Here is a 55466-nt window from a genome sequence, read left to right on the forward strand (position 1 = left end):
CTTCCTGGGCCAGTGGGGGCTGCGCGGCGCCCGGGGAGGCAAGGGCCCGTCGTACGAGGAGCTGGTGGAGACCGAGGGCCGGCCGCGGCTGCGCTACTGGCTGGACCGGCTCATCGCCGACCAGGTCCTCGAGGCGGCCGTGGTGTACGGCTACTTCCCGGCCTACTCCGAGGGCAACGACCTGGTGGTGCTGGACGAGAACGGGCACTCCGAGCGGGCCCGGTTCTCGTTCCCGCGGCAGCGGCAGGAGCGCCGGCTCTGCCTGGCCGATTTCTTCCGGCCCAGGGGCGAGCAGCTGGACGTGGTGGCGTTGCAGCTGGTCACCGTCGGGCAGCCGATCAGCGAGTACACGGCGAAGATGTTCGCCGGCAACGAGTACCGCGACTACCTGGAGGTGCACGGCCTGTCGGTGCAGCTCACCGAGGCGCTGGCCGAGTACTGGCACCGGCGGATCCGCGCCGAGCTGGTCCTGCCGGGTGGACGTACGGTCGCCGACGAGGACCCGGCCGACCTGGCCGGCCTGCTGCGCACCGACTACCGGGGCTGCCGGTACGCGTTCGGCTACCCGGCCTGCCCGGACCTGGAGGACCGGGCGAAGATCGTGGAGCTGCTCGGCGCCGAGCGCATCAACGTCCAGCTCTCCGAGGAGTTCCAGCTCGTCCCCGAGCAGGCCACCGACGCGATCGTCGTCCACCACCCCGAGGCCAACTACTTCAACGCCAAGTGACGCCGTCACGCTGCCTGAGCTGCGCAAACACGTTCCAGGAAACTACCTGGGCCGTCGCCAGGTCGTCAGAGGCGTCCAAGCTGTAGCCGAAGGCCGCGTCGATCGCCCGGCGGGTGCGGTCCTCGCTGTTCGGCAGCAGGTGCGTGTGGACCCGCAAGGTGAATCCGGGTTCGGCGTGGCCGAGGTACAGGGACAAGGGCTTGATGCTCTCGCCTGCGTCGAGCAGCACCGAGGCGTATGTGTGGCGCAGGACGTGCATTCCGTTCTGCCGCCTGTCTTCGATGCCGGCCGTCCGGATGGCCGGCTTCCAGACGTTGGCGTTGAACGACGGCCGGCTGATCGGGTCGCCCTGGGCGTTGGTGAGGAAGACGGGCACCGTCCGGGGCTGGCCGTTCACACCGCGTTGCTACCTGGCCGGATGTCGCGGCGGACTCGACAGTCCGTCAGCATGCGTGGCGCCAAGCACGGCTAGAGCCGGTTGACGGCGAGACGCACCCCGAGCCCGACGAACACGACGCCGGTCGCCCGCTCGAACCACAGCTTGACGCGCGGCCGCATCAACACCGTCCGCATCCGGTCCACGAGCAGGACCAGCACCCCACACCACAGGACGCCTTCGACCAGGTGGACGCCTACCAGGGCGACCGAGGCTGGCAGCGGCGCATAGCCGGGCGGGATGAACTGCGGCAGTAGCGACAGGTACACGATGCCGACCTTTGGGTTGAGCAGGTTCGTCAGGACGCCCTGGCGGAACGCTCCCCCGACGGTGACCCGCAGCTGCTCGGCCGGATCGAGCGTGGCAATGGCTGCGCGGCTGCGCAGCGCCTGGATACCAAGCCATAGCAGGTAAGCGGCACCGGCGTAGCGCACCGCATCGTACGCGAGTTGGGAGGCGGCGAGCAGGGCGGTGAGCCCGACCGCGCTCGCGATGCCCCAGACGAGGCAGCCGAACGAGATGCCGGCGTTGGCGGCGAACGCTACCCGCCGGCCAGAGACGGCCGCAGTACGAACCATGAGGAGCGTGTCGACGCCCGGAGTGACGGTGAGGACGGCCGCGACGGCGGCGAACGCGAGTAGGGAGGCAAGCACGGAACCCCATCCAACCATGCCCCTGTTACGCCTCGGGTCACGCCCTCGGAGCCACGCAACCCCGTCCGCCCCGCGTTCACACCGAGTAGTCAACAAGCCAGGGCATCGCGTCACGCATCATGTGAAGCCAACCTGTCCCGGATCAAAAGGAGTACGACAAGCGGCTGCCGGCGATGTCCGGTCTCGGGACCTGCGTGACACTCCGCCCCAGTCTTGAACGCAGGGGGGAACTCCGGGATGCAGCGGGCGCGTTTGCCGGCAGCATCAGGTCAATCGGACGCAGCGCTCGGGGAAGCCTGCCGCTGCACGAAGAGGTCCGCCTCCAGCAGCCGGCCCGAGAGCGTGCCCGCCTCGTAGATTTCATCGGCAGTCATTCGTGGCACGATCGCGTGCGCTTCGTGGATGCCGTCGCCGCTGCCGACATTCAGCATGGCCAGGTACCACCGAAGTGCCTGCACAAGGTCGACCGGACCGCCGAATCCGTCGCGGTACCAGCAGGCCGCTGCGAACATGCTGCCCTTGTCACCGGCCTCAGCGCCGTGCACGTACCACCGCAGCGCCTCCTCGTCGACGTCACGTTCGCTGAGCCGGTCACCCAGCCGTGGGTACGCCTCAGTGACTCCGGCCTCAGCCGCCTGGCGCAGCCAGTGCACCGCCTCGTCAGACCCACCAGCCAGCACACCGAGGTTGAACGCGGCAAGCGCGTCCCCTGCCTCGGCGGCGGCCCGGTAGAGAGCGGTCGCCCGAAGGTCGTCCTTTGTCGTGCCGATCCCATGCTGGACCAGGTAACCGAGCGTGCGCTGGGCGATCGGGTCCCCGTCGTCCGCCGAGACGGCCAGCAGCTTCACACCTCCGGCCGGATCTCCAAGATGGAAGGCGCGGATCACGCCGAGCATCGTGCGCGCCCGACGGTCCACCGAGGCCGGCATGCGGAGCTTCGGCGCGAGCAGAATCAGTTCCCGCTTCGCCATCTCGATGCCCGCCTTGGCAGCCTCCAGGTACCAGGACGCGGCCTCCGGCAGGTGTACGCGAAGAGGGTGCCCAGATCGTGCAGCGCCTGCGCCTCCCCGGCCGCGGCAGCCATTCTCCAGTGCCGCTCCGCCTCGTTCTGATCAACCGGCACACCCTGACCGGTGCCGTACATCAGACCGACCATCCGGCGACCGGGCACGCTGCCCAGCTCGGCCGAACGCTGATACCACCGCAACGCCGCCGCCTGGTCCTGCACGACACCCCGGCCGGTGGCGTACAGGACCCCGAGGTTGTGAGCCGCCTCGGCATTGCCCAACTCAGCCGCACGCTCGTACAACCCGCGGGCCCTCACCGGATCTGCCGGCTCGCCGTGACCGCTGCTGGCCAGCTGGCCCAGCAGCAGCAGCGCCCGGTCATCCGGCCCGGCCAGCTCCAACTGCTCACGGGCCTCCTCGAAGGCCTGGCGCTGCGCAGCGAGCACCCCACGGTCGTACGCCTGCAGTGTCACGCGGAGCAGTGTAGAGAGGCCGCCGACCAGCCATCGACGCAGTGCTTGTGTCCATCTCCAGCCGGACGTGTCACCCACGTCCCGAGACTGATCTGTCACGCGGGTCCTGAGACCCGGCAACCGGCTGCCGGCGTGTCGAGTCCCACCTGATGCTTGACGAATCCGTCCCAGGTGTTGCTTGACGGTTGGTCTAGAGATAAGTGCGGAGATCGTATCGCCGTCCTGGTTACGGGGTCCTGGCGTGGTGGTGAACCGGCCCTCGGTGTGGCCTGACCGATGATTCTTGCGCGCCGTGCTGGTCTGTACGCCGAGTACCAACTCACGGGAGGCTGACACCATGCGAAAACTGACCTTCGGCATGAACCTGAGCCTGGACGGCTACATCGCCGCGCCCGGCGGCGACCTCGGCTGGGGTGTGCCGAGCGACGAGCTGTTCCAGTGGTGGTCCGACCGGGTGGGGGCGACAGGCACGGCGCTGTACGGGCGCAAACTGTGGGAGACGATGAGCTCCCACTGGCCGACCGCCGACCAGCAGCCGGGTGCCACACCGGCGGAGATCGAGTTCGCCCGCCGCTGGCGGGACATGCCGAAGGTGGTGTTCTCCTCGACGACCAGCACGGTCGACTGGAACACCCGCCTGGTCACCGGCGACGCGGTCACCGAGATCACCCGGCTCAAGGCCGAGGACGGCGGCCCCATGGATATCGGCGGCGCCACACTCGCCGCAGTGGCCATGCGGGACGGGCTGATCGACGAGTACGCGATCGTCACCCATCCGGTCCTGGTGGGTGGCGGCACGCCGTTCTTTGCGGCCCTGGACAACTGGGTGAACCTGACCCTGGTGGAGACCCGGACGTTCCCTCACGGCGTGGTCCTGACCAGGTACGAGACCAGGCGCTGAGTACCCCAGCCTCGGATCGGCCCGGGCTTCGGGCCGCCCAAGGATCTCGTGGCGCTGTGTTTCGAGGCGATCGTGATACCCGTCCCGGATCACAGACCGTGTATGGCGCAGGACACGCCTTGCCGTGCGCTGACAGATCGAGTGTCGGGCTTCAGTTGATGCGTTACGGATCGATGTCACATGATCCGTAACATTGCCGGCCAGACGATCTTGAGGGAGAGCGTGGGACTTGGCCACATGAGCAAAAGCGGACGGATACGCTAATACCGACCCAAGATCGGCAGGAGCGGGCGGGCCGGTGACGACGAGTGGCACAAGCGGGCTGCTTCGCAAGCTCGAGAACGTCGCGCGAGCGTCGTTGCTGGAGCTGTTCTTCGATGTCGTGTTCGTCTTCGCGCTCCGTGCGCTCGCCCAGCAGCTGCTCGACAACCTGACCTGGTCCGGCGCGTTCCAGACCCTGGTGCTGCTGCTGGCCCTCGGAGAGGTGTGGTCCCTCACCGCGCGGGTGACCGGAGAGTTGAACCCGCGGCGGCCGCCGGTCCAAGTGCTGGTCCTCGCGACCATGGTGGGTGCCCTGGTGCTCTCCGCGGCGGTCCCCGAAGCGTTCGGCAAGACCGGCCTGATCTTCGCGGTCACCTACCTTGTCATCCAGGTCGGCCGCAGTCTGTTCCTCGTGGTCCTGTTGCGGGGCTATGAGCTGCAACATGTTGCGGGACGGGGTGCGATCTGGCACGCCGCCACCGGGGTGCTCTGGCTGGCCGGGGCGTTCGCCTCGGGCACGGTCCGTACGGCGTGGTGGACCCTCGCGGTTGCCCTCAGCTACGGCGCACGATGGCTCAACTTCCGCCTGCCAGGAATCAGGCGCCTGGCCGGTGCGCAGCTGCCGCCCGGCAGCGAGTACCTGGCCGACCGCAACCGGGCACTGTTCATCATCGCCCTCGGCGAAGTCGTCCTGGCCATCGGATCGACCCTCACCAGTCGCGGCTTTGCCACCGACCAGACCGTGGCGTTCATAGTGACATTCGGCATCACGGCGTTGATCTGGCGGATCTACCTTTTCCGCGCCGGAGAAGACACCGGGCCGGCCATCCAGGCCTCCGCCAACCCCGACCGGCTCAGCACCCTGGTGTCCTACACCCACCTGGTCATGATCGCCGGCCTCGTCGTCACCTCGGTCAGCGCCCAACTGGTCATCGACGACCCGGCAGGTCATGCACGCGCGACCGTGACCGCCACCATCGTCGGCGGTACCGGGCTGTTCCTCGCCGGTCGGACCCTCCTGCGGTACCTGGTTTACAGCCGCCTCTACGAAAGCTTCTTCATCGGGCTGGTCGTGCTCGCCTGCCTCGTGCCGCCGATGCTGCTCCTGCCACCGCTCGTCAACGCTCTCGCTGTCGGCATAGTCCTCACCGGCATCGTCGTCGCCGACAACATTCGGGTACGACGGCACCCCTCACCGATATCCCCACCAGGTCCCCACCGCCCCAGCGACACGTGACAGGACCCGCCAGCGCCACTCGTTCCGTCAACGTCACGGTGGGCGGGAGTGTCGCGCATCATGTGGAACCAATCTGTAACTCATCAAGCGGAGTACGACACGCTGACAGATCGAGGGCTGTGAGAACTTTCTGTACGAAATCAAGGCGGCCGCTTCGCAGGCCGCTCGCGCCGCCGAACCTGGGCCGGGCCGATGGCCCGCCGCCGCGCCTCTGGCCTTCGGCCGCCGGCGCGCCGGTGATAGCCCGCCGGCGCCGCGACATACGAAGAAGCCCCGGGCCGCCACGATAACGGTTCCGGGGCTTCGGTTCGGTTGACACACGGGCAGTGCCTCCGGCGGGGCGCTCGGGCGCTCTGGGATGGCTCGGAGGCATACCGAGAGCGTGATCACCGGAAATAGGAACGAGCGCTACGCCGTATCCGATGGCTCGTCCCGCACGAACGCATACGGTAGCCATTCGCGTGCCTGCTGCCGGAAGATAACGAAACGCTGGTGTTGGCTGAGCCGAGCGTGGAGCGCGGTCGGCTCAACACCTGCTTCGAGCAGCAGCAGGGTCGTTAGGATCCATCGGAGCGAATTCAGCAACGCCGTTTCTTCCCGCCATCGATCTTCCCAATCCGTGTTCCGGTACGACGGGAGTTGATGGGCCACCCCGTCTCGAGCCTGTCGTATCCGCTCCTTCCAGTCTGCTTGCTCCCAGTCGTTCAGGCCTGGCATCGCTGCGCCAGCCAGTTCTAGGAGCGCGCCGAGCCGCTCGGTGTACGACACGTCTCGGATGTGCGTCAGATGGCTACTCACGCGACGCCTCAGCTCGTCATTGCTGCCAGCCGCGCTGGCCGCAGCCTCGCGTACGGCTCTCGCTTCGGCCTTCGTAAACGCCGCCGTCTTCTCTGCCTTGTCGAGGCGGCGGTGTAGACCTTCGGCCGCAGAGGCAAGTTCGAATAGCTCGCTCTCTAGCACGTGCTGTTCCGCGCCGACTACACCCGCAACGATGGCGGGTATCGGTCGAAGGTCGTCGTAGCGGTTGGTCCATGTGGCCAGGGCCTTCAAGCCCATGTGTTGCCGGGTCAACAGAATACGGCTTGGTACTTGGACTTGACCCGCGGCAGCGGAGTCGATTCGCGGATCGATGACCGTCAGCCAGCTTTGGGATACTGAGTCGAGGACTCTGAGCTGAGTGGGCCGGCAGTCAGCTTGGATGGCTAGCGTGAGTAGTTCTTTGATGGCGGCGACCGCCCACCAGACATCACGTAGCACGACATTCGGCAAGCCAACTAGGCGCAACTCTGCGATGTGCTGAAGGCTGCCACCTCGAAGGCCGAGCCGCGGCCTGCCCACCTCCGCCACGAGTTCAAGCCAGCAACCCAGCGCGGGCAGCTCGACCCGTAGTGGTTCTGAGCGTTCCCAGACGATCTCTTTCCTGTCCTCAGTGTCGGTGGCGCTAAGGCCTGGCAACTCTGCCCAGTCGTCGAGGTAACGAAGGCGGAAGCGAGCGGAGGAAAATCGGGTGTCGGCGGAGGTGTGGCCTCCAATCAGGCAGTACCCACCGGTCAAGCGTTGCCCCTCGAACGTGTAGCCGACGGTGTAGCAGTCCAGTAGGGAGACGGCCTGGGACAGCCCTCGTGCTTCTCCATGAATGGTCAGTGCCTCGTGATCCGGCCCAACAGGGCGGGGGATCCAGGCATTGGGTTGTGTAGTGTCGTGCTGCCACATTGGCAGGACCGCCTCGGTCAAGGCCAAGGTGGGCGCCGGCCCTGAAAGACTCAACCGACCCAACACCCGGTTGTCTGGCTGGGATGGCAGCCAGAAGGTGCCGTCAAACTCCATCGGCTAACTCCGTCGATTCGCGAGCGTCCCGGACTACCCGTCGTACTTCCCCTTGGGCGGCATGGTCGACCAGCTCGGCGACCTGCGTGTCCGGGCGTAGGCCGAGGCCGTGGAAGCGCGCAGGGCGTGGCCACTTTGGCAACGCCCTGCGTCAGCGGATGCATGGGGGGAGGCTACAGGCCTCCGAGTTATGACCCGATGAGGCCGGCGAGGAAAATCAGGAACAGGATCCGGCCGAAGGGCTGACTCCTGATGAAGCGTGAGCCGCAAGATCATGCCGTCCACAGGCCGTCTGAGGCGAACCAACGCCGACCAACGATGACGATCGACAGCAGAGCCGGGTGCAGGTCAGGGGACGCTGGGTCCGGTTGAAGGGGATACGTCTACGCCCTTCCACATTGCAACGCCAAGTGATCGCCGCAGGAGGGCGTCACGATCGGGGTGGCGGTCGGCGGGGGCCGCGATAGGGCAGGGTGGCGCTGTAGACCATGTTGGTGGTGGTGCTGCCGAACGCGGCGAGGTCGTTGACGACCTGTTCGAGGTGCGCCATCGACGTCGCGGCCACCTTCAGCACGTAACAGTCGTCTCCTGTGGTGCGCAGGCACTCCAGGATCTCCGACCGTCGCTCCAGCAGCTTGTGCAGCGGCTCGTGCCGGCTGCCCGGATACTTCAGCCGGACCACCGCGAGCACGGCGAAGCCCGCCTTGGGCAGGTCGACCTCGGCGCGGTAGCCGGTGATCACGCCGGTCGCCTCCAGCCGTCTCACCCGTTCGGTGGTGGCCGACGCGCTCAGCTTGACCCGGCGGCTGAGCTCGGTGATGGGCATGCGGCCGTCGCCCTGCAGCTCGGTCAGGATGGACCAGTCGACAGCATCAAGATCCTCGGCCATCCGGCCAATCTACCGGCGGATTCATGGCGGAGACCAGCAAAGGCCGGGAACATGATGTTCACAGCCCGGACCCGCCGTGACTAGCGTAGGAGCCGTGCAAATTGGCGTGAACGTACCGAACTTCGGCCCGGGCACCGACCCCGATGTGCTGCGACAGTGGGCGCAGACGGTCGAGGGCCTCGGCTTCGACCTGCTGATGGTCTCCGATCACATCGCGGTGACGCCGGACGTGGCCGAGCAGTATCCGGCGCCGTTCTACGAGCCGTTCACCACGCTGTCCTGGCTGGCCGGGGTGACCAGCCGGGTCCGGCTGGGCACCACGGTGCTCATCGTCCCGTACCGGCACCCGCTGCTCACCGCCCGGATGGCGGCGAACCTCAACCGGCTCAGCGGCGGCCGGCTCGTCCTCGGTGTCGGCGTCGGCTGGGCCCGGCAGGAGTTCGAGGCGCTCGGCGTGCCGTTCCGGCGGCGCGGCGCGCTGACCGACGAGTACCTGCACGCCATGCGCGACGCCTGGCGGAACACCGACGACTACGACACGGCGGCGATCCCGGTGTGGGTCGGCGGCAACAGCGACGCCGGCATCCGTCGCGCGGTGCTGCTCGGTGACGCCTGGCACCCGCTGCGGGTCACGCCCGGATGGCTGGCGGACGCGGCCGGGCGGCTGAAGGCCACCGCCGATGAGCTGGGCCGTCCGGTGCCCGCGTTGATGCCGCGTATCGCGCTCCGGGAGACCCGGGAGGCGGTCACCGGCCCGGACCGGCTCGCCGGTGTCGGCACCATCGACCAGATCATCGCCGACATCGACCAGTTCCGTCTGCTCGGCGCGCAGACGGTGGTGCTGGACCCGTTCAACGGCGACCTGACCGAGATCCGTCAGCCCGAACGCGCCTGGCGGACCCTTGCGGCCGTGGCCGCGTACCACAGATCCCAGGAGGACCGATGACCCCCGACGACGAGACGTTTCTCCGCCGTGCCGTGGAACTCGCCAGCAGGGCCGGGGCGTCCGGTGAACGGCCGTTCGGCTCGTTGCTGGTCGCGGCGGACGGCACCGTCCTGATCGAGGACCACAACACCGTGGTTTCGGACTCGGACATCACCGCCCACCCGGAACTGAAGCTGGCCCGCTGGGCCGCTCGGGAGCTCGCCCCCGACATGGCGGCGGCCACCACGATGTTCACCAGTTGCCAGCCCTGCCCGATGTGCGCGACCGCGATCGCCCGCTCCGGCCTCGGCCGGGTGGTGTACGCCCTGTCCGCGGAACAGTTCGAGGAGGTCAAGCCGGCCACCCCGCCGCTGCCTCCGGTGCGCTACGAGGGGCCGGCGCTGTTCGACGAGGCGCGCCGGCCCATCGACGACTATTACTAGACGTCTCGCCGCCACCGTGGAGAGTTGCCCCGCACGTCAACTCTCCACGGACCACAGGCGTCAGTAGGCGTAGGTGACGGAGATGGTGGCGGCGGGGCAGTTGTTGGCCCAGCTGGTCAGGGCGCTCTTCTCCGCGCTGTCCACGGTGAGCCGCCACCGGACCTTCACGGCGACCCACTCGCCGATGTAGCGGCACCGGGCGGAGGCGTACGACGGCATCCAGGTGGCCGGGTCCTGGTCGCCCTTGGCCTGGTTGACGTTGTCGGTGACGGCAGCCAGCGCGCGGGAGTCGCCCAGGTCGTTGGCGTACGCCTGGCGGCGGCTGGTGGTCCAGCTGCGGGCGCCGGAGTCCCAGGCCTCGGCGAGCGGGACCATGTGGTCGATGTCGAGGTCGCCGGTGAGCGTCCAGTAGGCGTTGTCGTAGTAGGAGTACCAGCGGCCGCCGGAGAGGGTGCAGGTGCCACTGATCGTGGGCTTGGTGGTGGCCTCGGCGTAGAGGACCTCGTTGCGGGTGTTGCAGCCGTCGCCGTCGGCGTCGATCCAGTGTGGGAAGAGGTCGCGGCTGTAGCCGGTGCGGACCTCGGTGGCCACGGGGAGGCCGGCGACGGCGGTGGTCAGGGAGGCCGAGTAGCCGGCGGCCCAGGCGGGCTGGGTGAGGCCGAGGGTGGCGGCCAGGATCGCGGCGAGGCTGATGGCCGTGGCGCGCAGCGTGCGGGTCATGGGACTCCATCCGGATGGGATTGGCAAGTGCTGGCACCCATATAGACAGAGATGGAAGTAGCGGTCTAGATCAAGTTTTGTGAACAGTGGATGACCACGAACGGGACGGACGCCGCGACGGGTGCGGAACCGGGCGGAGACGGCGGCGGCTCAGGTGTGTGCCGGCGGGGCGGGGGTAGACGCCGGGGGCAGCGGCGCGGCGAGACGGGAGGTCCCAGTGCAGTCGTACCCCGCGGTCGAGGACCACGGCCTGATCGGCGACCTCCAGACGGCGGCGCTGATCACCAAGGACGGCACGCTGGACTGGTTCTGCGCACCCCGGTTCGATTCGCCGAGCATCTTCGGTGGGCTGCTCGACCGGCGCCGCGGTGGCCACTTCCAGCTCTCACCGGACGGTGTCGACTACACCAGCAAGCAGCTCTACCTGCCGGGGACCCCGATCCTCATCACCCGCTTCCTGAGCGCAGACGGGGTGGGCGAGCTGGTGGACTTCATGCCGGTCGCGGGCGACCGGGTCACCGACCACCACCGCCTGGTCCGGATGGTGCGGATGGTCCGCGGCAGCATGCGGTTCCGGTTGGAGTGCCGCCCGCGGTTCAACTACGGGCGGGACCGGCACGAGCTGGAGGTGCACCCGTCCGGCACGGTCTTCCGCAGTGGCGGGCTCTCCCTCACCGTGAGTCCCATCCGGTACGACGAACGCCTCTCCGACGAGCACGAGCGCGAGCGTACCGAGGAGGGTCTCCACCTGGTCGCCACCCTGCACGAGGGCGAGGCCGGCGGCGTGGTCCTGGAGACGGGTGCCCCGGGACCACCGCGTTCCTACCCGCCCGAGGAGGCGCGCGAGTTGCTCGAACAGACGCGCGACTTCTGGCGGGGCTGGATCGGCCGGTCCTGCTACAAGGGGCGGTGGCGGGAGATGGTCGAGCGGTCGGCCATGACGCTCAAACTCATGACGTACGCGCCGACCGGCGCCCTGATCGCCGCCCCCACCGCCGGGCTGCCCGAACAGGTGGGCGGCGAACGCAACTGGGACTACCGCTACACCTGGATCCGGGACGCGTCCTTCTCGGTGCACGCCCTGCTCAGCCTGGGCTTCACCGACGAGGCATGGCAGTACCAGCACTGGGTCGACGACCGGATCCGGGACGCCGAGGCCGGGGGACTGCCGTTGCAGATCATGTACCGCGTCGACGGCTCGCCGGACCTGACCGAGGAGGTGCTCGACCACTTCGAGGGCTACCGCGGGTCCACGCCGGTCCGGATCGGCAACGGCGCGGCGAACCAGCTGCAACTCGACATCTACGGCGAGATGCTCAACTCCCTGCACCTGGCCAACGAGCACGGCCTGAAGGGCTCGCACGAGGGCTGGCGGGGCCTCGTCCGGATGATGGACTGGCTCTGCGCGCACTGGGACCAGCCCGAGGACGGGATCTGGGAGACGCGGGCCGGTCGGTACGACTTCACCTACGGGCGACTGATGTCGTGGGTGGCCCTGGACCGGGCCGTCCGGCTGGCCCACTGGCACGGGCGCCCCGCCGACGTCCTGCGGTGGACCGAGACGCGGAACCGGATCTACGAGCAGATCATGGCGCGCGGCTACCACTCCGGACGGCGGGCCTTCGTCCAGCACTACGCCACGGACGTGCTCGACGCGTCCCTGCTCGCCATGCCCTCACTCGGCCTCGTGGCGCCCACCGATCCGATGTGGCAGTCGACGCTGCGGGCCATCGACGGCGAGCTGGTCTCCGACAGCCTCGTCTACCGCTACGACCCCGCGGCCACGTCGGACGGCCTCGCCGGCAGGGAGAGCACCTTCACCATGTGCACCTTCTGGTACGTCGAGGCGCTGGCAGCATCGGGACGGCTCGACGACGCACAGCTGACCTTCGAGAAGATGCTCACCTACAGCAGTCAGCTGGGCCTCTACTCGGAGGAGATCACCCCGACCGGGGAGCAGGCCGGCAATTTCCCGCAGGCGTTCAGCCACCTCTCCCTGATCAGCACCGCGGCGAACCTGGACCGGCTCCTCGACGCCCGCGGCTGACCGCCGGGCGGGAGAAACCCGCTGTGCCGCCCGGTCCGGCCCGCTACGGTGACCGGGGTACGGGTTACCGGCCCGGCCCGGGCGGGTAAACGCCCCCGACCAGCAGCGCGGGCCCCGGCCCGCCGTCCACGGCGGCGCCGCCCGGGAGATGCGGCTGTGACGTCCAAGGACGAGCATGGGGGTACGACGAGAGGGGCGGAGATGACCGACGACATCGCTTCGAAGGTTCCGCCGGACCCGGCCCCCGTGCTGAGCGCGCCGGCCGGTCCACCGCCTGTCGGGCCGCCGAGCAGCTTGGACCTGTGGGCCCGGGCGCAGACGCTGCACCGCTGCTTCGGCGACGACGACGGCGAACCGCACATCATGCGCGGCCTGGACTGAGGCCGCTCCACATGGCAGGCGCCCCGCGAGGGCGCCCGAACACGCGTGCGCTCAACCTGCGGTGGGCGGGCCCAGCCGGGCGGCCCGGCCGTGCAGGTAACGCTGCTGGGTGAGGTTCATCGACCGGTGGGCCGCCGCCAGGTACGCCTCGCGCGCCGCGTCCGGCTCCCCGGCCAGCTCCAGCAGGTGCGCCCGGGCCGCGTACCGGCGGTGGTCCTCGGCGACCCGGCGGTCGGCCGCCAGCGCGTCGAGCAGCGCCAGGCCGGCTCGCGGCCCGCGCGCCATGGCCACCGCCACGGCGTGGTTGAGCCGGACCACCGGGTTGTCGTGCAGGGCCAGCAGCATCTCGTAGAGGGCGATGATCTGCGGCCAGTCCGTCGACGCGACGCCGGGCGCCTCGTCGTGCAGCGCCGCGATCGCCGCCTGGAGCTGGTACGGCCCGACCGCGCCGCGGGGCAGCGCCGCGCCGACCAGCGTCGTGCCCTCGGCGATCTGGTCGGCCCGCCAGCGCCGCCGGTCCTGCTCAGCCATCGGCACCAGCGTCCCGTCCGGACCGGTCCGCGCCGGGGTGCGCGCGTCGGTGAGCAGCATCAGCGCCAGCAGCCCGATCACCTCCGCGTCGTCGGTGAGCCGGTGCAGCAACCGGGCCAGCCGGATCGCCTCGGCGCACAGGTCGGGCCGGTGCAGCCGCTCCCCGGCGGTGCTCGCGTACCCCTCGTTGAAAATCAGGTAGAGCACGTGCAGCACGGCGTCGAGCCGGGCGGCCCGCTCCGGGCCGGCCGGCGGGGCGAACGGCAGGCCGCTGTCCCGGATGCGCTGCTTGGCCCGGGTGATCCGCCGGGTCATGGTGGCCTCCGGCACCAGGAACGCCCGGGCCACCTCGGCGGTGCTCAACCCGCCGACCGCCCGCAGCGTCAGCGCGATCTGCCCGGCCGGCGGCAGCGACGGGTGGCAGCAGAGGAACAGCAGGACGAGGCTGTCGTCGGCGTCGTCGGGCACGCTGTCCGCGGGAGGCGCCAACCACCGGTCCGCCGGCGTCTCCCGGGCCACCCCGCCCTCCCGGCGACGGCGGGCCTGCTCGGCACGGAGCAGGTCGGTCAGCCGGCGGGACGCCACGGTTATCAGCCACGCCCTCGGATCGTCCGGGAGCCCATCGTCGGGCCAGCGGGTGGCGGCGGCGAGCAGCGCCTCCTGGGTGGCGTCCTCGGCGGTGTCGAAGTGCCCGTACCGGCGGACGAGCGCGCCGAGGACCTGCGGCGCCAGGGCGCGCAGCAGGTCCTCGACGCGCTCGGCGGGCACCGGGTCAGCCCTGGAGTTCCTCGACGCCGTCCACGATCGGCCGCAGGTCGACGTACTCGCCCTCGGCGTCCGGGTTGACGAACCGGGCGGCGATCTCGGTCGCGCGGTCGAAGCTGGCGCACTCGACCAGCGTGTAGCCGGCCAGCACCTCCTGCGTCTCGGCGTACGGGCCGTCGGTGACCACGGGCGCGCCGCCGCGCAGCCGGACCCGGCGGGCGTGCACCGGCGCGGACAGCCCCTGCGCGTCGACGAGCTCCCCGGTCTCGGCCAGGTCCTTGTGGATCGCCTCCATGTGGGCGTGCATGGCGGCGAGCTGCTCCGGGCTCATCGGCGGCTGGTCGCCGGGCCGCCCGGCCATCGCGTCGTAGTCCCGCTGGCTGCCGTAGAGCATGATCAGGTACTTCACGGTCTCTCCTCTCGGCCGGCGCCCCGCGGCGCCGCTCACCCGGGACGTCGGAGCCGAGGAGCCGCCCCGGACACAGCCTAGGAGCGGATCAGCGGATCCGGGCGGAGGCGAGCAGCGCCGCGGTGGGCAGCGCCAGGCTCCCGTCGGCGTCCCGGTAGGGGGCGGCGAGCCGGTCGTACTCCCGGCGGATGCGCTCGCGCCCGGCCACCGGCTGCCGTTCCAGCATCAGGCCGATGGCGCTGATGCCGGCCGCCGGGCCGGCCCACCAGTCCTCCGGATCGGTGCGGTGCGCCCAGGTCAGGGTCACGCACCGGACGTCGGCCAGCCCGGCGGTGGCCAGCAGCCCGGCGAGGCCCGCCTCGGTGCGCGGGAAGTCCCGCTCGGGCGCGAGCCGGGGCAGGTCGGGCGGTGCCGCCACGCCGGCGGCGGCGACGGCCTCAGCCCAGAGCCGTTCCAGGGGCGGATGCGGGGACGGCCATACGGTCACCGCGATCCGGCCGCCGGGGCGGACCACCCGGCGCAGCTCGGCCAGGCCGGCGGCCGGGTCGCCGACGTGGTTGAGCACGAAGTTCGCCACCGCCGCATCGAAGTCGCCGGGCGGAAACGGCAGGCGCGGCAGCACCGCCGGGTGGACCTCCGCGCCGGGCGCGGCCCGCCGGGCGGCGTCGAGCATGCTCGGCTCGGCGTCGACCGCCACCACCTCGGCGCCGCGGGCCAGGGCCGCCGCCGCGACGGTGCCGGGCCCGGTGCCCACGTCGATCACCCGCCGTCCGGCCCGCACCGCCGCCGCGTCCAGCAGCGCCTCCGCCGGGTACGCGCAGAGCCGGCCGAAGCTGCGCGCGTACGCCTCGGCCCGGCCCGCCCACCGGCACCGTTCATGCGCGTCGAAGTCCGTGTCGATCACCGCCGCAGCGTAGCCGCGACCCGGGGGTGCGCGAGGGTCCTACGGTCATGGCCATGACGACGGTGCTGGTGACACTGGCGGTGGTGGCCGTGGTGGTGGCCGCGGTGGTGGGCTACGTCTCCTGGCGGGACCGGCGGCGGCGTGCCACCGAGGAGGATTCGGCCGCGGTCCGGGCGGCCCGGGAGGAGCAGCACCGGCGGGCGGCCGAGCGGGCGCACGCGCAGCACGACGGCTGGAACAACGGCGGGCACGGCTTCACCGGGTGAAGGCCGTCCGGCGCGGTCAGCGCACCCCGGCCCCGCCGGCGGCCAGCGCGTTGCGCCAGGACCGGGTGTTGAAGGCCGCGGCGCCGTTGAAGAGCTGGTCGAGGAAGCCCGGCCCGTCGCCGGTCGGCGGTGTCCGGTGGGCGCAGAAGTCGACGAACCCGTGCTTCTGCTCCGGGCTGGGGTCCGGCGAGACGGCGGCATCCCGCCCCACCAGCGCGTACCGCCGCCCGCCGACGGTCAGCAGCAGCGTGCCGAGGCGGGTCAACCGGCCGGCGACCTCACCGGCCGGGACGGCGAACACCTCCGCGCCGGACCGGTCGCAGGCCCGCAGCCACCCCTGGTCGAGGGTCATGAGCACCGGCACGCAGCGACTTCCGTTTTAGATGCTCCGTCGCCAGTAGACGATGCTGGCGTGGGCCACGTGGTGAGTCACGCGGGGCACTGTACCCAGGGCCCGCCAGGGTTGGCCGGCGGCGGCTACCCTGCCGGCGTGAACCGCAGACCGCTGCTCGTGACCGTCGTCGCCGTGGTCGGCGTCGCCCTGCTCGCCGCCTGCGGCGGGGTGTTCTGGCTGGTGCGGGCCGACGAAGGGCAGGAGCGGGACTGCGCGGGGCGGGTCGCCGCCGAGGAGGCGAAGATCCGCACCGACCGGAGCTGGACCGCGCAGGACGTGCCGGGCATCGGGGAGTACGCCGAGATCCACTGGCAGGTCGACTTCCCGAGCTTCGCCTGCTCCCGCGCGCCGGGGCCGACCGACAGCACGTACCAGGGGATCGTGCGGCTGGCCCCGGCCGACGCCCGCGCCCTGACCGTCGGCTACCCGTGGGCGCCGGTCGCCGGCGGGGCCGTGGAGGTCTGGCCGGGCCTGAGCGCGTACGTGCCGCCGGAGGTGCGCTGGCGACGCAGCCCGGCGTACGACGCGGGTGCCCGGGCCACCGTCCAGTTCGACCCCGACCGGGCGCTGCTGCTGTTCACCGCCGCCGACTGATGAACGAAGGCCCGCGCGGGCCCGTGCTCCCCGGTGGGCATCAACGGCGCGCGGTCGGGGTACTTGCGCTGACACTGCGACTCAGCCGGGAGGCAACGGTGGGGGAGAAGGCGGGACGTCGGCGACCGGGACCACTGGCCGGGCTGCTGGTGGCCGTGGTGGTGGCGGCCGGCTGCATGGGCGGCGGGCTGGACCAGGGCGAGCCTGAGCAGCCCGGCCCGCGGCAGAGCGGCCAGCCGGCGTCACCGGGAGCGGACTCGACCCGCGCGGACGGCACCACCAGCGTGGCCGAGTTCAAGCAGGACTTCTCCGACGCCGTGGGCATCGCCGAGCGCTACTGGACGGAGCGGTTCCGGGACTCCGGCAAGCAGTTCCAGCCGATCCGGCGGGTGGTGCCGTACACCAGGTCCGGCGAGGTCTCCTGCGGCGGCGAGGGGCTGCCCCGCAACAACGCGGTCTACTGTTCGGCGGGCGACTTCATCGCCTACGACGTGAACTGGTCGGTGGGGGCGTTCCGGCAGGTCGGCGACGCCTTCCTGTTCTACCTGCTCGGCCACGAGTATGCCCACGGCGTCCAGGTCCGCCTCGGCATCCGCTACAACTTCACCATCCAGCAGGAGTTGCAGGCGGACTGCATGGCCGGGGCGTACATCGGCGACAACGTGCGCTCGGGGACGCTGACCCTGGCCGAGGGCGATCTGGACGAGTTCCGGGAAGGGCTGCTGGCGGTCGGCGACGACCCGGACCAGCCCTGGTTCGCCGAGGGCTCGCACGGCACCGCCGAGCAGCGCACCGACTCGTTCTTCCGCGGCTACGAGAACTCCCTGGACGCCTGCGGCCTCGGCTGATGCCGCAGGTCACCCTTACCGGGGACGGTGGCCGCCCGGCGCGGTCCGGCTGAGAGGATCGGCGGGTACCCGCACCCGAGGAGGCCCCCGCTGAGCAGCAGACACCCCGCCGCCGTGCTCTTCGACATGGACGGCACCCTGGTCGACAGCGAGAAGCTCTGGGACGTCGCGTTGCAGGAACTCGCGGCGGTCTACGGCGGCACCCTCTCCGAGGACGCCCGCAGGGCGATCATCGGCACCAGCATGGCCGTCTCGATGCGGATCGTGCACGACGACCTGGGCCAGCCGGAGCGGGACCCGCAGGCCAGCGCCGACTGGATCAACGCCCGGATCCTGGAGCTGTTTCGCGACGGGCTGCGCTGGCGGCCCGGGGCGCTGGCCCTGCTGCGCGCGGTCCGCGCCGCCGGCATCCCCACCGCCCTGGTCACCTCCAGCACCCGGCCGCTGGTCGAGGTCGCCCTCGACACCCTGAGCCGGGACAGCTTCGACGCGGTGGTCTGCGGCGACGAGGTGGACGCGGCCAAGCCGCACCCGGAGCCGTACCTGACCGCGGCGCGGCTGCTCGGCGTGCCGATCGAGCGGTGCGTGGCGATCGAGGACTCGCCGACCGGGGTGGCCAGCGCCCTCGCGGCCGGGGCCGCCGTGCTGGCCGTCCCGGCCGAGGTGCCGCTGCCGCCGACGGACGGCGTACACCAGCTGGAGAGCCTGACCGCGGCGGACCTGGAACTGCTCGCGGCCCTGCTCGGCGAACGCCCCGCCTGACGCCGGTCAGCGGGCCTCGCCGAACACCGCCACGGCGATCTGGTAGCTGTCGAAGGCGCGCGCGGCGCCGGCGTAGGCGGCCAGGTGGATGAACAGCTCGACGATCTCCTCGCGGCTCACCCCGGAGTGCAGCGCGATCCGCAGCTGTCCGCGCAGCGGCTCGTGGGTGCCCAGCGTCGCGGCGATCGCCACCGACACCAGGCAGCGGGAGCGCAGGTCCAGGCCCTCGCGGGGCCACGCGTCACCGAAGGTGTGCAGGGTGGCCAGGCGCCGGAAGTCCGCGCCGACGGCGGGCTCGCCGGGACCGAGCGGCAGGGTGAGCGGCTGACCGAGCAGCCGCTCGGCGTTCTCCAGCGCCCGCGCGTAGGCGTCCTCCGGCACCACCCTCACCCCCGTGGTCCGAGCCTGCCAGAGAGCGGGGAGGATCGGCGGCGAAAGCGGCCCCTGCCACCTTCCGGTGGCAGGGGCCGTCGTGCGTGCCGGGGTCAGTCGTGGGCGATGGCGCCCAGCACGTTGATCCGCGCCGCGCGGATGGCGGGCAGCACCGCGGCCACCACGCCGATGATCGCGGCCAGGACCAGGAACGTCACCATCTGGCTCCAGGGCAGGACCAGGTCGGTGATGCCCTCGTCCTTGAGAGCCCGGACCACGGCCGCGCCGAGGCCGGTGCCGACCACGACGCCGAGCAGCGCGCCGAAGATCGAGATCACCACCGCCTCCACGGTGATCATCCGCATGGTCTGCGCCCGGCGCAGGCCGATGGCCCGCAGCAGGCCCAGCTCCCGGGTGCGTTCCAGCACCGACAGGGCCAGGGTGTTGATGATGCCCAGGACCGCGATCACGATGGCCAGCGCCAGCAGGATCTGGATCATCCGCAGCGGGGTGTCCAGCTGGCTGGTCTGCTGCTTGATGAACGCCGCCCGGTCCGCCACCGACACCTCGGGGCTGTCCGCGAGCAGCCGCTCGACCTGCGGCTGCACCGAGGCGACCGAGGTGCCCGGCGCGAGCTGCACGAAGCCCTGGATGGGCTGCGGGATGGCGAAGTCGGTGGCCGCCTGCGGCGGCAGCACCACCGGGTTGGTCAGCTGCGAGCTCTCGTAGATGCCGCTGACCGTGTAGGTGCGGGCCTCACCCCGGGACAGCTGCACGGTCACCGTCGAGCCGACCGACAGGTTGCGGGACTTCGCGGTGTCCGAGCTGAGCAGCATCTGGTCCGGGTTGAGCCGGCTGATGTCACCGGCGTTCGCCTTCGCCCCGAAGATCCGCTCCAGCGCGGCCACGTTGCTGGACGCGGCCACCCAGGTCCGCTCGCCGTTCATGGTGGCCATGTCGCCGTACTCGCCGTCGACCAGCTGCACCCCGGGGATGGCGGCGGCCTTCTCCAGCACCGCCGGGTCGAAGCTCGCCGGCCGCGGGCCGGCCTGGGCGCCGGAGATCACCAGCTCCGCCTTGATGGTGTCCTCGGCCAGGGCGCTGATGCTGCCCTTGGCCGAGTCGAGGATCACCGTCACCCCGGTCACCAGGGCGATGCCGACCATCAGCGCGGCGGCCGTGATCGCGGTGCGGCGGGGGTTGCGGCCGGAGTTCAGCCGGCCCAGCTTGCCCGGCACCGACCAGGCGAAGATCGTGCCCAGCAGGGCGACGACCGGCCGGCTGATCAGCGGGGTCAGCAGCGCCACGCCGATGAAGGCGAACAGCACGCCACCGAGGATGGTGGCCAGGGTGTTGTCGCCGGCGTGGCCGCCGAGCCCGAGGAAGAGCAGGCCCGCGCCGATCGCGGTGACCACGGACCCGCCGACGGTCACCTTGGTCAGCGGCCGGTCCGGCGTGGCGACGTCCTGCATGGCGGCGATCGGCGGGATGCGCGAGGCGCGCAGCGCGGGCAGCAGCGCCGCCACCACGGTGATCACCAGACCCACCGCGAAGGCGCCGATCACCGCCGCGGGCGGCACGCCGAGCCCGGCCAGCGTGAGCCCGCCGGCGAGCTTGCCGAACAGGTACGCCAGCAGCGCGCCGACTCCGATGCCGGCGGCGAGCCCGAGCACCGAGGCGATCAGGCCGACCGCCACGGCCTCCAGCACCACCGAGCCGATGACCTGCCGCCCGCTCGCGCCGATGGCCCGCATGAGCGCCAGCTCGCGGGTGCGCTGGGCGACGATGATCGAGAAGGTGTTGAGGATCAGGAAGGTGCCGACCAGCAGCGCCACCGCGGCGAAGCCGAGGAGGATCTTGTTGAAGAAGGACAGGCCCTCCTTCAGGCTGGCGGACGCGTCGTCCGCGAGCTGCTTGCCGGTCTTGACCTCGTAGTCCGCGCCGAGGGCGCGGGCCACCTCGTCGCGCAGCGCCTCCGGCGTGGTGCCGCCGGCGGCCTGCGCGGTCACGTTGGAGAACACGTCCGGCTTGCCGAGCATCAGCTGCTGGGCGACCGGGGTGGTGAAGGCGACCTCGTTGACCCCACCCACCGAGTCCCGGCCACCGCTGTAGCCGAAGACGCCGACCAGGGTGAACTCCTTCTTCGGCGCCAGGGTGAGCACGCCGACCCGGTCGCCGACCTTGACCTTGGCCGCCTCGGCGAGCGCGACGTTGACCACGATCTCGTCGTCGGCCTGCGGCGCGCGCCCCTCGCGCAGCTTCAGCAGTTCGCTCTCGCCGAGCCAGTTCTCGCCGAGCTGCGGCGGGCCGAACGAGGTGACCACCTTGCCGTTGCTGCCGATCAGCCGGGCCCCGTCGGCGGCGACCACGCCCCGCACGTCGGTCACGCCCGGCACCGCCTTGACCCGGTCGACGACCGACGCGGGCACCGGGGCGGCCACCTGCTCGCCTTCGACCTCGGAGAGCGCGACCTTCGGCTTCGCGGCCACGTTGACGTCGACTTCCGAGTACGCGTCGGAGAAGACCGCGTCGAAGGACCGGCCGAGGGTGTCGGTGAGCACGAACGCGCCGGAGACGAACATGACGCCGAGCACCACCGCCAGGCCGGACAGCAGCAGGCGCAGCTTGCGCGCCAGCAGGCTCTTCATAGTGGCCCGGAACATCAGCTGCCCACCTCGGCCGGCGCGTCGAGCTTCTTCATGGTGTCGAGCACCGTGTCGGCGGTCGGCTCGATCAGCTCCGAGACGATCTGGCCGTCGGCGAGGAAGACCACCCGGTCGGCGTACGCGGCGGCGGTCGGGTCGTGGGTGACCATGACGATGGTCTGGCCGTGCTCGCGGACCGAGTTGCGCAGGAAGTTGAGCACCTCGGCGCCGGAGCGGGAGTCCAGGTTGCCGGTCGGCTCGTCGGCGAAGATCACCTCGGGGCGGGACACCAGGGCTCGGGCGCACGCCACCCGCTGCTGCTGGCCGCCGGAGAGCTGCGCCGGGCGGTGCCCGAGCCGTTCCCGCAGGCCGACCGTGTCGATCACCGTGTCGTACCAGGCCGGGTCGGGCTTGCGGCCGGCGATCGACAGCGGCAGCAGGATGTTCTCCTGCGCCGTGAGCGTGGGCAGCAGGTTGAACTGCTGGAAGATGAAGCCCACCTTGTCGCGGCGCAGCTTCGTCAGGCCCGCGTCGCCCAGCCCGGTCACCGTGGTGTCACCGATCATGACGGTGCCCCGGGTCACCGAGTCCAGGCCCGCCAGGCAGTGCATCAGCGTCGACTTGCCCGAGCCGGACGGACCCATGATCGCGGTGAACCGGCCCCGCTCGAACTCGGCGCTCACCCCCCGCAGCGCGATGACCTGCGCCTCGCCGCTGCCGTACACCTTCCACACGTCGCTGGCCCGGGCCGCGGCCTGCGCCTGCCGCCCTACCGTCGCGGTCACGTCATCTACCTCTTCCGTCAGCCTGCATATCCGCACCGCCCCCGCTGGCCGGTGCGGCAGTTCCATCCTCGGTGCCGCCGGGCGCGGATCCGTCCGCCCCGGGGCGGAACCCGCGCCGGAATTTCCGTTGGGGTCACCCCCGAGGCCGGCTCAGGGTCATCCCTGACGAACCGGCGCCACCGACGCTATGACCTCACGTCGCGTCATGGTCAACCCCGCCGCGCCGCCGATGGTCACGGTAGGTGACCGGTGCCACCTCACCCGCCGGGGCGGACCAGGCCGGTCTCGTACGCCAGCACGACCGCCTGCACCCGGTCCCGCAGCCCCAGCTTGGTCAGCACATGCCCCACGTGGGTCTTCACGGTGGTCTCACTCACCGACAGCGCCCGGGCGATCTCGGCGTTGGACAACCCGCGCGCCACCTGCACGAGGACCTCCCGCTCCCGCTCGGTCAGCGAGTCCAGCGCCTTCGGCGGGGTGGCTGCCGGGTCGGGCAGCACGTCGGCGAAGCGGTCCAGCAGCCGGCGCAGGATCCGCGGCGCCACCACCGCCTCCCCGGCGGCCACCGTCCGGATCGCGGTGACCAGGTCCTCGGCCGGCACGTCCTTGGCCAGGAAGCCGCTGGCTCCGGCGCGCAGCGCGCCGACCACGTACTCGTCCAGGTCGAAGGTGGTGAGGATGAGCACCCGTACCGGCAGCCGGGCGTCCACGATCGCGCGGGTGGCCGCCACCCCGTCCATCCGCGGCATCCGGATGTCCATGAGGACCACGTCCGGCAGCAACCGCCGGGACAGCTCCACCGCCTCCACCCCGTCGCCGGCCTCGGCCACGATGTCCAGGTCGTCCTCGGTGCCCAGCACCATCCGGAAGCCGGTACGCAGCAGCGGCTGGTCGTCGGCGAGCAGGATCCGCACCGGTCGGGTGGCGGTGCTGTCGGTCATCGGTCTCCCTCGCTCGGCCGGGCGCCCGTCACGCCGGGACCGCCCCGGCCGACTCCAGCGGGATCCGCGCGTACACCCGGAAGCCGCCGCCGGGCCGCGGACCCGTCCGCAGGACCCCACCGTAGAGGGCGACCCGCTCCCGCATGCCGACCAGGCCGTGCCCGATCCGGTCGGGCGCCGGCGTCGGGCCGCGGCCCGTGTCGGTGACCTCCACCGCCAGGAAACCGTCGGTGACGGTGAGCCGGACCAGCGCGGTGGCCCGGCCGGCGTGCTTGAGCGCGTTGGTCAGCGCCTCCTGCACGATCCGGTAGACGGTCAGCGCCACCCCGTCCTCCATCGGACCGGGCGTGCCGTCGACCCGCAGCGTGACCGGCAGCCCGGCGTCGCGGACCTGCTCGACGAGGGCCTCGATGCCGGTCAACCCCGGCTGCGGCGTGAGCTCGGCGGCCGGTTCGGCGTCCGTACGCAGCACGTCCAGCAGCCGGCGCAGCTCCCGCAGGGTGGCCCGGCCGGTCTCCTCGACCGTGGCCATCGCCTCGTCCGCCGCGTCCGGATCCCGGCGCAGCACCCGGCGCGCCCCGGTGGCCAGCACGCCCATCACGCTGACGTGGTGGGCCACCACGTCGTGCAGCTCCCGGGCGATCCGGCGCCGCTCGTCGGCGACCGCCTGCTCGGTCAGCGACCGCTGGGTGGCCTCGGCGATCCGGGCCCGCTCCCGCAGCATCCGGGTGGACTGCCGGCGGGCCTGCACCGCCCGGCCCACCGCGTACGCCACCGACGCGGTGAGCAGGTTGTTGAGCACCAGCACCCCGGGGCCCATGTTGAGCACCCCGTCCAGCGGCGCGACCAGGTTCGCCAGCACCACCGGCACCCAGAGCAGCACCGCGGCGAGGCTGGCCGGGCGCAGCGGCCGGTGCGCCGCCATGGTGTAGGTGAGCACGACGAAGGTCAGCCCCTGTGTGGTGGGCGCGAGGCTGAACAGCACCGGCACGGCCAGCGTGGCCACCGCCGCGCCCACCGCCGGCCACGGGGCGAGGCGGCGGATCGCCACCGGGGCGGCGCACAGCACGCTCCAGCCCAGCGCCGCCCAGAGCTGGTCGGGCCGCAGCTCCCGCGGGGTCAGCAGCAGGAACGCCGCGTCCACCAGGGTCAGCGCGACGGCCGTGCCGGCGTCCACGGCCAGCGGCCGGTCCCGCGCCCACACGCGCAGCCGGTTCGTCATGCTCCGACGCTAGCCGCCGCCCGGCGCCGGCCCTCGTCGCCGATGGCGAACCCGGCCTCCTCCGCGAGGAGGAGGGTCACTCGTCCGCGCCGGGGGCGGCGGGCCGGGACCGGGCGTCGGTGAGCGGGTCGGCCGGGCCGGCCACCGGGAACGGCGGCGGGGTGCCGCCGAAGCTCGGGCAGAGCGCCTGGTGGCTGCACCAGTCGCAGAGCCGGCTGGGCCGGGGGCGGAAGTCCTGCCGCACGGTGGCCTGCTCGATCGCCTGCCAGAGCGCCACCACGGTGCGCTCGAAGCGCAGCAGCTCGTCGGCGTCGGGGGAGTAGTCGCACACCTCGGCGTCCTTGAGGTAGAGCAGCCGCAGCACCCGCGGCACCACCCCCCGGGTCCGCCACAGCACCAGGGCGTAGAACTTCAGCTGGAACAGCGCCCGGGCCTCGAACGCCTCCCGGGGTGCGCCGCCGGTCTTGTAGTCGACCACCCGCAGCGCGCCGTCGGGCGCCACGTCGAGCCGGTCGAGGTAGCCCCGGATGAGCAGCTCGTCGTCGACCACCGCCGAGATCAGCGCCTCGCGCTCGGCCGGCTCCAGCCGGCGCGGGTCCTCCACGGCGAAGTAGCCCTCCAGCAGCGCCGCCGCCGAGCGGAGGAACCCGTCGACCGCGGCCGTGTCGCCCTCGGCGAACAGCGTCGCCAGCTCCGGCTGCTCGGTGACCAGCCGGTCCCACTGCGGGGCGACCAGGTCGCCGGCCGACTCCGGGGTGCGGGCCGCCGCCGGCAGGTCGAACAGCCGCTCCAGCACGGCGTGCACCAGCGTGCCCCGGACCTGCTCCACGGTCGGGCGCTCGGGCAGCCGGTCGATGCTGCGGAACCGGTAGAGCAGCGGGCAGGTCTTGAAGTCGGCCGCCCGCGACGGCGACAGCGACGCCCGCACCGTGGGCGGCGCCGGCGGCACCTCCGGCGCCGTCGGGCCGCGCTGCGTGTCGATCACCGGTTCCGCCGTCATGCCCGGAAGGTTAGGGCACCGGTGTGACAGCGCGGCCGTCGCCGCACCGGTGCATGATCGGCGCCGCGTAGCATCGTCCCGGTGGAGCAGCGGACCCGCCCGTCGCGCCGGCCCGGGCTGACCCTCGGCCGGATCTTCGGGGTGCCGCTGCGCGTCGACGCCTCGATGTTGCTGCTCACCGTGGTCGTCACCGTGCTCTACGCCGCGCTGGCCCGCCGCCAGCTCGACCTGGGCCACCTCGGTGGCTACCTGGTGGGCCTCGGCTTCGTGGTCTCCCTGCTCGGCTCGGTGCTGCTGCACGAGCTGGGGCACGCGCTGACCGCCCGGCGCTACGGCATCGGTGTGCGCGGGATCACCCTGGAGCTGCTCGGCGGCTACACCGAGATGGACCGGGACGCCCCGAGCCCCAAGGTCGACCTGCTGGTCTCCCTCGCCGGCCCGGCGGTCTCGGCGGTGCTCGGCGCCGGGGCGGTCGCCGCCACCCTGGCCCTGCCCGCCGGCACCCTCGCCCACCAGCTCGCCTTCCAGCTCGCGGTCAGCAACGTCGTGGTGGCCGTCTTCAACAGCCTGCCCGGGCTGCCTCTGGACGGGGGCCGGGCGCTGCGCGCCGCGGTCTGGGCGGTCACCCGGGACCGGCACCGGGGCACCGAGGTGGCCGGCTGGATCGGCCGGGCCGTGGCGGTCGCCACCGTGGCCCTGGTGGTGCTGCTCACCCTGCGGCGGGCGCTCGCCCCGCTGGCCCTGCCGCTGATGCTGCTGGTCGCCGTGACGCTGTGGCGGGGCGCCGGCCAGTCCATCCGGATGGCCCGGATCGGCCGCCGCCTGCCGCTGGTCGACCTGGCCCGGCTGGCCCGCCCGCTGCTGCCGGTGCCCACCGGCACGCCGCTCGCCGAGGCGCAGCGCCGCCGCGCCGAGGGGGCCACCCCCGACGCCGCGCTCGCCGTGGCCGACTCCGCCGGCCGGCCGGTGGCGCTGGTCGACCCGGCCCGCGTCGCCGCCGTACCCCTAAAACGGCGGCCGTGGCTCGCGGTGGACGAGGTGGCCCGCGGCCTGGACAGCGTGCCCGCGCTGCCGGTCGACGCGGACGGCGAGCGGGTGCTGGAGACCGTGCGCACCCACCCGGGCGCACAGTACGTCGTGACGGCAGGCGAAGATGTGGTCGGCGTCCTGCACATCGCGGATCTCGCCCAGCTCCTGGAACCCAAACGGAAGACGAACACGTGACCGCAGATACCTCCACCGTCCCGGCGCTGCCACCTGTGCACCGGGGGCCGTTCCGCCCCGGCGACCGGGTCCAGCTGACCGACCCGAAGGGCCGGATGCACACCGTGACGCTGGAGCCCGGCAAGGAGTTCCACACCCACCGGGGGATCCTCAAGCACGACACGCTGATCGGCCTCCCGGACGGCAGCGTGGTCACCACCGCCGGCGGCGGCACCGCGTTCCTGGCCCTGCGCCCGCTGCTCTCCGACTACGTGCTCTCCATGCCGCGCGGCGCGCAGGTGATCTACCCGAAGGACTCGGCGCAGATCGTCGCCATGGGCGACATCTTCCCCGGCGCGAAGGTCCTGGAGGCCGGCGCCGGCTCCGGCGCCCTCTCCTGCTCGCTGCTGCGGGCCGTCGGCACCGAGGGTGAGCTGCACTCCTTCGAGGTGCGTGACGACTTCGCCCAGATCGCCCGGCGCAACGTCGAGGCGTTCTTCAACGGCCCGCACCCCGCCTGGCGGCTGCACGTCGGCGACGTCGCCGAGTGCGCCGAGACCGGTTTCGACCGGATCATCCTCGACATGCTCACCCCCTGGGAGATGCTCGACATGGTCGAGCGGGCCCTCGTCCCCGGCGGCGTGCTCATCGGCTACGTGGCCACCACGCCGCAGCTCTCCGAACTGGTCGAGGCGCTGCGCGAGCGGGGCGGCTGGACCGAGCCGCGCGCCTGGGAGTCGCTGGTCCGCGACTGGCACGCCGAGGGGCTCGCGGTCCGGCCCGACCATCGCATGATCGCGCACACCGCCTTCCTGGTCTCCGCGCGCAAGCTCGCCCCCGGGGTCACCGCCCCGCCGCGGCGCCGCAAGCCCAGCAAGGGCGCTGAGGCGTACGCCCAGCGCAGGGACGCGCTGCGCGCGGCCGAGGCGGCCCGGCAGGCGGCCGCCGGGGCCGAGGAGCCGGACCGGGCGTGACCCCGCGGCGCGGACGGCGATGAGCGGGCGGATCATGGGTCCCGGCGAGGACGACACCGAGCGGGTGGAGACGGTGGCATGAGCGAGCGGATCGGGGCGCGCGGCGGGCGCCGCGCCCGTCCCGGCGGTCCGGACCGGCGGCGGCGCGCGGGCCGGGAGGCGGCGGCATGAGCAGCCCCGGCTACGGCAACGGCGACCTGCCCGCCGTCTTCCCCGACTGGTCGCCCTACGCCGACCTGGAGTCGGCCGCCCGGGCCTACCTGCGCGATCCCGACATCGCCCTGGACGCCCTCGGCGGGGTGCTGCGCGGCGCCTCCGTGCTCGGTTTCACCCTGGAACGCTTCGTCAACGAGGTGAACGGGGTATGGCAGGAGGTCGTCGTCTGTGACGGCAGCCGGCTGGTGCTCTGGCACGGCGAGGACGTCCCGCCGGGGGAGGGGCCGCCCGGCTCGATGACCTCCTCGCTGCGGGTGGTCCCGGTCTCCACGGTCACCGAGGTCGGCTGCCGCCGGCGGCTCACCCGCGCCGACACCGGCGAGGTCCGGGTCGACAGCATCGACGTCTACCTGCTGCTCAGCTCGCTGGACGAGGCGCCGCCCAGCGACGAGGCGGTCGGCGCGCCCCGGCACGACGCGCTGCGCTTCGGCAAGACCCTCGACGACGGCGGCGCCGGGCAGATCGCCCGCCTGGAGGAGTTCGCCCGGCTGGTCGCCTCGGTCGTCGGCCGCCCGATGCTGTAAGAGACGCCACAGGCCGGGGACGTCGGTCCCCGGCCCGCGGCGTCCGTCAGGTCAGTCCTCGGCCTCCGGGCCGGCCACCTCGGCGCCGTCGCGGGCGCGCACCACGTGGATGCACTCGCCCGGGCACTCCTTCGCCGAGTCGATCACTTCGAGGCGCAGGTGCTCCGGCACGTCCACCCGGTCGCCCGCGGCCAGGCGCAGCTCGCCGTCCGGCCCCTTGACGTACGCCAGGCCGTCGACGTCGAACTCGAAGACCTCCGGCGCGTACTGCACGCACAGCCCGTCACCCGTGCACAGGTCCTGGTCGACCCAGACCTGCAGCTGGTCCGTCGCGACGTCGGTCACGAAGCACCCCCCATGTTCTCCCGTCCCACGCTCCGACGGTACCCGAACGCCCGTACCCGCCCGACGACCAGCCCTTGGCGATCAAGCTTCGGTGACGAGCGCGTTGCGGAGGACCGAATCGGGCTCATAGCGGCTAGTGTTAGCTCAGAACGTTCAAGCCCCCCGGGGAGGTGGGACGTGGCACGCAGCGACGACGCGGACTCGCGCGCCGCACGGTGGGAGAAGGAGGCCCACGATCTCTCCACGCAGGTCGCGTTCCTTCAAGAGGAACTCGCTCTGGTGCGGCGCAAGTTGACCGAAAGCCCCCGACACGTCCGGCAGCTCGAGGAGCGGCTGGCCGCCACCCAGGCGCAGTTGGCGCGGCTGACCGAGAACAACGAGCGGCTCGTGAGCACCCTCAAGGAGGCTCGCGCGCAGATCGTGACGCTCAAGGAGGAGATCGACCGCCTCGCCCAGCCGCCGAGCGGCTACGGCGTCTTCCTGGCCAAGCACGACGACGGCACGGTGGACGTGTTCACCGGCGGGCGCAAGCTCCGGGTGGCCGTCTCGCCCTCGCTGGAGGTCGACGAGCTCCGGCGCGGCCAGGAGGTCCTGCTCAACGACGCGCTCAACATCGTCGACGCGTTCGGCTACGAGCGGGTCGGCGAGGTCGTGATGCTCAAGGAGATCCTCGCGGGTCCCGAGGGCGCGCCGGGTGACCGGGCGCTGGTGGTCTCGCACTCCGACGAGGAGCGGATCGTGCACCTCGCCGAGACCCTGATCGGTTCGCCGATCCGGGCCGGCGACTCGCTCATGATCGAGCCCCGCTCGGCGTACGCGTACGAGCGGATCCCGAAGAGCGAGGTCGAGGAGCTCGTCCTGGAGGAGGTGCCCGACGTCGACTACACCGACATCGGTGGCCTCCACTCGCAGATCGAGCAGATCCGCGACGCGGTCGAGCTGCCCTTCCTGCACGCCGACCTGTTCCGCGAGCACCAGCTCCGGCCGCCGAAGGGCATCCTGCTCTACGGCCCGCCCGGCTGCGGCAAGACGCTGATCGCCAAGGCGGTGGCCAACTCCCTGGCCAAGAAGATCGCCGAGCGGCGGGGCGAGGAGAAGCACACCAGCTTCTTCCTCAACATCAAGGGCCCCGAGCTGCTCAACAAGTACGTCGGCGAGACCGAGCGGCACATCCGGCTGATCTTCCAGCGGGCGCGGGAGAAGGCCGGCGAGGGCACTCCGGTGATCGTGTTCTTCGACGAGATGGACTCCGTCTTCCGCACCCGCGGCTCCGGCGTCTCCTCGGACGTGGAGAACACCATCGTCCCGCAGCTGCTCAGCGAGATCGACGGCGTGGAGGGCCTGGAGAACGTCATCGTCATCGGCGCCTCCAACCGGGAAGACATGATCGACCCGGCGATCCTGCGCCCCGGCCGGCTCGACGTGAAGATCAAGATCGAGCGGCCGGACGCCGAGGCGGCCAAGGACATCTTCTCCAAGTACATCCTCTCCGGGCTGCCGCTGCACCCGGACGACCTGGCCGAGCACGGCGGCGACCCGCAGGCCACCGTGGCGGCCATGATCGACGCCGTGGTGCTGCGGATGTACTCGGAGACCGAGGAGAACCGCTTCCTCGAGGTCACCTACGCCAACGGTGACAAGGAAGTCCTCTACTTCAAGGACTTCAACTCCGGCGCGATGATCCAGAACATCGTCGACCGGGGCAAGAAGATGGCCATCAAGGAGTTCCTCACCTCCGGGCGCAAGGGACTGCGGCTCCAGCACCTCCTCGACGCCTGCGTCGACGAGTTCCGCGAGAACGAGGACCTGCCCAACACGACCAACCCCGACGACTGGGCGCGCATCTCCGGCAAGAAGGGCGAGCGGATCGTCTACATCCGCACGCTCGTCTCCGGCGGCAAGGGCGCGGAGGCCGGCCGGTCCATCGAGACCGCCAGCAACACCGGCCAGTACCTCTGACGTCGGCCCGGCCGGGGCGGTGCCGTGCAGGCACCGCCCCGGCCGCCGTCTGCGTGGGCCACGGGAGCGGGGCTTACCCGCTAAGGTCCCTCCCGTGCGAAGATCACTTGTCCCGGCCCTGGCCGTGGGCCTCGCCGCCCTGCTGACCGCCTGCGGCCCCTCCGACGACGCCGACCCGACGCCCGCCTCCACCGCCACCACGGTCGCGGCCGACCCGGTTGCCGCGGTCCGGCAGGGCTTCGACCGGAGCCTGGCGCGAACGGCCACGCTGGACGTCACCATCACCGCGGCCGGCCAGACCATCACCATGCGTTCGGCCGTCGATCCCGACACCGGCCAGATGACGCTGCAGATGAAGGCGCCCGACCCCGTCAGCATGGTCGCCACCAGGGACGCCGTCTACGTTCAGCAGGACAAGTCGGACGGCAAACCCTGGTTGAAGCTCGACCGGGACCGCCTCCGGCCGGACGGACAACTGGCCCAGGGCCTCGACATCCGGGCGCAGGTCGGGATCCTCGGCGGCGTGGTCTCCGCCGAGCGGGCCGATGACGGCCGCTACACCGGCGTCGCCGACACCGACAAGGCCATCGCCGCGGCGCCGAGCGAGAGCCAGCGCGCCGCCCTCCGCAAGGTGTTCAAAGTGCTCAAGCAGAAGTCGGTGCCGTTCGAGGCCACCCTCGACGCTGAAGGGCGGCTCACCCTGCTCACCTACACCTTCGACACGGCGGGCGGGGCGATCCGGAACGAGCTGGAACTGCACAGCTTCGGTGAACCGCTCGCCATCAGCGCGCCGCCCGCGTCGGAGACCGAGGACGCGTCGGCCGAGGTGTACCGGTTCTTCTGACGGACGTGGCCGGGGCGGCAGCGCCCGCCCCCCGCGTACCAGAGAACGACGCTCGCCGGGGCCCGGCGCGCCACCTACCGTCGAAGGGGCGACTACGCTCGACGTGACGGGGGACCGGGACGGGCGAGCGGAGCGGGTAGGTCGATGAGCGTTAGACGGATCATGGGCACCGAGGTCGAGTACGGCATCTCCGTGCCCGGCCAGGCCGGGGCCAACCCGATGGTCACCTCCTCCCAGGTGGTCAACGCCTACGGGGCGCGACCGGAACTCAACCGGGGCGGCCGCGCCCGCTGGGACTACGAGGAGGAGTCGCCACTGCGCGACGCCCGTGGCTTCACCTACTCCGGCGCGGCCTACGACCCGGCCGAGGCGCTCGCCGACGAGGACCTCGGGCTGGCCAACGTCATACTCACCAACGGCGCCCGCCTCTACGTCGACCACGCCCACCCCGAATACTCCACGCCCGAGGTGACCAACCCCCTCGACGTGGTGCGCTGGGACAAGGCCGGGGAGCGGGTGATGGCCGAGGCGTCCCGGCGGGCCGCCACCATCCCGGGCACCCACCCGATCCACCTCTACAAGAACAACACCGACAACAAGGGCGCCAGCTACGGCGCCCACGAGAACTACCTGATGCGGCGGCAGACCCCGTTCGCCGACATCGTGGCGTACCTGACGCCGTTCTTCGTCACCCGGCAGATCGTCTGCGGCGCCGGCCGGGTCGGCATCGGCCAGGACGGCGGCCAGAGCGGCTTCCAGATCTCCCAGCGCGCCGACTTCTTCGAGGTCGAGGTAGGTCTGGAGACCACCCTCAAGCGGCCCATCATCAACACCCGCGACGAGCCGCACGCCGACGCCGACAAGTACCGCCGGCTGCACGTCATCATCGGCGACGCCAACCTCTCCGAGATCTCCACCTACCTGAAGGTCGGCACCACCGCGCTGATCCTCACCATGATCGAGGAGAAGGCGCTCGGCGCCGACCTGGGCATCGCCGACCCGGTCAGCGAGCTGCGCGCGGTCAGCCACGACCCGTCGCTCAAGCACCTCATGCGGCTGCGCGACGGCCGCAAGCTGACCGCGCTCGACGTGCAGTGGGCGTACCTGGAGCGGGTCCGGTCCTTCGTGGACGACCGCTACGGCAGCGACGTGGACGCGCAGACCGCCGACGTCCTGGACCGCTGGGAGAGCGTGCTGGACCGGCTCGGCCGGGACGCCTTCCTCTGCGCCGACGAGCTGGACTGGGTGGCCAAGCTGCGGCTGCTGGAGGGCTACCGGGAGCGGGAGAAGCTCGGCTGGGGCTCGCACAAGCTCCAGCTGGTCGACCTCCAGTACTCGGACGTGCGGCCGGAGAAGGGCCTCTACCACCGGCTGGTGCAGCGGGGCTCGATGAAGACCCTGCTGAGCGACGAGCAGACCCGCTCGGCGATGACCGAGCCGCCGGAGGACACCCGGGCCTACTTCCGCGGCCGCTGCCTCGCCCAGTACGCCTCCGAGGTGGTCGCCGCGAGCTGGGACTCGGTCATCTTCGACGTGGGCCGGGAGTCGCTGGTCCGGGTGCCGATGATGGAGCCCGAGCGGGGCACTCGCAAGCACGTCGGGGCGCTCTTCGACCGCTGCGAGAGCGCCAAGGACCTGCTGGAGATGCTGACCGGCGGCTGAGCCGGATGCCGGAAGGCCCGTCGAGTGCTGGAACCCGGCGCGCGACGGGCTTTTCGTCGTTCGCGCGAGGTAAGTTGATCGCAGGCGATCGTGGAGGAGGCACACCATGGCGACCCAAGAAGGCGGCCAGACCCAGTCCGGCAAGTCGCACGAGGAGGTCGAGGAGGTCACCGCGCAGGCCAACCCCGAGGTTGCCGAGCGGCACGCCGAGATCACCGAGGACGTGGACGACCTGCTCGACGAGATCGACTCCGTCCTGGAGGAGAACGCAGAGGAATTTGTCAGGGGCTATGTGCAAAAAGGGGGCGAATAGGGCATAGCCGATTAAACCGGACATGCCCCGCGCGCTTGATGATCGGGACGGCTTCCGCCGCTGTCGTGACTGTGACGAGTGGAAGCCGCTCGACGGTTTCTGCGCCAACAGTCGTCGGCCCGACGGCCGTGGTAGCTACTGCAAGCCTTGCTTCAACCTTCGTTCGAAGGCCAGTTATGCCAAGCGCCTGAAGGAGAAGCACGGTCGGGAGGTGCGCGAGCTGCCGGCGGTGCCGGACGGTCACCGCCGGTGTCCCACGTGTGGTGAGACCAAAGAGCTCGACAACTTCCCGCGTAACCGGTCTGGCCGGGGCGGCTACGGCCGATACTGCAAGCCATGCCACAACGAAAAGGGCAAGGAAACCAGGCTGCGCCTGTACGGCGGTAGCCGCGAGTACCACCTGCGGCGGCGATACGGGGTCGGGCAGAAGGAGTTTGACGAGCTCCTCGCCGAGCAGGGTGGCGTGTGCGCGATCTGCGGGTCCCCCGACCCGCAACATCTGGACCACGATCATCGCACCGGATGGGTGCGCGGGATACTCTGCTTCAACTGCAACGGTGGTCTTGGCCAGTTCCGTGACAGTCCCGCGAGGCTGGCCAGGGCGATCACGTACCTGAGAGGAACCACGTGGCAGCGGGTTTTGATCCATCCGGGCGTCTTCCAGATGTGTTCACCAACGCGGGGACGTCCTCCTTCACAGCGTTCCTGAGCAAGGTGGCCCCCGAGATGCTGCCCGGCCGTCGGCCGCTGCCGCCCGGCATGGCCGCCGACATGGCGCCGCACGCGACGACCATCGTGGCCATCGCGGCCAGCGGTGGCGTGGTGATGGCCGGCGACCGGCGCGCCACGATGGGCAACCTGATCGCCCAGCGGGACATCGAGAAGGTCCACCCCGCCGACGCGTACTCGCTGGTCGGCATCGCGGGCACCGCGGGCATCGGTATCGAGCTGATGCGACTGTTCCAGGTGGAGCTGGAGCACTACGAGAAGATCGAGGGCGCGATGCTCTCGCTCGACGGCAAGGCCAACCGGCTGGCCTCGATGATCCGGGGCAACCTGGGCGCCGCGATGCAGGGCCTCGCGGTGATCCCGCTCTTCGCCGGCTTCGACCTGGCCGCCGCCGACCCGGCGCGGGCCGGGCGGATCTTCAGCTTCGACGTGACCGGCGGCCCCTACGAGGAGACCGGCTACGACGCCATCGGCTCCGGCTCGCTGTTCGCGAAGTCCGCGTTGAAGAAGCGGTTCCGGGCGGGCCTGTCGATCGACGACGCGACGCGGCTGGCCGTCGAGGCGCTCTACGACGCCGCCGACGACGACACCGCCACCGGTGGCCCGGACCTGACCCGCCGGATCTACCCGGTGGTGATGACCGCGACCGCCGAGGGCACCCACCGGCTCACCGACGCCGAGACGGCGGCGATCGCGGAGGGCGTGGTGTCCCGCCGGATGGAGAACCCGGGCGGCTGACCCCGCTCCCACCTCACCTGAGTCAGCAGTCCGCAGCACAGCGCCCGAAGGAGAACCGCCGCCGTGGCCATGCAGTTCTACGCCTCGCCCGAGCAGATCATGCGCGACCGCTCCGAGCTGGCCCGAAAGGGCATCGCCCGGGGCCGCAGCGCGGTGGTCCTGAGCTACGAGGGCGGGGTGCTCTTCGTCGCGGAGAACCTGTCCAGCACCCTGCACAAGGTCAGTGAGATCTACGACCGGATCGGCTTCGCCGCGGTGGGCCGCTACAACGAGTTCGAGAACCTGCGCCGGGCCGGGGTGCGGATGGCCGACCTGAACGGCCTGAGCTACGACCGGCGGGACGTGACCGGCCTGGGCCTGGCAAACGCGTTCGCGCAGACGCTCGGCGCGATCTTCACCGAGCAGTCGAAGCCGTTCGAGGTGGAGATCTGCGTGGCCGAGGTGGGCGCCACGCCGGACGACGACTCGCTCTACCGGCTGACCTACGACGGGTCGGTCAACGACGAGCCGGGCCGGATGGCGATGGGTGGCCAGGCCGAGGCGATCACGGGGGTGCTGAAGAACGAGCACCGGCCGGAGATGTCGCTGTCGGAGGCGGTCCGGGCGGCCATGAAGGCGTTGAGCAGCGTCGGCGGTGAGGGCGGGGCCGCCCGCACGATCGCCGCCAACCAGCTCGAGGTGGCGGTCCTGGACCGGCGCCGGGTCGGCCGGACCTTCCGGCGGATCACCGGGGCGGCGCTGACGGCGCTGCTGGACGGGGAGGCGGGCGCGGACGCCGCGCCGGCGCCGGGGCGGGCGAAGACCCCGACGGTGCCGACCGAGGAGGCGAAGAAGCCGACCACGTCGGCGGGCTCGGCCGACCTGGAGGGCCAGCCCCAGGAGGAGCGGCCCGGCGAGTGACGCCGGCCGGGCGCCGGAACGCCGCCAGGTGGCCCGTCCGGCGCCCGAGGGTCAGGACCGACCCCGCGTCGCTCGGGTCGCCCAGGGTCAGCGGTGCGGCTTGAGCGGCGTCCACCAGGCCCGGTTGTCCCGGTACCAGGCGACGGTCGCGGCCAGCCCGTGGTCGAGGTCGACCGTGGGGACCCAGCCGAGCTCGTGCCGGGTGGTGGTGCAGTCCAGGGCGTACCGGCGGTCGTGGCCCTTTCGGTCGGCGACCGGTCGGACCCGCTCCCACCCGGCGCCGCAGGCGGCCAGCAGCCGCCCCGTGAGGTCGCGGTTGGTGAGTTCGGCGCCGCTGCCGAGGTGGTAGATCCCGCCGGCCCGCCCGCGGGTCTGGGCGAGCGCTATGCCGTGGCAGTGGTCGTCGACGTGCAGCCAGTCCCGCACGTTGCCGCCGTCGCCGTAGAGGGGCACGTCGTGCCCGTCGAGCAGGTTGGTGACGAAGAGCGGGATGATCTTCTCGGGGTACTGGTAGGGCCCGTAGGTGTTGGCGCCGCGGGTGACCACGACGTCGAGGCCGTGGGTGCGGTGGTAGGCCAGCGCGAGCAGGTCGCCGGCGGCCTTGCTGGCCGAGTACGGGGAGCTGGGGTCGAGCGGGGCCTGTTCGGTCCAGGCGCCGGTGGCGATGGAGCCGTACACCTCGTCGGTGGAGACCTGGACGAAGCGGCGCACGCCGTGGCGCAGGGCCGCGTCGAGCAGCGTCTGGGTGCCGACCACGTTGGTGGTGACGAAGTCGGCGGCGGCGGCGATGGAGCGGTCCACGTGCGACTCGGCGGCGAAGTGCACGACGGCGTCGTGGCCGGCGACGGTGGCGTCGACTAGGGCGGCGTCGCGGATGTCGCCGCGTACGACCCGCAGCCTCTGGTCGGTGCGGACCGGTTCGAGGGCTCCCTCGGTGGCGGCGTAGGTCCAGGCGTCGAGCACGGTGACGGTGTCGGCGGCGAGGCCCGGCTCGGCGCCGGTGAGCAGCCGCCGGACGTACGCCGACCCGATGAAGCCGGCGCCGCCGGTGACGAGGATTCTCACGGCTGGGACCGTACCCGGCGCTGGGATGTGCGAACGCCGGGAATGCCCGTCCCGGTGCGGATGAGACCACCGGGTTGAGCGCTGCCCATCCGGGGCTCCGGGCGGCTAGTGTCACATCATGGAGCGGCGAATCTTCGGCCTCGAGACCGAGTACGGCGTCACCTGCACTTATCGCGGGCAGCGCCGACTGTCCCCCGACGAGGTCGCGCGGTACCTGTTCCGGCGGGTGGTGTCGTGGGGCCGGTCGAGCAATGTGTTCCTGCGCAACGGAGCCCGCCTCTACCTGGACGTGGGCTCGCACCCGGAGTACGCGACGCCGGAGTGCGACTCGGTGACCGACCTGGTGGCCCACGACCGGGCGGGGGAGCGGATCCTGGAAGGGCTGCTCGTCGACGCGGAGAAGCGGCTGCACGACGAGGGCATCGCGGGTGAGATCTACCTGTTCAAGAACAACACCGACTCGGCCGGCAACTCGTACGGCTGCCACGAGAACTACCTGGTGTCCCGGCACGGCGAGTTCGGCCGGCTGGCCGACGTGCTCATCCCGTTCCTGGTCACCCGGCAGTTGATCTGCGGTGCGGGCAAGGTGCTGCAGACCCCGCGCGGCGCGGTCTACTGCCTGTCGCAGCGGGCCGAGCACATCTGGGAGGGCGTCTCGTCGGCGACCACCCGCAGCCGGCCGATCATCAACACCCGGGACGAGCCGCACGCGGACGCCGAGCGCTACCGGCGGCTGCACGTGATCGTCGGCGACTCGAACATGAACGAGGTCACCACGCTGCTGAAGGTCGGCACGGCCGACATCGTGCTGCGGATGATCGAGGCCGGGGTGGTGATGCGGGACCTGACGCTGGAGAACCCGATCCGGGCGATCCGCGAGGTGTCGCACGACATCACCGGCCGGCGCAAGGTGCGGCTGGCCTCCGGCAAGGAGGTCTCGGCGCTGGAGATCCAGCAGGAATACCTGGCGAAGGCGACGGAGTTCGTCGAGCGCCGGGGTGGGGACCAGACCGCGAAGCGAGTGGTGGACCTGTGGGCGCGGGTGCTGCGGGCGGTGGAGACCGGTGACCTGGACCCGGTGGCCCGGGAGATCGACTGGGTGTCGAAGCTGCGGCTGATCGAGCGCTACCAGCGCAAGCACGACCTGCCGCTGTCGCACCCGCGGGTGGCGCAGATGGACCTGGCCTACCACGACCTGCGGCGCGGCCGGGGCCTGTACGGGCTGCTGGAGCGGCGCGGCGAGGTGGACCGGGTGGCCACCGACCCGGAGATCTTCGAGGCGAAGGAGACCCCGCCGCAGACCACCCGGGCGCGGCTGCGGGGCGAGTTCATCCGGCACGCCCAGGAGAAGCGGCGCGACTTCACGGTGGACTGGGTGCACCTGAAGCTGAACGACCAGGCGCAGCGCACGGTGCTGTGCAAGGACCCGTTCCGGGCGTACGACGAGCGGGTGGAGCGGCTCATCGCGAGCATGTGACCCGGGGCGGGCGGCCGGTGCTGCGAGCGCCGGCCGCCCGCCCACCGGTACGCTGGCGTCGCGATGAACACTTCCGAACCTGCCGGCCGCCCCGGCCGCGAGACGTCCGCCGGCCGCGACAGCGGGACCGAGAAGCTCAACTGGATCGAGCGGCGCCGCGAGAAGATCCGCACCGAGATCGAGCGCAACCGGCGCGGTGAGTACGCGGTGCCGACGTGGGTGCTGGCCGTGGCGCTGGTGGTGATCGTGGCCGCCTGGCTGGGGCTGATCTTCCTGGCCGGCTGACCGCCGGAACCGCAGCGGGGGAGTTGCGCACCGGCCCGTCCGCCCGGGAGGGTTGTCACATCGACCGGATTCGACCCGCTGGCCGTCGCCGGCGCGGGCACGGGAGGGTGACGTCATCGCACACATCGACCTCGGTCTGGACGAGCAGGCCCACCCCGGCATCAACGGGCTGGCCCGCTACCGACCGGAGACCGCCGGGCCGCTGCTCGATCTCGCCGACACGCTGCTGCACGCCCCGCATCCCACGCTGACACCGGGGGAGCGGGAGTTGATCGCCGCGTACGTGTCGGATCTGAACTCCTGCACGTTCTGCTGCGCGTCGCACTCGGCGTTCGCCGCCGCCCAGCTTCCGGCGGGGATGCCGCTGGTGGAGCAGGTGCGCCGGGACCTGGACGCGGCCCCGGTCGAGGCGAAGCTGCGGGCGCTGCTGCGGATCGCCGGGGCGGTGCAGCGCAGCGGCCGGGAGGTCACCACCGGTCTGGTGGAGGCGGCCCGAGCCGAGGGCGCCACCGACCTGGAGATCCACGACACGGTGCTGATCGCCGCCGCCTTCTGCATGTACAACCGCTACGTCGACGGCCTCGGCACGGTGGCGCCGGCCGACCCGGCGGGCTACACCCGGGCCGCGGCGCACATCGTGGCGCACGGGTACGGGGCGCGCTGACCGCTCAGCCGAGCAGGCGGGCCGTGTGCCGGCCGGCGGCGGCCGCGGCCAGGAAGTAGGCGTGGTCGCCGTCGAGCCCGCGACCCATCGTCGACAGGCCGACCGGGCTGGCCCGCAGCGCCGCGTCCAGGCCGTCTGTGGGCACGGTCACGATCCGGTGCCGCGCCGCGAGCGGGGCCAGCGCCGCCGCGACCTCGGCCGCGAGGGTCGGGTCCAGGCCGTCCGGCACGACCAGCTCCGCGGGGGCCAGGGCGACCCGGCCGTACGCGGTGAGGCTGTGGTGGGAGACGCCGCGGTGCCGGGGGCGGGGGTCGGCGTCGGAGATGCGCAGCGAGCCGACCGGCCGCCCGCCCAGGGTGGCGACCGCGTTGACCGCCTCGCCGACGGCGACTCCGGAGAAGCCCCAGCGGGTGCCGGTGCCGAGGTTGCCGGGGCCCTGGGCGACGATCGCGACGTCGGCGCCGAGCACGTGCCGCGCGGCGAGCAGGCCGCTGTGCAGGGTGCTCGCCTCCAGGTCGCCGCCGAACGCCTGGCCCACGCTGACCGTGCCGGCGAGCCGGCCGGCGAGCCCGGCGAGGGTGCGGGAGAACCAGGCCGGCAGCGCGCCGCCGTCGGTGAGCAGGTACGCCACCCGGGCGTCCGGGGCGTCGGCGTGGACGCCGGCCAGGATCGCCGGCAGCGCCGAGTGCAGGTCGGCGGTGACCACCGGCATCCCGTCGACGGACTCCGCGGCGGCCAGCCGGGCGTGGTGCGGGGAGGCCTCCTCGTCCACGCCGAGCAGGATCGGCTGCAGCGGGGTGTAGCGGGCCTTGACCAGGTGCCCGGCCTCGCGGGTGTCGGCGGCCTGCGGGGGGTCGGCGGGCAGCCGGTCGGGCAGGGCGACGACCAGCGCGTACCCGCCGGTGCCGAGGCCCATCAGCAGGGCGCCGGCGTTGAGCAGCACCCGGTCGCCGGGCTCCGGGTCGCCGACCAGCGCCGGGTACGCCAGGGCGCGCATCCGGCCGCCGTCGGGCAGGTCGACGTCGAGTTCCGCGGCGCCGGTCCACCGCCGCCGTACCGCCGTGACCGTGCCGGACCGCCATCGCACCATGCCCGGCACGCTATCGGCCGGCGTGGCGCCGCGGTGCGGCCGGGTCGGCGGGCCGCTGGTCAGGCCGGCCCGCCGCCCGTCTCCTGGTCCACCGGCCGCTGGTTCTCGTCCTGCGTGGTCCGGGCCGGGCGCCCGTGGCTGCCGCTCATCGAGCGGGTCGGGTCGAGGAAGACGTACGCGATCTCCGGGAACCGGTCGGTGAGCCGCCGCTCGGCCTCGTCGGCGGCGGCCTCGATGTCGGCGCCGGTGGCGTCGTCGTTGAAGTCGACCTTGGCGGCGACCAGGATGTCCACCGGGCCGAGGAGCATGGTCATCAGGGTGTCGATCCGGTCCACCGCCGGCAGCCCGGCCAGCTCGTGCTCGATCTGCCGGTGCAGCCGCTCGGACACGGCCCGGCCGACCAGCAGCGAGATGTTGCTGCGGGCCAGGATGCCGGCGACCACCAGCAGCAGCACGCCGATGAGGATCGAGGCGACGCCGTCGTAGAGCTCGTCGCCGGTGAGGTGCGACAGCGTGAGCCCGGCGGCGGCGAGCAGCAGGCCGATCAGGGCCGCGGTGTCCTCCAGGAAGACCGCCTTGACCGTGGTGTCGGCGGTCAGCCGCAGGTAGCGGTGCGGGGTGGCCCGCCAGCGCCGGGACTCCCTGCGGACCTGCCGGACCGCCCGGGCCAGCGAGACCGACTCGATGGCGAAGGAGATCGCCAGCACGATGTACGAGGCCAGGTAGTCGCCGGTGTGCTCGTGCACGAGGATCGTGGTGACGCCGTGGGTGATGGCGAAGCCGGCGCCGACCACGAAGGTGAACAGCGCGGCGAGGAACGCCCAGACGTAGCTCTCCTTGCCGTACCCGAAGGGGTGCCGGGTGTCGGCGGGTCGCGCCCCGCGGCGCAGCGCCAGGTAGAGCAGGACCTCGGTGGTGGTGTCGGCGACCGAGTGGGCGGCCTCGGAGAGCATCGCCGCGGAGCCGGAGATGAGGCCCGCGACCAGCTTGGCGATCGCGATGGCGAGGTTCGCCGCGCCGGCCACCACGACCGTGCCGACGCTCTCGCTCTTGACCGCCGCCTCCGCCATGCGCTCACCCTATGGCCGCCGTCGGCCGGCTGCCCGGCGAGCGGCGCAGGCCCCGGGTGGTGTGGTGCGGATCGCTACCGGGCGGGACTCCCGCGCGCCGCGCCCGCGCGGGTGCGCGCCGCGGACGTGCGGGCTGCTAGCGTTTCCCACGTGTCCCGGACCCGTACCGAACGCCTGGTCAACCTGGTGATCTGCCTGCTGTCCACGCGACGGTTCCTGACCGCCGCGCAGATCGCCGCGACCGTGCCCGGCTACGAGCACGATCCGGACGACGCCAAGGACCACGAGGCGTTCCAGCGCAAGTTCGAGCGGGACAAGGCCGAGCTGCGGGAGCTCGGGGTGCCGCTGGAGACCGGCACGGCCAGCGTCTTCGACGCCGAGCCGGGCTACCGGATCGCACCCCGTGAGTACGCCCTGCCCGACATCCCGCTCGAACCGGACGAGGCCGCCGCCGTGGGCATCGCGGCCCGGCTGTGGCAGCACGCCGGCCTGGCCGCCGCCGCCTCGTCGGGGCTGGCGAAGCTGCGCGCCGCCGGCATCGACGTCGACCCGCAGGCCACGCTGGGCCTGGAGCCGATGGTGACGGTCGACCCGGCGTTCGCGCCGCTGACCGCCGCCGCGCGGGACCGGCGCGAGGTCAACTTCGACTACCGGGTGCCCGACCGGGACGCCCCGACCCGCCGCAGGCTCCAGCCGTGGGGCGTGGTCTGCTGGCGCGGCCGCTGGTACGTGGTCGGCCACGACCTGGACCGGGCGGCGACCCGCTGCTTCCGGCTCTCCCGGGTGGTGGGCACGGTCCGGGTGACCGGCGAGCCCGGGGCGTACGAGCCGCCCGCCGGGGTGGACCTGATCAGCCACGTGGCCCGCTGGTCCGGGCCGGTGGAGCGCACCGGCCGGGCCACCGTGCTGGTCGCTCCCGGCCGCGCCGCGGGGCTGCGCCGCTGGGCGGTGGAGACCGAGGCCGGGCCGGACGGCGACCGCCTGGTCATGCCGTACGCCGACGCCGACTTCCTGGCCGGCCAGATCGTCGGGTACGGCCCGGACGTGCGGGTGTTGGAGCCGCCGGAGGTCCGCGAGGCGGTCATCCAGCGGTTGAAGGAGATCGCCGCCCGGCACGACGACCTGGCGGTGGCCGGGGGTGCCCGGTGACCCGCCCGGCGGCCCGCGGCGGCCGCGCCTCGGCGGACCGGCTGGCCCGGCTGCTGAACCTGGTGCCCTACCTGCTGGCCCGCCCCGGCATCGAGATCGCCGAGGCGGCGCACGACCTGGGGGTGACCGAGAAGCAGCTCCGCGAGGACCTGGAGCTGCTCTGGGTGTGCGGGCTGCCCGGTTACGGCCCCGGTGACCTGATCGACATGGCGTTCGACGGCGACCGGGTGACCATCACCTACGACGCCGGCATCGACCGCCCGCTCCGGCTCACCCCGGACGAGGCCCTGGCCCTGGTGGTGGCGCTGCGGATGCTCGCCGAGACGCCGGGGGTGGCCAACCGGGAGGCCGTCGAGCGGGCGCTCGCCAAGATCGAGAGCGCCGCCGGTGACCTGGCCGGCGCTCCGGTCGAGGTGCGGCTGCCCGGCGACACGGCCCGGGTCCGGGAGCTGCGCGCCGCCGTGGAGCGCGGCCGGGCGCTGCGGATCACCTACTACACGGCGGCCCGCGACGAGACCACCGAGCGCACCATCGACCCGCTGCGGATGCTGATGGTCGGCGGCCGGGCGTACGTGGAGGCGTGGTGCCGCCGGGCCGAGGCGGTCCGGCTGTTCCGGGCCGACCGGATCGACGCGGTCACCGAGCTGGCGGAGCAGGCCGTGGTGCCGCCGCAGGCCCGCCCGCACGACCTCAGCGACGGGGTGTTCCGCCCCTCGCCGGACCTGCCGCTGATCACCCTGCGGATCGGCCGGGGCGAGCGGTGGATCACCGAGTACTACCCGTGCGAGCGGGTCGAGGCCGACGGCGAGCACTGGCTGGTGTCGTTGCGCGTCACCGACCTGGGCTGGGCCCGCCGGTTCGTGCTCGGGCTCGGGCCGGACGTGACCGTGGTCGCGCCGACCGAACTGGCCGAGCAGGTCCGCGCCCAGGCGGCCGCCGCGCTGGACGCGTACGCCACTCCGGCCGACCGCGCCGATCCGGCGGTGGCCGCGGTCACCCAGTAGGCTGACCGCCGTGGTGACGTGGATCGTGGTCGGGGTCGTGCTGTTCGCGCTCGTCGTGCTGGCCCTGGCGGTCCGGCCGGTGCTGGCCCGGTTGCCCCGGCTGCGCCGCACGGCGCTGGCCCTGCAACGGCGCCAGGCCGAGGCGGAGTCGCTGCGCTCCGCCGCCGAGGAGCTCCAGGCGCGGGCCGAATCGCTCCAGGAGCGGGTGGGCGTGGCGCAGGAACGGATCGCGTTGATCAAGGCCAGCCGCGGGAAGTGATCGACGGCGGTCGGTCCGCTGTTCGGTAGCTGCGCGTTCGCGGCCGGATCCGCGCACGATTGCGCCCCCGCGGGTGGTTGACGGGACACTCCGGGTTGGCCGAGACTTCACCGACCAGGCCCGCAACCGGGGGCCCGGCAGGGTGGCAACGGTCTTCGACGCACGTACGATGGGCTCCGACCACCCTCACCGACACAGAGCGACTGGAGCTTCCCATGGGTGCCCTCAAGCCGTGGCACATCGCCGTACTCGTGGTCGTGCTGATCCTGCTCTTCGGCGCGAAGCGGCTCCCCGACGCGGCCCGCTCGCTGGGCCGTTCGCTGCGGATCATCAAGGCCGAGACCAAGAGCCTGCACGACGACGACCGTGACCTCGCCGAGAAGGCCGACGCGCAGTCCGGCTACCAGCCGCTCCCGCCGCAGCAGGTCGCTCAGCCGCAGCAGCAGTTCGCCCCGCAGCCGCAGCAGCCGGTCGCCCCGCCGGTCGACCCGGTGCAGCGCGTCCGCGAGAACTGATCCGAAAGGGCCCCACCACCGTGGCCTTCGGGTTGAAGAAGCGTGGCCCGAGCACGTTCGAGCGGGCCGCCGACGGCTCGATGACGCTCATCGAGCACTTCCGGGAACTGCGCACCCGGCTGTTCCGCGCGTCGCTGGCGGTCGTCGTCGGCCTGGTCGTCGGCTTCTGGCTCGCCGACCCGGTGTTCCTGCTGCTGAAGCGGCCGTACTGCCGGCTGCCCGACACGACGGATGCGCTGGGCCAGTGCCAGGACCTGTTGGCGCTGGCGCCCACGACCGGGTTCGTGCTGAAGCTGAAACTCGCGCTCTGGCTCGGCCTGATCATCGGTGGGCCGGTCTGGCTCTACCAGCTCTGGGCGTTCATCGCCCCGGGTCTGCACCGGCACGAGCGCAAGTGGGCGTACGTCTTCGTCGCTATCGCCGCGCCGCTGTTCGCGGCCGGCGGGGTGCTGGCCTACCTCGTGGTCGACAAGGGCCTCGGGTTCCTGATGGAATCCGGGGTGGGCGGACTGTCGAACCAGTTCGAGGTCACCGCGTACATCGGGTTCGTCACCAACATGATCCTGCTGTTCGGGGTGGCGTTCGAGTTCCCGCTGATCCTGCTCATGCTCAACTTCACCGGCGTGGCCAGTGCCCGCCGGCTGCTGAGTTGGTGGCGCGTGGTGATCTTCGTGTCCTTCGCGTTCGCGGCGATCGCCACGCCCGACCCGGGCCCGTTCGGCATGACGTTGCTGGCCACTGCGCTCTCCCTGCTCTACTTCGTCGCGGTCGGGGTGGCCTTCATCAACGACAAGCGGCGTGGCCGCGGCCGGGAGCTCTACTCGGACGTCGCCGACGACGAGGTGTCGCCGCTGGACCTGTCCGTCGAGCCGGTCGGGGCCGCCGGCGGGGTGGAGGCGAGCGCGCCGATCGGGGCGCCCGAGCCGGTCGCCGCCCCGGCGCCGATCGAACGCCGCTACGACGACATGACCTGACCCGGCCAGGCCGGGCAGCACGTCACGCCGGACGCCGTCCCCACCCCGGGGGCGGCGTCCGCGCGTGTCGGCGGGCGACCGGGCGGCCGGCGCACAGATCGAGGAAGTGGGCGGCGGGAGCCTCCCGGTGTCCGGGACACCGTGCGGCCCGGTGGCTCGGCATACTGGCGGCCATGATCGACAACGACCGGGCGGGCCGCCCCGACCTGCCCTCGGCGCTGCGCTTCCTGACCGAACTGGTTGCCTGGGTCGCCACCCCGTGGGCGCTCGCCCCGCACTCCGTGGTGCTGGCGGTCGCCTCGGTGGTGCTGCTGATCGGCCTGCCCACCGTGTTCGCCACCCCCGGCGACAAGCGGCAGGTGATCGTGCCGGTGCCCGGGCTGGTCACCGTGGCGCTGGTGCTGCTGCAACTGGTCGCCGCGGTGCTCGCCGCCTGGGCGGCCTGGCCGGAGCCGGTCGCGGTCGTGGTGACCGTGCTGGCGGCGGCCACGGTGGTGACCGAGCTGCCCCGCTGGCGCCGGCTCGCACCGCTGGCCCGCGACGGCCACCCGGCCCGTCGACCCCCTGATCCCACCCGCCGTGGGTCCGCCTGAACCGGCCCGCCGTGTGCCCCGTGATCCCACCCGCCGCGGCCGGTCGCGCCGTCAGGCCACCCGGCGGGCGGCGTCCGGCGGCGGGGCGGGCACGGCGTCCGGGTGCAGGATCGCCGCGATGGCCTCGGCGCCGTCGACCAGGCGTGGGCCGGCCCGCACGATCAGCCCGTCCGCGTCGAGCGCCCAGACCTCCGCGCCGGGGAACCGCGCGGCCACCCCGGCGGCCTGCGCGGCGGCCCCGTCCAGGTGGAAGCCGCACGGCGCGACGAGCACCACCTCGGGCCGGGCGGCCCGCAACGCGGCCCAGGTGGTCGGCGTGGACCGGGCCCCGGGGTGGGTCGCCACCGGCTCGCCGCCGGCGGTCTCGACCAGGTCGGGGATCCAGTGTCCGGCGCCGAACGGCGGGTCCACCCACTCCACCACGGCGACCCGCCGGCGGGTCCGGCCGGCCACCGCCGCGCGGACCGCCGCGAGCCGCCCCCGCAACGCGTCGACCAGGGCCTCCGCCCGGTCCGGCACCCGGGCCGCCGCGCCCACCGCCAGGACCGTGTCCAGGACGTCCGCCAGGGTGTACGGGTCGAGCGACAGCACCTCCGCCCGGCAGCCGAGGTGGTCGACGGCGTCCGCGACCCGGCCCGACGGAAGAGCGCAGACCCGGCACAGGTCCTGGGTGAGGATCAGGTCCGGGTCCAGCCCGGCCAGCGCGCCGGCGTGCAGGGTGTACAGGTCCGACCCGGCGGCGAGCTGCCCCTTGACGTACGCGTCGATCTCGCCCGGGCTCATGCCCCGGGTGTCCCGGCCGCCCACCACGACCGTGGTGCCGGCCCGGTACTCGGGCGGCACCACGCACTCGAAGGTGACCCCGACCAGCTCGTCGCCGAGCCCCAGGGCGTAGATGATCTCGGTGGCCGAGGGGAGCAGGGAGACCAGGCGCATCCCGCCATCCTGCCCGCCCTCCGCAGTTCACCGATCCCCAGGTCCCCGCCGGGGCCTGGAGTTAGTCTGGGGCGGCGCCCGAGGCGGTGCGGACGCGTCCGTCGTCGCGGCCCGCCCGGCGTCGGTGCCGGCGGCGTGACGACCCTCTCCCGGGAGGCGGTGCGGTGTCCGATCCGATCGAGGCGTTCTTCGCGCAGCTCGCCCGGCAGGCTCCCGAGCGGCTGCTGCGCCGCACCGCCGGCATGATCCGGTTCGAGCTGGAGGAGGACGGTGCCCTCGACTTCTGGCACCTGACCATCTCCCACGGCCGGATCGCGGTGGACCGCAGCGCGCGGGACGCCGACACGGTGATCCGGACCCGGCGCGACTTCTTCCTCCGGCTGGCCGCCGGCGAGGCCAAGCCGCTCACCGCCTGGCTGCGCAACGATCTCACCGCCGAGGGGCACTTCCGGTTCGTGGTCCTGCTGGAGCGGCTCTTCCCGGCGCCGCCCGGGGCGCGGCACCCGCGGGCCCTCACCGGTGGACGCGGGGAGCCCGGATGAGGCCGGACCTGGTCCGCGTGCTGGACGGCAACGTCTTCGTGCTCAGCGAGGACAACGGCGACATCGAGGCGAACGTGGCCAACCCGTGCGGCTTCTTCGACTTCGACACCCGGTTCCTGTCGGTGTGGCGGCTCACCCTGGACGGCGACCGGCTCCACCCGCTCTCCATCGCCGAGCGGGACCACCTCCACCTGCGGTTCTTCCTCGTGCCGGGCAGACCGACGCACTACGTGGACGCCAAGTCGTCGGTCATCCGGGAGCGGACCATCAACGGCGGTGTCTTCGAGGAACGGCTCACGGTGCTCAACCACAACCACGTGCCGGTGGAGTGCACCGTACGGCTCGACGTGGGGAGCGACTTCGCCCCGATTCTGGGCGTCACCGCCGAGCGCACCCCGCCGGGGCGGTTCTACCAGCGGTTCGACGAGCGCGGCCTGCGCCTCGGCTACCAGCGGGAGAGGTTCCAACGGGAGACGCTGGTGACCAGCAGCGAACCGGTGCGGGTGGACGAGCAGCGCCTCACCTGGACGGTGCGGCTGGCTCCCAGGGAGTCCTGGACGACGACCCTGCGGGTGCAGGGGCTGGTGCTGCGCCCGGACGGCGCGGACGTCCGGGACCGGTTGCAGCGGCGGGGGCGGGCCGGCGCCGACGAACGGCAGCGCGACCTGGCGAGCTGGCTGTCCCGGACGCCGCAGCTCAGCTGCGACTGGGAGGCGCTGACCGAGGTCTACCGGCGCAGCCTGGTGGACCTGGCGGCCCTGCGGTACTCGCCGCTGACCCTGCCCAACCAGGTGATGCCCGCCGCCGGCCTGCCGTGGGCGGCCACCATCACCGGCCGGGACAGCATCCTGACCAGCTTCATGGCGCTGCCCGTGGCGTCCGAACTGGCGTCGGCGACGGTGCGGATGCTCGGCATCGACCAGGGCGCGGTGCTCGACGACTTCCGCGACGAGGAGCCCGGCAAGATCCTCCGTGAGTTCCGCTACGGGGAGATGGTGGCCTTCGAGGAGCGCCCGGAGTCCCCGTACTACGGCAGTGCCGACGCGACCCCGCTCTACGTGATCCTGCTCGACGAGTACGAGCGGTGGACCGGCGACGTCGACCTGGTGCGGGAGTTCGAGGACGAGGCCCGCGCGGCGCTGCGCTGGATCGACGAGTACGGCGACCTGCTCGGTGACGGCTACGTCCGTTACCTGCGGCGCAACGAGCGCACCGGGGTGGCGAACCAGGGCTGGAAGGACTCGCCGGAGGCGATCTGCTTCGCCGACGGACGGCTGCCCGACCCGCCCCTGGCCACCTGCGAACTTCAGGGGTACGCGTACGACGCGAAGATGCGCGGCGCGCGGATGGCCCGGGAGTTCTGGGGCGACCCGGCGTACGCCGACCGGCTGGAGCGGGAGGCCGCGGCGCTGCGGGAGCGCTTCGACCGGGACTTCTGGATCGCGGACCGGGGCTACTACGCGCTCGCCCTGGACAGCGACGGCCGGCAGGTCGACGCGCTGGCGTCCAACATGGGCCACCTGCTGTGGAGCGGCATCGTCCCGGCGGAGCGGGCCGCGCAGGTGGCCGCCCACCTGGTCGGGCCCCGGCTCTTCTCCGGCTGGGGGATCCGCAGCCTGGCCACCGGGCAGGAGCGCTACAACCCGCTCGGCTACCACGTCGGGGCGGTGTGGCCGTTCGACAACGCGCTGATCACCTGGGGCCTTCGCCGGTACGGCTTCACCGAGGAGGCGGGGCGGGTCGCCGAGGCCATCGTGGACGTCTCCCGGTACTTCCACGGCCGGCTGCCCGAGGCGTTCGCCGGCTATCCCCGCGAGCTGACCGAGTATCCGGTGCGCTACCCGACCGCGAACAGCCCGCAGGCGATGGCGACGGCCGCCCCGTTCCTGCTGCTGCGCGCCCTGCTCGGGCTGGAGGCGGCCGGCGAGCACCTGTTGATGGCGCCGCGGGTGCCGGCCCGGTTCGGCCGGGTGGAACTGCTCGACGTGCCGGGCCGGTGGGGCCGGCGGGACGTGATCGGCAGCGGGCTGGCCCGCGCCGCCCGCTGACCGCCCCGTCGCCGGCCCTGTCCCCTTGCCAGCAGGGCCGGCCCGCTTACACTCTCCTGACTCCGCCGAGTCCCCCCGGGCGGTGTGCCGGGGCGGTTGTCGGCGCCCGTCCTGGTCAGCACGCTGACCTCCGCTCCGGAGAGCCGATGAAGAGCCGTACCGCCGCCGTCGTGGCCGCGATCTGCGCCACCGCCGCCCTCACCGCCTGTGGTGACGACGACCCCGCCCCGAAGGGCAGCCAGGTCCCGGTGACCGCCACCGACACCAGCTGTGAGGTCGCCACCACCCTCTTCAACCCGGGCGCCGTCACCTTCACGGTGACCAACCGGGGGCAGCAGGCCACCGGGGTGTACCTCTACGGCCGGGAGAAGGCCGGGTTCACCAAGGTGGTCGCCGAGGCGGCGGACGTCGCGCCGGGCAAGACCGGCGACCTCAGCGCCACCCTCGCCACCGGCCAGTACGAGGTCGCCTGCCGGCCCGGCCGGCAGGGCGACGGCGTGCGGACCCGCATCACGGTCTCCGACGACGGCACCGTGGCCAGCGCCGCGGCCGAGACGGCGTACGACCGGGAGGTCGCGGTCGAGTTGACGGCGGCCGGGATCACCGGCGCGGACGGGCTGATCGCCGAGCCCGGCGAGAAGATCGCGTTCCGGGTGACGAACAAGGCCACCGGTGCCCGGACGCTGAACGTGCTCGACCCGGACGCCAAGCCGGCCGCCGAGATCAAGGTGGAGCCGAACGGCAAGGCGGAGGCGGTCGTGGTGGTCGGCGGCGCCGGCAACTGGACGCTGAAGGTCACCGGCGACGGCGCCGCCCCGGCGACGAGACGGTTCGTCGTGCGCTGACCGGTGAGCCCCGCCACCCGGTGGGGAAATCGGATTCGCGGCGTGTCCCGGGCGGTCTAGTGTTCGCCCGGGGCCGCCCGCCCCGCCGCCGGCCGCACCGGCCCGGCGCCCGCCCCGACCACCGGGAGGACCCCACCCATGCGCGCCACCGTCATCCACGGCCCGAACGACATCCGGGTCGAGGAGGTGCCGGACGCCACCGTCCGCACCCCCACCGACGCCGTCGTCCGCGTCGTGCTGGCCTGCATCTGCGGCAGCGACCTGTGGGCGTACCGCGGGGTGGCGCAGCGGCAGCCGGGGCAGCGCATCGGGCACGAGTTCCTCGGCGTGGTCGAGGCGGTCGGCGCCGAGGTCGGCTCGGTGCGGGTCGGCGACCTGGTGGTGGCGCCGTTCGTCTGGTCCGACGGGACCTGCGACTTCTGCCGCGAAGGGCTGCACACCTCCTGCCCGCACGGCGGCTTCTGGGGGTCCGTCGGCTCCGACGGCGGTCAGGGCGAGGCCGTCCGGGTGCCGTACGCCGACGGCACCCTGGTGAAGCTGCCCGCCGAGGCGGCCGGCGACGAGCGGCTGCTCACCGCGCTGCTGGCCCTCTCCGACGTGCTGGCCACCGGCCACCACGCCGCCCTCGCCGCGCGGGTCCGCCCCGGGGCCACCGTCGCCGTGGTCGGTGACGGCGCGGTCGGGCTCTGCGGGGTGCTCGCCGCGAAGCGGCTCGGCGCGGAGCAGATCATCGCGCTGGGCCGGCACACCGCCCGCACCGACATCGCCCGCTCGTTCGGGGCCACCGACGTGGTCGCCGAGCGGGGAGAGGCGGCGATCGCCGCGGTGCGGGAGCTGACCAAGGGGCAGGGCGCGCACGCCGTGCTGGAGGCGGTCGGCACCGAGGACTCGATGCGGACGGCGATCTCCATCGCCCGCGACGGCGGCGCGGTCGGCTACGTCGGGGTCCCGCACGGCGGCAGCGCCGGCGTGGACATCGGGCAGATGTTCAACCGCAACGTGGCCCTCGCCGGCGGCGTCGCGCCGGCCCGGGCGTACCTGCCGGAACTGCTGGCCGACGTGCTGGCCGGCGCCATCGACCCGTCGCCGGTCTTCGACCGGTCGGTGACCCTCGACGGGGTGCCGGACGGCTACCGGGCGATGGACGAGCGGACCGCGCTGAAGGTGCTCATCACCTTCTGAGCCGGCGCGCCACGGCCGGCCGCCGCACGGCGCGGTGTCACCCCTGGTGAACGGCCTGGCTCGTGCCGTACGGTGCTCGCCGTGACCGCGCACGATCTTGTCCCGCCCGGCCCGGTGGCCGTGCTCGCCAACCCGACCGCCGGCCGGGGACGCCACCGTGGCCTGCTGCCCCGGCTGCTGGAGCGGCTGGGCGGCGCGGGCCGGCCGGTCGAACTGCTGCGGGCGCGTACGCCCGAGGAGGCGGAGGCTGCGTGCCACGCCGCGGTCGCCGGCGGCGCCGGGGCGCTGGTGGCCGTGGGCGGGGACGGCACGGTGCACCGGGCGTTGCAGGCGGTGGCCGGGACGGCGGTGCCGTTCGGCCCGGTGCCCGCCGGCACCGGCAACGACTTCGCCGTGGACACCGGCTTCCCGGCCGACCCCCTCGCCGCCGTGGAGGTGATCGCCGACGCGCTGCGCGCCGGCCGGACCCGCCCGGTGGACCTGGCCCGGCTGACCACCCCCGACGGCGGCGACCGCTGGTACGGCGCCGTGCTGGCCGCCGGCTTCGACGCGATCGTCAACGAGCGGGCCAACCGGATGCGCTGGCCGCGCGGCCCACGCCGCTACGACCTGGCCATCCTCGTCGAGCTGGCCCGGCTGCGGCCGCGCCGCTACCGGCTGCGCCTCGACGGGGCGGAGCAGGAGGTGGACGCGGTGCTGGTCGCGGTCGGCAACGCGGCCAGCTACGGCGGCGGCATGCGGATCTGCCCCGACGCCGACCCGCACGACGGCCTGCTGGACGTGGTGGTGGGCGGTCGCTTCGACCGGCGCACCCTGATGCGGGTCAAGCCGCGCATCTACCAGGGCACCCACGTCACCCACCCGCTGGTGCGCAGCTACCGGGCCCGCACGGTCGAACTGGACGCCGAGGGCATCACGACGTACGTCGACGGGGAGCGGGCGTTCGACCTCCCGGTGCGGGTCAGCGCGGTGCCGGCGGCGGTGCGGCTGCTGCGCTGACCAGCGCGGCGCCCTCGACGTCCGGCCGGGCGGACGGCGGCGCGGCGGCCGGCGCGCCGGCCCGTACCGCGCCGATGCTCGCGGCGATCACCAGGGCGATGGCGACCACCTCCACGGGGTGCAGCGCCTGGCCGAGCACCAGCCACCCGGCCAGCGCGGCGATGGCCGGCCCGAGGCTCATCAGCACGGCGAAGGTCGCCGTGGGCAGCCGCCGCAGCGCCAGCAGCTCCAGGGTGTACGGCAGCACCGAGGCGAGCAGGGCCAGCCCGGTGCCGAGCCCCAGCACCGTCGGGTGCCACAGCCGGCCGCCCGAGCCGACCAGCCCGATGGGCAGGGTGACCAGCGCGGCCACCGCGAGCGCCAGGGCCAGCCCGTCGGCCCGGGGGAACCGCCCACCGACCCGGGCCGAGCAGACGATGTACGCCGCCCAGAGCGCGCCCGCGGCCAGCGCCAGCCCGGCGCCGACCGGGTCCAGCCGGTCGAAGCCGCCCTGGCCGAGCAGGGCCACACCGGCCAGCGCCAGCCCGGCCCAGCACCAGGCGGCCAGCCGGCGGGCGGTGACCACGGACAGCGCCAGCGGGCCGAGCACCTCCAGGGTCACCGCCGGTCCGAGCGGGATCCGCTCGATCGCCTGGTAGAAGATCGAGTTCATGCCGGCCAGGGCCAGCCCGAAGGCGACCACGGCCGCCCAGTCGCCCCGGCCGTGCCCGCGCAGCCGGGGGCGGCACACGGCCAGCATCAGCAGCGCGCCGATGGTCAGCCGCAGGGTGACCGCCCCGGCCACCCCGGTACGCGGGAACAGCAGCGCGGCCACCGCCGAGCCGAACTGCACCGACAGCGCCCCGCCGAGCACCAGCCCGACCGCGCCCAGCCGGCCGCCGGACAGCCGTCCGGTGACCCGGCGACGAAAGGAGCGGTCGGTCGTCATGCCGTTACGCTAGCGCCGCTGGTCAGCCGCGGTGCCTCCGGGCCGCCCGGCGTGCGACCGGCGCGGTCAGTTCCGTAGGGCGAGGTCGAGGACGGCGCCCAGCCCGTTCGGGCGGCCGGGGTCGGCGCAGGGCAGCACCAGCACCCCGCAGCCGGCCCGCACCGCCCCCGCGTCGGCGGGGGTGTCGCCCACCATGAGCGTCCGCTCCGGGTCGACGCCGAGCATCCCGCACGCCCGCAGGAAGATCCCCGGGTCCGGCTTGCAGCGCCCCACCTCGTACGACAGCGCGTAGGCGTCGACCAGCCCGTCCAGCTTCCAGGCGGCGAGCAGCGGCCGGATGTCGAAGCCGATGTTGCTGACCACCGCCACCTTCACCCCGGCGTCCCGCAGCGCGCCCAGTACCGGCTCGGTGTCCGGGTACGGGACCCAGCCCTCGGGGACCAGCAGCCGCTCGTAGAGCGCGTCGGCGAACCCCTCGATGCCGGCGTCCACGGTCTCGGCCAGCCCCGTGTACGCGCTTCGGTGGGCGTGCGGGTAGAGATCCCGGTCGGCCCAGAGCTCGGCCAGCCGGGGCGGCACCCGGGTCGGCAGCGGCCCGCCCGCCCGGCCGGCGGTGAGCAGCCGGTCGGCCAGCGCGGTGGCCCGCACCCGGTCCAGCTCGACCCCGCAGGCCGCCGCGGCGGCGAGGACCCACTCGCGGGGCTCCTCCACCTGCGCGAGGGTGCCGTGGAAGTCGAAGAGCACCGCCTCCACGGGGCGACGGGACGGGCTCGGGCGGACGGCGTCGTCGGCGCCGCTCGAGACTCGGGGCGGTTCGGCATGATCCGGCACGTCGTGCACCCTACCGACCCGCTCCGACCCACCTGCCGGACGGCCTTGGCCGGTGGTCGTCGGCCCCACCGATTAATCTTGGTGACATGTCGAGCCCCGCCGAGCGGTACGCCGCGGCGCGCCGCCGGGCCGCGCAGGCCTCCGCCTTCCCGGCCCTGGACGAATTCGCTCTCGATCTGGGGTTCGACCTCGACGACTTCCAGCGGGAGGCGTGCGAGGCCCTGGAACGGGGAAGCGGCGTGCTGGTGTGCGCGCCCACCGGCGCCGGCAAGACCGTGGTGGGCGAGTTCGCCGTACACCTGGCGCTGCGTGGCACGCCCGGGAAGCCGGCGGCGGCCGGCGGCGGCGGGGGGCCGACCACCCGGCGCAAGTGCTTCTACACCACGCCGATCAAGGCGCTGTCCAACCAGAAGTACCACGACCTGGTCGACCGCTACGGCGCCGAGCAGGTCGGCCTGCTCACCGGCGACAACGCGATCAACGGCGACGCGCCCGTGGTGGTGATGACCACCGAGGTCCTGCGCAACATGCTCTACGCCGGCTCGGCCACCCTCGAGGGCCTGGCCTACGTGGTGATGGACGAGGTGCACTACCTCGCCGACCGGTTCCGCGGCGGCGTCTGGGAAGAGGTGATCATCCACCTGCCCGCCTCGGTCACCCTGGTCTCGCTCTCCGCCACCGTCTCCAACGCCGAGGAGTTCGCCGACTGGCTGGTCACCGTGCGCGGCGAGACCGCCGTGGTGGTCAGCGAGCACCGCCCGGTGCCGCTCTGGCAGCACATGCTGGTCGGCAAGCGGATGTTCGACCTGTTCCACGACGCCGACGCCGCCCGCAAGCACGACGTCCACCCGGAGCTGCTGCGCTACACCCGGGACACCGTGCGCCGGCTGGAGCTGGGGGAGGGGCGCAGCGCCGGCCCCGGCGCGGGGCGGCGCGGACCCCGCTGGCGCGGCCCGATGCGCCCCGACATCGTCGAGCGGCTCGACCGGGAGAACCTGCTGCCGGCGATCCTGTTCATCTTCAGCCGGGCCGGCTGCCAGGCGGCCGTCCAGCAGTGCCTCGCCGCCGGGCTGCGGCTCACCTCGCCCGAGGAGCGCACCGAGATCCGGCAGGTCGTCGAGTCGCGGATCACCGCCATCCCCGGCGAGGACCTGACCGTGCTGGGCTACTGGGAGTGGCTCGACGGGCTGGAGCGCGGCCTCGCCGCCCACCACGCCGGCATGCTGCCCGCGTTCAAG

At 72.8% G+C, this 55466-nt stretch carries 60 protein-coding genes (2 of these 60 only partly in view); 36 read left to right on the forward strand and 24 right to left on the reverse strand.

The window, feature by feature from the left end; all coding sequences use genetic code 11:
• Positions 1 to 727, forward strand: partial view of a methionine synthase gene (metH, locus tag IEY96_RS09780; protein WP_189194486.1) — the 3' end only. It extends 2789 nt beyond the left edge of the window; only the last 727 of its 3516 coding nucleotides appear in the window; the start codon falls outside the window, past its left edge; the stop codon is at positions 725 to 727.
• Here metH and IEY96_RS09785 read toward each other — a convergent pair.
• From IEY96_RS09785 to IEY96_RS09800, 4 genes are all read right to left on the reverse strand, one after another.
• Positions 714 to 1124, reverse strand: a complete 411-nt coding sequence (locus tag IEY96_RS09785) for a tyrosine-type recombinase/integrase (protein ID WP_189194487.1) — start codon at positions 1122 to 1124, stop codon at positions 714 to 716. The genes metH and IEY96_RS09785 overlap by 14 nt on opposite strands.
• A gap of 71 nt (positions 1125 to 1195) precedes the next feature.
• Positions 1196 to 1816 carry a LysE family translocator gene (locus IEY96_RS09790; protein ID WP_189194488.1) on the reverse strand — a complete coding sequence of 207 codons (621 nt, stop codon included), beginning with the start codon at positions 1814 to 1816 and terminating at the stop codon, positions 1196 to 1198.
• 269 nt (positions 1817 to 2085) lie between these two features.
• Positions 2086 to 2787, reverse strand: coding sequence for a tetratricopeptide repeat protein (locus IEY96_RS09795; protein WP_189194489.1), 702 nt, complete (start codon positions 2785 to 2787; stop codon positions 2086 to 2088).
• Entirely contained in the window at positions 2769 to 3296 is a 528-nt protein-coding gene (locus IEY96_RS09800; RefSeq protein ID WP_189194490.1) for a tetratricopeptide repeat protein, read from the reverse strand. Before IEY96_RS09800 ends, IEY96_RS09795 begins: the two co-directional genes overlap by 19 nt.
• Positions 3297 to 3633: 337 nt before the next feature.
• On the opposite strand from IEY96_RS09800, the gene IEY96_RS09805 reads away from it, so the two are divergent.
• Positions 3634 to 4197, forward strand: a complete 564-nt coding sequence (locus IEY96_RS09805; protein WP_189194491.1) for a dihydrofolate reductase family protein — start codon at positions 3634 to 3636, stop codon at positions 4195 to 4197.
• Positions 4198 to 4495: 298 nt separating this feature from the next.
• Positions 4496 to 5695: a low temperature requirement protein A gene (locus IEY96_RS09810; protein ID WP_189194492.1), complete on the forward strand. Its 1200-nt coding sequence runs from the start codon at positions 4496 to 4498 to the stop codon at positions 5693 to 5695.
• 408 nt (positions 5696 to 6103) lie between these two features.
• On the opposite strand, the gene IEY96_RS09815 is transcribed toward IEY96_RS09810, so the two are convergent.
• Positions 6104 to 7522, reverse strand: a complete 1419-nt coding sequence (locus tag IEY96_RS09815) for an ApeA N-terminal domain 1-containing protein (RefSeq protein WP_189194493.1) — start codon at positions 7520 to 7522, stop codon at positions 6104 to 6106.
• Positions 7523 to 7952: 430 nt separating this feature from the next.
• On the reverse strand, positions 7953 to 8411 hold the full coding sequence (locus IEY96_RS09820) for an Lrp/AsnC family transcriptional regulator (protein ID WP_189194494.1): 459 nt from the start codon (positions 8409 to 8411) through the stop codon (positions 7953 to 7955).
• A gap of 94 nt (positions 8412 to 8505) precedes the next feature.
• On the opposite strand from IEY96_RS09820, the gene IEY96_RS09825 reads away from it, so the two are divergent.
• The gene (locus IEY96_RS09825) at positions 8506 to 9357 is read left to right on the forward strand and encodes an LLM class flavin-dependent oxidoreductase (RefSeq protein ID WP_189194495.1); all 852 of its coding nucleotides are present in this window, start codon (positions 8506 to 8508) and stop codon (positions 9355 to 9357) included.
• Entirely contained in the window at positions 9354 to 9779 is a 426-nt protein-coding gene (locus tag IEY96_RS09830) for a nucleoside deaminase (RefSeq protein WP_189194496.1), read from the forward strand. Before IEY96_RS09825 ends, IEY96_RS09830 begins: the two co-directional genes overlap by 4 nt.
• A gap of 60 nt (positions 9780 to 9839) precedes the next feature.
• Here IEY96_RS09830 and IEY96_RS09835 read toward each other — a convergent pair whose 3' ends face one another.
• Positions 9840 to 10499, reverse strand: coding sequence for an HNH endonuclease family protein (locus IEY96_RS09835; protein ID WP_189194497.1), 660 nt, complete (start codon positions 10497 to 10499; stop codon positions 9840 to 9842).
• A 217-nt stretch (positions 10500 to 10716) separates the two neighbouring features.
• Here IEY96_RS09835 and IEY96_RS09840 point away from each other — a divergent pair, with 217 nt between their 5' ends.
• Positions 10717 to 12546: a glycoside hydrolase family 15 protein gene (locus IEY96_RS09840; RefSeq protein WP_189194498.1), complete on the forward strand. Its 1830-nt coding sequence runs from the start codon at positions 10717 to 10719 to the stop codon at positions 12544 to 12546.
• A 201-nt stretch (positions 12547 to 12747) separates the two neighbouring features.
• Positions 12748 to 12927, forward strand: a complete 180-nt coding sequence (locus tag IEY96_RS09845; protein WP_091308832.1) for a hypothetical protein — start codon at positions 12748 to 12750, stop codon at positions 12925 to 12927.
• Between the two features lie 51 nt (positions 12928 to 12978).
• Here IEY96_RS09845 and IEY96_RS09850 read toward each other — a convergent pair whose 3' ends face one another.
• The 3 genes from IEY96_RS09850 to IEY96_RS09860 form a co-directional block, all read right to left on the reverse strand.
• Complete coding sequence (locus IEY96_RS09850) at positions 12979 to 14226, reverse strand: RNA polymerase sigma factor (RefSeq protein WP_189194499.1); 1248 nt, start codon at positions 14224 to 14226, stop codon at positions 12979 to 12981.
• A gap of 4 nt (positions 14227 to 14230) precedes the next feature.
• The gene (locus tag IEY96_RS09855; RefSeq protein WP_189194500.1) at positions 14231 to 14632 is read right to left on the reverse strand and encodes a YciI family protein; all 402 of its coding nucleotides are present in this window, start codon (positions 14630 to 14632) and stop codon (positions 14231 to 14233) included.
• A gap of 88 nt (positions 14633 to 14720) precedes the next feature.
• Entirely contained in the window at positions 14721 to 15536 is an 816-nt protein-coding gene (locus tag IEY96_RS09860; RefSeq protein ID WP_189194501.1) for a class I SAM-dependent methyltransferase, read from the reverse strand.
• A 53-nt stretch (positions 15537 to 15589) separates the two neighbouring features.
• Between IEY96_RS09860 and IEY96_RS09865 the strand changes: the two genes are divergently transcribed.
• Positions 15590 to 15802 carry a hypothetical protein gene (locus IEY96_RS09865; protein ID WP_189194502.1) on the forward strand — a complete coding sequence of 71 codons (213 nt, stop codon included), beginning with the start codon at positions 15590 to 15592 and terminating at the stop codon, positions 15800 to 15802.
• A 16-nt stretch (positions 15803 to 15818) separates the two neighbouring features.
• Here the strand turns inward: IEY96_RS09865 and IEY96_RS09870 are convergent, their stop codons facing one another.
• Positions 15819 to 16166: a hypothetical protein gene (locus IEY96_RS09870; protein ID WP_189194503.1), complete on the reverse strand. Its 348-nt coding sequence runs from the start codon at positions 16164 to 16166 to the stop codon at positions 15819 to 15821.
• 126 nt (positions 16167 to 16292) lie between these two features.
• Between IEY96_RS09870 and IEY96_RS09875 the strand changes: the two genes are divergently transcribed.
• From IEY96_RS09875 to IEY96_RS09885, 3 genes are all read left to right on the forward strand, one after another.
• Complete coding sequence (locus IEY96_RS09875) at positions 16293 to 16790, forward strand: hypothetical protein (RefSeq protein WP_189194504.1); 498 nt, start codon at positions 16293 to 16295, stop codon at positions 16788 to 16790.
• A gap of 98 nt (positions 16791 to 16888) precedes the next feature.
• Positions 16889 to 17638 carry a neutral zinc metallopeptidase gene (locus tag IEY96_RS09880; protein WP_189194505.1) on the forward strand — a complete coding sequence of 250 codons (750 nt, stop codon included), beginning with the start codon at positions 16889 to 16891 and terminating at the stop codon, positions 17636 to 17638.
• Between the two features lie 114 nt (positions 17639 to 17752).
• Positions 17753 to 18400: an HAD family hydrolase gene (locus IEY96_RS09885; RefSeq protein WP_189194506.1), complete on the forward strand. Its 648-nt coding sequence runs from the start codon at positions 17753 to 17755 to the stop codon at positions 18398 to 18400.
• 6 nt (positions 18401 to 18406) lie between these two features.
• On the opposite strand, the gene IEY96_RS09890 is transcribed toward IEY96_RS09885, so the two are convergent.
• The 6 genes from IEY96_RS09890 to IEY96_RS09915 form a co-directional block, all read right to left on the reverse strand.
• Positions 18407 to 18781: a carboxymuconolactone decarboxylase family protein gene (locus IEY96_RS09890; RefSeq protein ID WP_229791491.1), complete on the reverse strand. Its 375-nt coding sequence runs from the start codon at positions 18779 to 18781 to the stop codon at positions 18407 to 18409.
• A 104-nt stretch (positions 18782 to 18885) separates the two neighbouring features.
• The gene (locus tag IEY96_RS09895; RefSeq protein ID WP_189194507.1) at positions 18886 to 21435 is read right to left on the reverse strand and encodes an ABC transporter permease; all 2550 of its coding nucleotides are present in this window, start codon (positions 21433 to 21435) and stop codon (positions 18886 to 18888) included.
• A complete protein-coding gene (locus IEY96_RS09900) occupies positions 21435 to 22202 on the reverse strand; it encodes an ABC transporter ATP-binding protein (RefSeq protein WP_189194508.1) in 768 nt (255 codons plus the stop codon). The genes IEY96_RS09895 and IEY96_RS09900 overlap by 1 nt, the downstream gene beginning before the upstream one ends.
• 257 nt (positions 22203 to 22459) lie before the next feature.
• Positions 22460 to 23143, reverse strand: coding sequence for a response regulator (locus IEY96_RS09905; protein ID WP_189194509.1), 684 nt, complete (start codon positions 23141 to 23143; stop codon positions 22460 to 22462).
• A 28-nt stretch (positions 23144 to 23171) separates the two neighbouring features.
• A complete protein-coding gene (locus IEY96_RS09910) occupies positions 23172 to 24365 on the reverse strand; it encodes a sensor histidine kinase (protein ID WP_189194510.1) in 1194 nt (397 codons plus the stop codon).
• A gap of 76 nt (positions 24366 to 24441) precedes the next feature.
• Entirely contained in the window at positions 24442 to 25365 is a 924-nt protein-coding gene (locus IEY96_RS09915; RefSeq protein WP_189194511.1) for a RecB family exonuclease, read from the reverse strand.
• Positions 25366 to 25497: 132 nt separating this feature from the next.
• Between IEY96_RS09915 and IEY96_RS09920 the strand changes: the two genes are divergently transcribed.
• The 3 genes from IEY96_RS09920 to IEY96_RS09930 all read left to right on the forward strand — a co-directional run bounded on the left by IEY96_RS09920 (position 25498) and on the right by IEY96_RS09930 (position 28282).
• The gene (locus IEY96_RS09920) at positions 25498 to 26589 is read left to right on the forward strand and encodes a M50 family metallopeptidase (RefSeq protein ID WP_189194775.1); all 1092 of its coding nucleotides are present in this window, start codon (positions 25498 to 25500) and stop codon (positions 26587 to 26589) included.
• Entirely contained in the window at positions 26586 to 27542 is a 957-nt protein-coding gene (locus tag IEY96_RS09925; protein ID WP_189194512.1) for a tRNA (adenine-N1)-methyltransferase, read from the forward strand. The genes IEY96_RS09920 and IEY96_RS09925 overlap by 4 nt, the downstream gene beginning before the upstream one ends.
• Positions 27543 to 27709: 167 nt before the next feature.
• Positions 27710 to 28282, forward strand: a complete 573-nt coding sequence (locus tag IEY96_RS09930; protein ID WP_091308775.1) for a hypothetical protein — start codon at positions 27710 to 27712, stop codon at positions 28280 to 28282.
• A 51-nt stretch (positions 28283 to 28333) separates the two neighbouring features.
• Here the strand turns inward: IEY96_RS09930 and IEY96_RS09935 are convergent, their stop codons facing one another.
• Positions 28334 to 28627, reverse strand: coding sequence for a ferredoxin (locus IEY96_RS09935; protein ID WP_189194513.1), 294 nt, complete (start codon positions 28625 to 28627; stop codon positions 28334 to 28336).
• A 177-nt stretch (positions 28628 to 28804) separates the two neighbouring features.
• Between IEY96_RS09935 and arc the strand changes: the two genes are divergently transcribed.
• From arc to prcA, 7 genes are all read left to right on the forward strand, one after another.
• Positions 28805 to 30586 carry a proteasome ATPase gene (gene arc / locus IEY96_RS09940; protein WP_148426226.1) on the forward strand — a complete coding sequence of 594 codons (1782 nt, stop codon included), beginning with the start codon at positions 28805 to 28807 and terminating at the stop codon, positions 30584 to 30586.
• A 94-nt stretch (positions 30587 to 30680) separates the two neighbouring features.
• The gene (locus IEY96_RS09945) at positions 30681 to 31430 is read left to right on the forward strand and encodes a hypothetical protein (RefSeq protein WP_189194514.1); all 750 of its coding nucleotides are present in this window, start codon (positions 30681 to 30683) and stop codon (positions 31428 to 31430) included.
• A 144-nt stretch (positions 31431 to 31574) separates the two neighbouring features.
• Positions 31575 to 33092: a depupylase/deamidase Dop gene (dop, locus tag IEY96_RS09950; protein ID WP_373293536.1), complete on the forward strand. Its 1518-nt coding sequence runs from the start codon at positions 31575 to 31577 to the stop codon at positions 33090 to 33092.
• 106 nt (positions 33093 to 33198) lie between these two features.
• On the forward strand, positions 33199 to 33405 hold the full coding sequence (locus IEY96_RS09955) for a ubiquitin-like protein Pup (RefSeq protein ID WP_046562769.1): 207 nt from the start codon (positions 33199 to 33201) through the stop codon (positions 33403 to 33405).
• 22 nt (positions 33406 to 33427) lie between these two features.
• A complete protein-coding gene (locus IEY96_RS09960) occupies positions 33428 to 34114 on the forward strand; it encodes an endonuclease VII domain-containing protein (RefSeq protein ID WP_189194515.1) in 687 nt (228 codons plus the stop codon).
• On the forward strand, positions 34033 to 34872 hold the full coding sequence (prcB, locus tag IEY96_RS09965; RefSeq protein ID WP_189194516.1) for a proteasome subunit beta: 840 nt from the start codon (positions 34033 to 34035) through the stop codon (positions 34870 to 34872). Before IEY96_RS09960 ends, prcB begins: the two co-directional genes overlap by 82 nt.
• Before the next feature lie 63 nt (positions 34873 to 34935).
• On the forward strand, positions 34936 to 35772 hold the full coding sequence (gene prcA / locus IEY96_RS09970; protein ID WP_189194517.1) for a proteasome subunit alpha: 837 nt from the start codon (positions 34936 to 34938) through the stop codon (positions 35770 to 35772).
• Positions 35773 to 35859: 87 nt separating this feature from the next.
• Here prcA and rfbB read toward each other — a convergent pair whose 3' ends face one another.
• Positions 35860 to 36837, reverse strand: a complete 978-nt coding sequence (gene rfbB / locus IEY96_RS09975; protein WP_189194518.1) for a dTDP-glucose 4,6-dehydratase — start codon at positions 36835 to 36837, stop codon at positions 35860 to 35862.
• Between the two features lie 118 nt (positions 36838 to 36955).
• Here rfbB and pafA point away from each other — a divergent pair, with 118 nt between their 5' ends.
• The 3 genes from pafA (at position 36956) to IEY96_RS09990 (ending at position 39263) form a co-directional block, all read left to right on the forward strand.
• Entirely contained in the window at positions 36956 to 38314 is a 1359-nt protein-coding gene (gene pafA / locus IEY96_RS09980) for a Pup--protein ligase (protein ID WP_189194519.1), read from the forward strand.
• Between the two features lie 63 nt (positions 38315 to 38377).
• Positions 38378 to 38599: a hypothetical protein gene (locus tag IEY96_RS09985; protein ID WP_189194520.1), complete on the forward strand. Its 222-nt coding sequence runs from the start codon at positions 38378 to 38380 to the stop codon at positions 38597 to 38599.
• A gap of 115 nt (positions 38600 to 38714) precedes the next feature.
• The gene (locus IEY96_RS09990) at positions 38715 to 39263 is read left to right on the forward strand and encodes a carboxymuconolactone decarboxylase family protein (RefSeq protein ID WP_189194777.1); all 549 of its coding nucleotides are present in this window, start codon (positions 38715 to 38717) and stop codon (positions 39261 to 39263) included.
• A gap of 4 nt (positions 39264 to 39267) precedes the next feature.
• On the opposite strand, the gene IEY96_RS09995 is transcribed toward IEY96_RS09990, so the two are convergent.
• Together IEY96_RS09995 and IEY96_RS10000 are read right to left on the reverse strand one after the other, a co-directional pair.
• Positions 39268 to 40353, reverse strand: coding sequence for a DUF3866 family protein (locus tag IEY96_RS09995; protein WP_189194521.1), 1086 nt, complete (start codon positions 40351 to 40353; stop codon positions 39268 to 39270).
• A gap of 59 nt (positions 40354 to 40412) precedes the next feature.
• Positions 40413 to 41423, reverse strand: coding sequence for a cation diffusion facilitator family transporter (locus tag IEY96_RS10000; protein WP_189194522.1), 1011 nt, complete (start codon positions 41421 to 41423; stop codon positions 40413 to 40415).
• 150 nt (positions 41424 to 41573) lie between these two features.
• Here IEY96_RS10000 and IEY96_RS10005 point away from each other — a divergent pair, with 150 nt between their 5' ends.
• From IEY96_RS10005 to IEY96_RS10030, 6 genes are all read left to right on the forward strand, one after another.
• The gene (locus tag IEY96_RS10005) at positions 41574 to 42572 is read left to right on the forward strand and encodes a helix-turn-helix transcriptional regulator (protein WP_189194523.1); all 999 of its coding nucleotides are present in this window, start codon (positions 41574 to 41576) and stop codon (positions 42570 to 42572) included.
• Positions 42569 to 43576: a helix-turn-helix transcriptional regulator gene (locus IEY96_RS10010; RefSeq protein WP_189194524.1), complete on the forward strand. Its 1008-nt coding sequence runs from the start codon at positions 42569 to 42571 to the stop codon at positions 43574 to 43576. The genes IEY96_RS10005 and IEY96_RS10010 overlap by 4 nt, the downstream gene beginning before the upstream one ends.
• A gap of 10 nt (positions 43577 to 43586) precedes the next feature.
• A complete protein-coding gene (locus IEY96_RS10015; RefSeq protein ID WP_189194525.1) occupies positions 43587 to 43835 on the forward strand; it encodes a hypothetical protein in 249 nt (82 codons plus the stop codon).
• 215 nt (positions 43836 to 44050) lie between these two features.
• Entirely contained in the window at positions 44051 to 44350 is a 300-nt protein-coding gene (gene tatA, locus IEY96_RS10020) for a Sec-independent protein translocase subunit TatA (RefSeq protein ID WP_189194526.1), read from the forward strand.
• 20 nt (positions 44351 to 44370) lie between these two features.
• Entirely contained in the window at positions 44371 to 45324 is a 954-nt protein-coding gene (gene tatC / locus IEY96_RS10025; protein ID WP_189194527.1) for a twin-arginine translocase subunit TatC, read from the forward strand.
• 173 nt (positions 45325 to 45497) lie between these two features.
• The gene (locus tag IEY96_RS10030) at positions 45498 to 45917 is read left to right on the forward strand and encodes a hypothetical protein (protein ID WP_189194528.1); all 420 of its coding nucleotides are present in this window, start codon (positions 45498 to 45500) and stop codon (positions 45915 to 45917) included.
• 51 nt (positions 45918 to 45968) lie between these two features.
• Here the strand turns inward: IEY96_RS10030 and IEY96_RS10035 are convergent, their stop codons facing one another.
• Positions 45969 to 46853, reverse strand: a complete 885-nt coding sequence (locus IEY96_RS10035; protein ID WP_189194529.1) for an ABC transporter substrate-binding protein — start codon at positions 46851 to 46853, stop codon at positions 45969 to 45971.
• A 164-nt stretch (positions 46854 to 47017) separates the two neighbouring features.
• Here IEY96_RS10035 and IEY96_RS10040 point away from each other — a divergent pair, with 164 nt between their 5' ends.
• The 5 genes from IEY96_RS10040 (at position 47018) to IEY96_RS10060 (ending at position 52469) form a co-directional block, all read left to right on the forward strand.
• Complete coding sequence (locus tag IEY96_RS10040) at positions 47018 to 47395, forward strand: SCP2 sterol-binding domain-containing protein (RefSeq protein ID WP_189194530.1); 378 nt, start codon at positions 47018 to 47020, stop codon at positions 47393 to 47395.
• Positions 47392 to 49443, forward strand: coding sequence for an amylo-alpha-1,6-glucosidase (locus tag IEY96_RS10045; protein ID WP_189194531.1), 2052 nt, complete (start codon positions 47392 to 47394; stop codon positions 49441 to 49443). Before IEY96_RS10040 ends, IEY96_RS10045 begins: the two co-directional genes overlap by 4 nt.
• Before the next feature lie 146 nt (positions 49444 to 49589).
• Entirely contained in the window at positions 49590 to 50288 is a 699-nt protein-coding gene (locus IEY96_RS10050) for a hypothetical protein (protein WP_189194532.1), read from the forward strand.
• 138 nt (positions 50289 to 50426) lie between these two features.
• Positions 50427 to 51470, forward strand: a complete 1044-nt coding sequence (locus IEY96_RS10055; RefSeq protein ID WP_189194533.1) for a zinc-dependent alcohol dehydrogenase family protein — start codon at positions 50427 to 50429, stop codon at positions 51468 to 51470.
• A 72-nt stretch (positions 51471 to 51542) separates the two neighbouring features.
• Positions 51543 to 52469, forward strand: coding sequence for a diacylglycerol kinase (locus tag IEY96_RS10060; protein WP_189194534.1), 927 nt, complete (start codon positions 51543 to 51545; stop codon positions 52467 to 52469).
• Here IEY96_RS10060 and IEY96_RS10065 read toward each other — a convergent pair.
• Together IEY96_RS10065 and IEY96_RS10070 are read right to left on the reverse strand one after the other, a co-directional pair.
• Positions 52432 to 53397: an EamA family transporter gene (locus IEY96_RS10065; RefSeq protein ID WP_189194535.1), complete on the reverse strand. Its 966-nt coding sequence runs from the start codon at positions 53395 to 53397 to the stop codon at positions 52432 to 52434. The two genes, IEY96_RS10060 and IEY96_RS10065, sit on opposite strands and share 38 nt — an antisense overlap.
• Before the next feature lie 66 nt (positions 53398 to 53463).
• Positions 53464 to 54228: an HAD family hydrolase gene (locus tag IEY96_RS10070; protein WP_373293540.1), complete on the reverse strand. Its 765-nt coding sequence runs from the start codon at positions 54226 to 54228 to the stop codon at positions 53464 to 53466.
• Between the two features lie 86 nt (positions 54229 to 54314).
• Between IEY96_RS10070 and IEY96_RS10075 the strand changes: the two genes are divergently transcribed.
• On the forward strand, positions 54315 to 55466 hold the 5' end (the start) of the coding sequence (locus IEY96_RS10075; RefSeq protein WP_189194537.1) for a DEAD/DEAH box helicase. 1647 nt of this gene lie beyond the right edge of the window; only the first 1152 of its 2799 coding nucleotides appear in the window; the start codon lies at positions 54315 to 54317; its stop codon lies off the right edge, out of view.

The organism is Micromonospora fulviviridis (assembly GCF_014648395.1).
GTDB classification, from domain to species: Bacteria; Actinomycetota; Actinomycetes; order Mycobacteriales; family Micromonosporaceae; genus Micromonospora; species Micromonospora fulviviridis.

Excerpts from the sequence above, each read along its gene's own strand:
- IEY96_RS09795 (WP_189194489.1), bottom strand. The coding sequence starts at position 2,787 with ATGGCGAAGCGGGAACTGATTCTGCTCGCGCCGAAGCTCCGCATGCCG.
- IEY96_RS09805 (WP_189194491.1), top strand. The coding sequence starts at position 3,634 with ATGCGAAAACTGACCTTCGGCATGAACCTGAGCCTGGACGGCTACATC.
- IEY96_RS09815 (WP_189194493.1), bottom strand. The coding sequence starts at position 7,522 with ATGGAGTTTGACGGCACCTTCTGGCTGCCATCCCAGCCAGACAACCGG.
- IEY96_RS09820 (WP_189194494.1), bottom strand. The coding sequence starts at position 8,411 with ATGGCCGAGGATCTTGATGCTGTCGACTGGTCCATCCTGACCGAGCTG.
- IEY96_RS09830 (WP_189194496.1), top strand. The coding sequence starts at position 9,354 with ATGACCCCCGACGACGAGACGTTTCTCCGCCGTGCCGTGGAACTCGCC.
- IEY96_RS09835 (WP_189194497.1), bottom strand. The coding sequence starts at position 10,499 with ATGACCCGCACGCTGCGCGCCACGGCCATCAGCCTCGCCGCGATCCTG.
- IEY96_RS09845 (WP_091308832.1), top strand. The coding sequence starts at position 12,748 with ATGACCGACGACATCGCTTCGAAGGTTCCGCCGGACCCGGCCCCCGTG.
- IEY96_RS09865 (WP_189194502.1), top strand. The coding sequence starts at position 15,590 with ATGACGACGGTGCTGGTGACACTGGCGGTGGTGGCCGTGGTGGTGGCC.
- IEY96_RS09895 (WP_189194507.1), bottom strand. The coding sequence starts at position 21,435 with ATGTTCCGGGCCACTATGAAGAGCCTGCTGGCGCGCAAGCTGCGCCTG.
- IEY96_RS09905 (WP_189194509.1), bottom strand. The coding sequence starts at position 23,143 with ATGACCGACAGCACCGCCACCCGACCGGTGCGGATCCTGCTCGCCGAC.
- IEY96_RS09910 (WP_189194510.1), bottom strand. The coding sequence starts at position 24,365 with ATGACGAACCGGCTGCGCGTGTGGGCGCGGGACCGGCCGCTGGCCGTG.
- IEY96_RS09915 (WP_189194511.1), bottom strand. The coding sequence starts at position 25,365 with ATGACGGCGGAACCGGTGATCGACACGCAGCGCGGCCCGACGGCGCCG.
- IEY96_RS09930 (WP_091308775.1), top strand. The coding sequence starts at position 27,710 with ATGAGCAGCCCCGGCTACGGCAACGGCGACCTGCCCGCCGTCTTCCCC.
- dop (WP_373293536.1), top strand. The coding sequence starts at position 31,575 with ATGAGCGTTAGACGGATCATGGGCACCGAGGTCGAGTACGGCATCTCC.
- IEY96_RS09955 (WP_046562769.1), top strand. The coding sequence starts at position 33,199 with ATGGCGACCCAAGAAGGCGGCCAGACCCAGTCCGGCAAGTCGCACGAG.
- IEY96_RS09960 (WP_189194515.1), top strand. The coding sequence starts at position 33,428 with ATGCCCCGCGCGCTTGATGATCGGGACGGCTTCCGCCGCTGTCGTGAC.
- pafA (WP_189194519.1), top strand. The coding sequence starts at position 36,956 with ATGGAGCGGCGAATCTTCGGCCTCGAGACCGAGTACGGCGTCACCTGC.
- IEY96_RS09985 (WP_189194520.1), top strand. The coding sequence starts at position 38,378 with ATGAACACTTCCGAACCTGCCGGCCGCCCCGGCCGCGAGACGTCCGCC.
- IEY96_RS09995 (WP_189194521.1), bottom strand. The coding sequence starts at position 40,353 with ATGGTGCGATGGCGGTCCGGCACGGTCACGGCGGTACGGCGGCGGTGG.
- IEY96_RS10000 (WP_189194522.1), bottom strand. The coding sequence starts at position 41,423 with ATGGCGGAGGCGGCGGTCAAGAGCGAGAGCGTCGGCACGGTCGTGGTG.
- tatA (WP_189194526.1), top strand. The coding sequence starts at position 44,051 with ATGGGTGCCCTCAAGCCGTGGCACATCGCCGTACTCGTGGTCGTGCTG.
- IEY96_RS10030 (WP_189194528.1), top strand. The coding sequence starts at position 45,498 with ATGATCGACAACGACCGGGCGGGCCGCCCCGACCTGCCCTCGGCGCTG.
- IEY96_RS10035 (WP_189194529.1), bottom strand. The coding sequence starts at position 46,853 with ATGCGCCTGGTCTCCCTGCTCCCCTCGGCCACCGAGATCATCTACGCC.
- IEY96_RS10045 (WP_189194531.1), top strand. The coding sequence starts at position 47,392 with ATGAGGCCGGACCTGGTCCGCGTGCTGGACGGCAACGTCTTCGTGCTC.
- IEY96_RS10050 (WP_189194532.1), top strand. The coding sequence starts at position 49,590 with ATGAAGAGCCGTACCGCCGCCGTCGTGGCCGCGATCTGCGCCACCGCC.
- IEY96_RS10055 (WP_189194533.1), top strand. The coding sequence starts at position 50,427 with ATGCGCGCCACCGTCATCCACGGCCCGAACGACATCCGGGTCGAGGAG.
- IEY96_RS10065 (WP_189194535.1), bottom strand. The coding sequence starts at position 53,397 with ATGACGACCGACCGCTCCTTTCGTCGCCGGGTCACCGGACGGCTGTCC.